Annotated in this window: 49 protein-coding genes (2 of these 49 cut by a window edge); 20 read left to right on the top strand and 29 right to left on the bottom strand. The window is 65.5% G+C overall.

Annotated features, from left to right (window positions below; genetic code table 11):
• The 10 genes from sppA to AB7008_RS00435 form a co-directional block, all read left to right on the top strand.
• A protein-coding gene (sppA, locus tag AB7008_RS00480; protein WP_028149797.1) for a signal peptide peptidase SppA crosses the window boundary here: on the top strand, positions 1-112 show its final stretch. 869 nt of this gene lie to the left of the window's left edge; the window shows 112 of its 981 coding nt (coding positions 870-981); the start codon falls outside the window, past its left edge; it ends in the stop codon at positions 110-112.
• A gap of 171 nt (positions 113-283) precedes the next feature.
• A complete protein-coding gene (locus AB7008_RS00475; protein ID WP_007598410.1) occupies positions 284-589 on the top strand; it encodes an integration host factor subunit beta in 306 nt (101 codons plus the stop codon).
• 71 nt (positions 590-660) lie between these two features.
• Complete coding sequence (locus AB7008_RS00470) at positions 661-1053, top strand: lipopolysaccharide assembly protein LapA domain-containing protein (protein WP_041957392.1); 393 nt, start codon at positions 661-663, stop codon at positions 1051-1053.
• Positions 1054-1119: 66 nt separating this feature from the next.
• Entirely contained in the window at positions 1120-1791 is a 672-nt protein-coding gene (locus tag AB7008_RS00465; RefSeq protein ID WP_041957199.1) for a phosphoribosylanthranilate isomerase, read from the top strand.
• Positions 1788-3005: a tryptophan synthase subunit beta gene (trpB, locus tag AB7008_RS00460; RefSeq protein WP_041957197.1), complete on the top strand. Its 1218-nt coding sequence runs from the start codon at positions 1788-1790 to the stop codon at positions 3003-3005. The genes AB7008_RS00465 and trpB overlap by 4 nt, the downstream gene beginning before the upstream one ends.
• Entirely contained in the window at positions 3002-3838 is an 837-nt protein-coding gene (gene trpA / locus AB7008_RS00455; protein WP_441258251.1) for a tryptophan synthase subunit alpha, read from the top strand. Before trpB ends, trpA begins: the two co-directional genes overlap by 4 nt.
• Before the next feature lie 112 nt (positions 3839-3950).
• Entirely contained in the window at positions 3951-4892 is a 942-nt protein-coding gene (gene accD, locus AB7008_RS00450; protein ID WP_028155439.1) for an acetyl-CoA carboxylase, carboxyltransferase subunit beta, read from the top strand.
• On the top strand, positions 4889-6232 hold the full coding sequence (locus AB7008_RS00445; RefSeq protein ID WP_441258250.1) for a bifunctional folylpolyglutamate synthase/dihydrofolate synthase: 1344 nt from the start codon (positions 4889-4891) through the stop codon (positions 6230-6232). Before accD ends, AB7008_RS00445 begins: the two co-directional genes overlap by 4 nt.
• Before the next feature lie 101 nt (positions 6233-6333).
• Positions 6334-7074: a metallophosphoesterase family protein gene (locus AB7008_RS00440; protein WP_441261169.1), complete on the top strand. Its 741-nt coding sequence runs from the start codon at positions 6334-6336 to the stop codon at positions 7072-7074.
• Positions 7075-7153: 79 nt separating this feature from the next.
• Positions 7154-7582: an SRPBCC family protein gene (locus AB7008_RS00435; protein ID WP_441258249.1), complete on the top strand. Its 429-nt coding sequence runs from the start codon at positions 7154-7156 to the stop codon at positions 7580-7582.
• Positions 7583-7655: 73 nt separating this feature from the next.
• On the opposite strand, the gene trxA is transcribed toward AB7008_RS00435, so the two are convergent.
• The 11 genes from trxA to ubiE all read right to left on the bottom strand — a co-directional run bounded on the left by trxA (position 7656) and on the right by ubiE (position 24777).
• Complete coding sequence (gene trxA, locus AB7008_RS00430; protein ID WP_008540017.1) at positions 7656-7976, bottom strand: thioredoxin; 321 nt, start codon at positions 7974-7976, stop codon at positions 7656-7658.
• 67 nt (positions 7977-8043) lie between these two features.
• Entirely contained in the window at positions 8044-11553 is a 3510-nt protein-coding gene (gene addA, locus AB7008_RS00425) for a double-strand break repair helicase AddA (protein ID WP_441258248.1), read from the bottom strand.
• Positions 11547-14693 (bottom strand): double-strand break repair protein AddB, encoded by a 3147-nt coding sequence (addB, locus tag AB7008_RS00420; RefSeq protein ID WP_441258247.1) that lies wholly within the window; start codon positions 14691-14693, stop codon positions 11547-11549. The genes addA and addB overlap by 7 nt, the downstream gene beginning before the upstream one ends.
• 242 nt (positions 14694-14935) lie before the next feature.
• On the bottom strand, positions 14936-15658 hold the full coding sequence (locus AB7008_RS00415; RefSeq protein ID WP_441258246.1) for a nucleotidyltransferase family protein: 723 nt from the start codon (positions 15656-15658) through the stop codon (positions 14936-14938).
• 155 nt (positions 15659-15813) lie between these two features.
• The gene (locus tag AB7008_RS00410; protein ID WP_028155432.1) at positions 15814-16131 is read right to left on the bottom strand and encodes a PilZ domain-containing protein; all 318 of its coding nucleotides are present in this window, start codon (positions 16129-16131) and stop codon (positions 15814-15816) included.
• Between the two features lie 89 nt (positions 16132-16220).
• Entirely contained in the window at positions 16221-17789 is a 1569-nt protein-coding gene (gene tsaE, locus AB7008_RS00405; RefSeq protein WP_441258245.1) for a tRNA (adenosine(37)-N6)-threonylcarbamoyltransferase complex ATPase subunit type 1 TsaE, read from the bottom strand.
• On the bottom strand, positions 17786-20290 hold the full coding sequence (locus AB7008_RS00400; RefSeq protein WP_028155430.1) for a sensor histidine kinase: 2505 nt from the start codon (positions 20288-20290) through the stop codon (positions 17786-17788). The genes tsaE and AB7008_RS00400 overlap by 4 nt, the downstream gene beginning before the upstream one ends.
• 190 nt (positions 20291-20480) lie before the next feature.
• Positions 20481-20939 carry a dUTP diphosphatase gene (gene dut, locus AB7008_RS00395; RefSeq protein WP_248880678.1) on the bottom strand — a complete coding sequence of 153 codons (459 nt, stop codon included), beginning with the start codon at positions 20937-20939 and terminating at the stop codon, positions 20481-20483.
• Positions 20936-22387 carry a bifunctional phosphopantothenoylcysteine decarboxylase/phosphopantothenate--cysteine ligase CoaBC gene (coaBC, locus tag AB7008_RS00390; RefSeq protein WP_304492176.1) on the bottom strand — a complete coding sequence of 484 codons (1452 nt, stop codon included), beginning with the start codon at positions 22385-22387 and terminating at the stop codon, positions 20936-20938. Before coaBC ends, dut begins: the two co-directional genes overlap by 4 nt.
• A 57-nt stretch (positions 22388-22444) precedes the next feature.
• On the bottom strand, positions 22445-24019 hold the full coding sequence (ubiB, locus tag AB7008_RS00385; protein ID WP_028155427.1) for a 2-polyprenylphenol 6-hydroxylase: 1575 nt from the start codon (positions 24017-24019) through the stop codon (positions 22445-22447).
• Positions 24016-24777 (bottom strand): bifunctional demethylmenaquinone methyltransferase/2-methoxy-6-polyprenyl-1,4-benzoquinol methylase UbiE, encoded by a 762-nt coding sequence (ubiE, locus tag AB7008_RS00380; RefSeq protein WP_028155426.1) that lies wholly within the window; start codon positions 24775-24777, stop codon positions 24016-24018. The genes ubiB and ubiE overlap by 4 nt, the downstream gene beginning before the upstream one ends.
• An 81-nt stretch (positions 24778-24858) precedes the next feature.
• On the opposite strand from ubiE, the gene mutM reads away from it, so the two are divergent.
• Positions 24859-25758 (top strand): bifunctional DNA-formamidopyrimidine glycosylase/DNA-(apurinic or apyrimidinic site) lyase, encoded by a 900-nt coding sequence (gene mutM / locus AB7008_RS00375; RefSeq protein ID WP_441258244.1) that lies wholly within the window; start codon positions 24859-24861, stop codon positions 25756-25758.
• A 248-nt stretch (positions 25759-26006) separates the two neighbouring features.
• Here the strand turns inward: mutM and AB7008_RS00370 are convergent, their stop codons facing one another.
• A complete protein-coding gene (locus tag AB7008_RS00370) occupies positions 26007-26750 on the bottom strand; it encodes a nucleotide-binding protein (RefSeq protein ID WP_441258243.1) in 744 nt (247 codons plus the stop codon).
• A 244-nt stretch (positions 26751-26994) separates the two neighbouring features.
• On the opposite strand from AB7008_RS00370, the gene ggt reads away from it, so the two are divergent.
• Complete coding sequence (gene ggt / locus AB7008_RS00365; protein WP_441258242.1) at positions 26995-28674, top strand: gamma-glutamyltransferase; 1680 nt, start codon at positions 26995-26997, stop codon at positions 28672-28674.
• Between the two features lie 66 nt (positions 28675-28740).
• Here ggt and AB7008_RS00360 read toward each other — a convergent pair whose 3' ends face one another.
• The gene (locus AB7008_RS00360; RefSeq protein ID WP_041957185.1) at positions 28741-30222 is read right to left on the bottom strand and encodes an aldehyde dehydrogenase; all 1482 of its coding nucleotides are present in this window, start codon (positions 30220-30222) and stop codon (positions 28741-28743) included.
• Between the two features lie 117 nt (positions 30223-30339).
• Positions 30340-31698: a serine protease gene (locus AB7008_RS00355; RefSeq protein WP_441258241.1), complete on the bottom strand. Its 1359-nt coding sequence runs from the start codon at positions 31696-31698 to the stop codon at positions 30340-30342.
• 91 nt (positions 31699-31789) lie between these two features.
• On the opposite strand from AB7008_RS00355, the gene AB7008_RS00350 reads away from it, so the two are divergent.
• Positions 31790-32593, top strand: coding sequence for a HesA/MoeB/ThiF family protein (locus AB7008_RS00350; protein WP_038932760.1), 804 nt, complete (start codon positions 31790-31792; stop codon positions 32591-32593).
• Positions 32594-32602: 9 nt separating this feature from the next.
• Here the strand turns inward: AB7008_RS00350 and AB7008_RS00345 are convergent, their stop codons facing one another.
• Positions 32603-33610, bottom strand: coding sequence for an aldo/keto reductase (locus tag AB7008_RS00345; RefSeq protein ID WP_441258240.1), 1008 nt, complete (start codon positions 33608-33610; stop codon positions 32603-32605).
• 119 nt (positions 33611-33729) lie between these two features.
• On the opposite strand from AB7008_RS00345, the gene AB7008_RS00340 reads away from it, so the two are divergent.
• Complete coding sequence (locus tag AB7008_RS00340; RefSeq protein WP_441258239.1) at positions 33730-34641, top strand: LysR family transcriptional regulator; 912 nt, start codon at positions 33730-33732, stop codon at positions 34639-34641.
• A 15-nt stretch (positions 34642-34656) separates the two neighbouring features.
• On the opposite strand, the gene AB7008_RS00335 is transcribed toward AB7008_RS00340, so the two are convergent.
• Positions 34657-35658: a 2-hydroxyacid dehydrogenase gene (locus AB7008_RS00335; protein WP_028155418.1), complete on the bottom strand. Its 1002-nt coding sequence runs from the start codon at positions 35656-35658 to the stop codon at positions 34657-34659.
• A gap of 312 nt (positions 35659-35970) precedes the next feature.
• Here AB7008_RS00335 and AB7008_RS00330 point away from each other — a divergent pair, with 312 nt between their 5' ends.
• Positions 35971-36501, top strand: coding sequence for an SH3 domain-containing protein (locus AB7008_RS00330; protein ID WP_014490951.1), 531 nt, complete (start codon positions 35971-35973; stop codon positions 36499-36501).
• Positions 36502-36678: 177 nt separating this feature from the next.
• Here the strand turns inward: AB7008_RS00330 and irrA are convergent, their stop codons facing one another.
• Positions 36679-37170: an iron response transcriptional regulator IrrA gene (gene irrA, locus AB7008_RS00325; protein ID WP_014490952.1), complete on the bottom strand. Its 492-nt coding sequence runs from the start codon at positions 37168-37170 to the stop codon at positions 36679-36681.
• Positions 37171-37522: 352 nt separating this feature from the next.
• On the opposite strand from irrA, the gene fabA reads away from it, so the two are divergent.
• From fabA to AB7008_RS00305, 4 genes are all read left to right on the top strand, one after another.
• Complete coding sequence (gene fabA / locus AB7008_RS00320; protein WP_304492169.1) at positions 37523-38044, top strand: bifunctional 3-hydroxydecanoyl-ACP dehydratase/trans-2-decenoyl-ACP isomerase; 522 nt, start codon at positions 37523-37525, stop codon at positions 38042-38044.
• Positions 38045-38083: 39 nt separating this feature from the next.
• Positions 38084-39307 carry a beta-ketoacyl-ACP synthase I gene (gene fabB, locus AB7008_RS00315; protein WP_028155417.1) on the top strand — a complete coding sequence of 408 codons (1224 nt, stop codon included), beginning with the start codon at positions 38084-38086 and terminating at the stop codon, positions 39305-39307.
• A 138-nt stretch (positions 39308-39445) separates the two neighbouring features.
• Positions 39446-40243: an enoyl-ACP reductase FabI gene (fabI, locus tag AB7008_RS00310; RefSeq protein ID WP_028155416.1), complete on the top strand. Its 798-nt coding sequence runs from the start codon at positions 39446-39448 to the stop codon at positions 40241-40243.
• A 283-nt stretch (positions 40244-40526) separates the two neighbouring features.
• Entirely contained in the window at positions 40527-42515 is a 1989-nt protein-coding gene (locus AB7008_RS00305) for an autotransporter family protein (protein ID WP_304494840.1), read from the top strand.
• Positions 42516-42525: 10 nt separating this feature from the next.
• Here AB7008_RS00305 and AB7008_RS00300 read toward each other — a convergent pair whose 3' ends face one another.
• The 5 genes from AB7008_RS00300 to AB7008_RS00280 all read right to left on the bottom strand — a co-directional run bounded on the left by AB7008_RS00300 (position 42526) and on the right by AB7008_RS00280 (position 46500).
• A complete protein-coding gene (locus tag AB7008_RS00300; protein ID WP_063980146.1) occupies positions 42526-43122 on the bottom strand; it encodes a glutathione S-transferase family protein in 597 nt (198 codons plus the stop codon).
• A gap of 164 nt (positions 43123-43286) precedes the next feature.
• Positions 43287-44042: a hypothetical protein gene (locus tag AB7008_RS00295; protein WP_304492168.1), complete on the bottom strand. Its 756-nt coding sequence runs from the start codon at positions 44040-44042 to the stop codon at positions 43287-43289.
• 62 nt (positions 44043-44104) lie between these two features.
• Positions 44105-44806 (bottom strand): hypothetical protein, encoded by a 702-nt coding sequence (locus tag AB7008_RS00290; protein ID WP_304492167.1) that lies wholly within the window; start codon positions 44804-44806, stop codon positions 44105-44107.
• Between the two features lie 225 nt (positions 44807-45031).
• Positions 45032-45496, bottom strand: coding sequence for a GNAT family N-acetyltransferase (locus AB7008_RS00285; protein ID WP_304492166.1), 465 nt, complete (start codon positions 45494-45496; stop codon positions 45032-45034).
• Between the two features lie 77 nt (positions 45497-45573).
• A complete protein-coding gene (locus tag AB7008_RS00280; protein ID WP_304492165.1) occupies positions 45574-46500 on the bottom strand; it encodes a hydrogen peroxide-inducible genes activator in 927 nt (308 codons plus the stop codon).
• A gap of 114 nt (positions 46501-46614) precedes the next feature.
• Between AB7008_RS00280 and katG the strand changes: the two genes are divergently transcribed.
• Positions 46615-48780, top strand: coding sequence for a catalase/peroxidase HPI (katG, locus tag AB7008_RS00275; protein ID WP_304492164.1), 2166 nt, complete (start codon positions 46615-46617; stop codon positions 48778-48780).
• Between the two features lie 194 nt (positions 48781-48974).
• On the opposite strand, the gene pnp is transcribed toward katG, so the two are convergent.
• The 7 genes from pnp to nusA all read right to left on the bottom strand — a co-directional run.
• The gene (gene pnp, locus AB7008_RS00270) at positions 48975-51128 is read right to left on the bottom strand and encodes a polyribonucleotide nucleotidyltransferase (protein WP_028155408.1); all 2154 of its coding nucleotides are present in this window, start codon (positions 51126-51128) and stop codon (positions 48975-48977) included.
• A 463-nt stretch (positions 51129-51591) separates the two neighbouring features.
• Complete coding sequence (gene rpsO / locus AB7008_RS00265; protein WP_008131787.1) at positions 51592-51861, bottom strand: 30S ribosomal protein S15; 270 nt, start codon at positions 51859-51861, stop codon at positions 51592-51594.
• Between the two features lie 2 nt (positions 51862-51863).
• Positions 51864-52982: a tRNA pseudouridine(55) synthase TruB gene (gene truB / locus AB7008_RS00260; RefSeq protein ID WP_014490964.1), complete on the bottom strand. Its 1119-nt coding sequence runs from the start codon at positions 52980-52982 to the stop codon at positions 51864-51866.
• A complete protein-coding gene (gene rbfA, locus AB7008_RS00255; protein WP_014490965.1) occupies positions 52982-53410 on the bottom strand; it encodes a 30S ribosome-binding factor RbfA in 429 nt (142 codons plus the stop codon). Before rbfA ends, truB begins: the two co-directional genes overlap by 1 nt.
• Positions 53411-53566: 156 nt before the next feature.
• Complete coding sequence (gene infB, locus AB7008_RS00250; RefSeq protein WP_028155407.1) at positions 53567-56281, bottom strand: translation initiation factor IF-2; 2715 nt, start codon at positions 56279-56281, stop codon at positions 53567-53569.
• Between the two features lie 70 nt (positions 56282-56351).
• On the bottom strand, positions 56352-57035 hold the full coding sequence (locus AB7008_RS00245) for an RNA-binding protein (RefSeq protein ID WP_304492162.1): 684 nt from the start codon (positions 57033-57035) through the stop codon (positions 56352-56354).
• 23 nt (positions 57036-57058) lie between these two features.
• On the bottom strand, positions 57059-57671 hold the final stretch of the coding sequence (nusA, locus tag AB7008_RS00240) for a transcription termination factor NusA (RefSeq protein ID WP_014490968.1). It continues 998 nt past the right edge of the window; only the last 613 of its 1611 coding nucleotides appear in the window; the start codon falls outside the window, past its right edge — the gene reads right to left on this strand; its stop codon occupies positions 57059-57061.

The following is a 57671-nucleotide window of genomic DNA, read 5'->3' as shown; positions in this document are numbered from 1 at the left end:
TGGTTTAGGCTCGATTGCGCATCAGATCGGGCAAACCGGCGTCGCGCAGGCCGTCGATCGGCTCGGAATGGATGGAATGCTGGCCCTGTGGCAGCCGGCCGCGTCAAATTGATGGAACCGGGCGAGCTTCAGAAGCTTTTCCCGCCTCACGGGTGGTGGGGCAGCCCGCTTTTTCGGCATTTGTCACGCATTTTCCCGACGCTCAACCTTCATTTAGCGTCTTGACAGATCACAGTATTTTCACGGAAATGGTCATCCGCACGCTTCCGGGTCCTATCTCTCGATGATCAAATCCGAACTTGTTCAGCGCATCGCCGAGCACAACCCGCATCTGTACCAGCGGGATGTCGAGAACATTGTGAATGCGATTCTCGAAGAGATCGTAGCGGCTCTCGCGCGCGGTGATCGCGTCGAGTTGCGCGGCTTCGGTGCCTTCTCGGTCAAGCATCGCCCTGCACGCGCAGGGCGCAATCCGCGCACCGGCGCCCATGTGCCCGTCGACCAGAAGAGCGTTCCGTTCTTCAAGACCGGCAAGGAAATGCGCGAACGGCTGAACCGCGACCATCCGGATCCAGGCGCGCCAGACTGAGACCGGCGTCAGGGTTTTCCGCGATCGCGAGAGAAGCGGCCGGAAGCTTGATTCAAGGCGAGCGAAGCGAGATGCGAAAGTTCCTGACCGCGCTGATCGTGATTCCGGTGGGCCTGATCCTGGTGACCTTCGCCGTCGCCAACCGGCATTCCGTCACGGTCTCTTTCGACCCCTTCATTACAAACGACCCGTCATTCTCGGTGACGTTGCCGTTGTTCCTGCTCCTCATCCTGGTAGCGGCCCTCGGGGTCCTCGCGGGCGGCTGCGCGGTCTGGCTCGGCCAGCGGCACTGGCGGCGCGCGGCGCGCCGGAATGATGCGGATGCGCGGGCTGCCAGGACCGAATTGGCCGATCTGCGGGCCCAGGCGGCCGCAGCGAAGCCCCAGCCCCGGCACCTCCCCGTTCCCGCCGGGGTTGGCCTTTACGGGCCCATCGGGCGAGACAAGCAGCGCGCGACGTTGTAGAAGCGGCCGCAACCGAAAACCCGGTTTTACGGCCGCAGACCCGCGGCCTTCACCTGCTTTGAGACCATGTCCCTGCTCGTCAAGATCTGCGGCCTGTCCACGCGCGAGACGCTCGAAACAGCGCTCGACGCCGGCGCCGACATGGTGGGGTTCGTGTTCTTCCCGCCGTCGCCGCGGCACGTCTCTCTGGAACTTGGCCGCGACCTCGGCCGCCAGGTGAAACGGCGCGCGCTCAAGGTCGCGCTCACGGTCGATGCCGACGACGCCACGCTCGACAACATCATGGACGCGCTGTCGCCGGATATCCTTCAGCTCCACGGCAAGGAGAGCGTCGCACGCCTGCGCGACATCAAGCAGCGGTTCGGCCGTCCGGTGATGAAGGCGGTGCCGGTCGCAACTACCGCCGATCTCGCCGTGCTGCCCGGCTACGCAGAGGTTGCCGATCGCATCCTGTTCGACGCCCGTGCGCCGAAGGACGCGACACGTCCGGGCGGCCTCGGCGCTGCCTTCGATTGGCATCTGCTCGAAAACCTGGAACTCAAGCTGCCGTATATGGTCTCGGGCGGACTTGATGCCCACAACGTCGCCGAGGCTGTTCGGGTCACGCGCGCCGGCGGCGTCGACGTCTCCTCCGGAGTCGAGAGCGCCTCCGGCGTCAAGGATCCCGAGATGATCAAGGCCTTCATTCGCGCCGCGCGCGCCACCCAAGATGCAAGTCAAGAGTTGAGCGTTCGATGAACATCGCCAAACCAAATTCCTACCGCAGCGGTCCCGACGAGCGCGGGCACTTCGGCATTTTCGGCGGCCGCTTCGTCGCCGAAACCCTGATGCCGCTGATCCTCGATCTGGAGAAGGCCTACACCGCGGCGAAAGCCGATCCAGCCTTCCAGGCCGAGATGAACGGCTATCTCAAGAACTATGTCGGCCGGCCTTCGCCGCTCTATTTCGCCGAGCGCCTCACCGAGTATCTCGGCGGCGCCAAGATTTACCTCAAGCGCGAAGAGCTCAACCACACCGGTTCGCACAAGGTGAACAACGTGCTCGGCCAGATCATGCTGGCACGGCGCATGGGCAAGAAGCGCATCATCGCCGAGACCGGCGCCGGCCAGCACGGCGTCGCCACCGCGACGCTGTGCGCGCGCTTCGGCCTCGAATGCGTGGTCTATATGGGCGCCGTCGACGTCGAGCGGCAGCAGCCCAACGTCATCCGCATGGAGATGCTGGGCGCGACGGTGGTCCCGGTGCAGTCGGGCACGCGCACGCTGAAGGACGCCATGAACGAGGCGCTGCGCGACTGGGTCACCAACGTGCACAACACGTTCTATTGCATCGGCACGGTGGCGGGCCCGCATCCCTATCCGACGCTGGTGCGCGACTTCCAGTCGATCATCGGCAACGAGACCAAGACGCAGATGCAGGAGGTCGAGGGCCGCCTGCCGGATTCGCTGGTCGCCTGCATCGGCGGCGGCTCGAACGCGATGGGCCTGTTCCATCCGTTCCTCGACGATCCCTCCGTCGAAATTTTTGGCGTCGAAGCCGCCGGCCATGGGCTCACGCAACTGCATGCGGCCTCGATCGCGGGCGGCCGTCCCGGCGTACTGCACGGCAACCGCACTTATCTCTTGATGGATGCGGACGGCCAGATCCAGGACGCGCATTCGATCTCCGCCGGCCTCGACTATCCCGGCATCGGCCCCGAGCATTCCTGGCTGCACGAGATCGGCCGCGTCAACTATCTCTCCGCGACCGATGACGAGGCGCTCGCAGCATTCCAGCTGCTGTCGCGGCTGGAAGGCATCATCCCCGCGCTCGAGCCCGCGCATGCCATCGCCAAGGTGATGGAGCTCGCGCCGAAGCGGCCGAGAGATCACCTGATGGTCGTCAATCTCTCCGGCCGCGGCGACAAGGACGTCCCGCAGGTCGGCGACATCCTGAGGGGCAAGAGCAAGTGACCACGCGTATCGACACCCGTTTCGCCGAGCTGAAGAAAGCGGGCCGCTCGGCCTTCGTCACCTATGTGATGGCCGGCGATCCCGATCTCGCGACGTCGCTCGATATCGTCAAGGCGCTGCCCAAGGCAGGCGCCGACGTCATCGAGCTCGGCATTCCCTTCACCGATCCGATGGCGGACGGTCCCTCGATTCAGGCTGCAGGTCTGCGCGCGCTCAAGGGTGGCATGACCTTGAAGAAGACGCTGGAACTGGTGCGCGACTTCCGCAAGGACGACAACGTCACGCCGCTGGTGCTGATGGGCTATTACAATCCGATCTACATTTACGGCGTCGACAAGTTTTTGGCCGATGCCAAGACGGCCGGCGTTGACGGCCTGATCATCGTCGATCTGCCGCCGGAGGAAGACGACGAGCTCTGCATTCCCGCGCTGAAGGCGGGCCTGAACTTCATTCGCCTCGCGACCCCGACCACCGACGACAAGCGCTTGCCCGCGGTGCTCGCGAACACATCAGGCTTTGTCTACTACGTCTCTATCGCCGGCATCACCGGTGCCGCGGCAGCGGACGCGAATGCCGTCGGTGAAGCTGTCGCGCGCATCAAGCGGCATACCAGGCTGCCGATCTGCGTTGGTTTTGGCATCCGCACGCCGGAGTCGGCGCGCGCCATTGCCGAGAAAGCCGATGGTTCGGTGGTCGGCACGGCACTGGTCGATGCACTCAAGAACAGCCTCGATGCCGAGGGGCGCGCCACCGCCAAAACCGTTAACGCCGTTGCCGAATTGACGGCGGCCCTGGCCCAGGGTGTCAAGGGCGCGAAAGCTGCGGCCGAATAGGCCATAATTCCGCTTCTGGGGCGGGCGAACACGGCGGCTTGCCGGGCAGAGGCCCGGCCGCCATATATCCTTCAGGCGGCCCTTCCGCGGGGCTCGCACATCGGAGCAAACCATGAACTGGCTTACCAATGTGGTCCGGCCGAAGATCCGCAACATGCTGCGGCGGGAGACGCCGGAGAATCTGTGGATCAAGTGCCCGGATTCCGGACAGCTCGTGTTCTACAAGGACGTCGAGGCCAACCAGTTCGTCATCCCCGGCTCGAACTACCACATGCGCATGGGCGCGGTGGCGCGTCTGAAGTCGATCTTCGATAACGAGACCTGGTACGACGTCGCGCTGCCCGACGTCACGCCCGATCCGCTCAAGTTCCGTGACGAGAAAAAGTACGTCGACCGCATCAAGGATGCGCGTGCGCGAACTAACCTCAACGACGCGATCAAGGTCGGCTACGGCAAGCTCGAAGGTGCCGCCGCCGTCGTTGCCGTGCAGGATTTCGATTTCATGGGCGGCTCGCTAGGCATGGCCGCGGGCGAGGCCATCGTGCGCGGGCTGGAGCTCGCGGTCGAGAAGAAGTCGCCGTTCATCGTGTTCGCCGCATCGGGCGGCGCGCGCATGCAGGAAGGCATCCTGTCGCTGATGCAGATGCCGCGCACCACGGTCGCGGTGCAGATGCTGCGTGAAGCAAAACAGCCCTACATCGTGGTGCTGACCAACCCGACCACCGGCGGCGTCACCGCGTCCTATGCGATGCTGGGTGACGTGCAGATCGCCGAGCCCGGCGCGCTGATCGGCTTCGCCGGCGCGCGCGTGATCGAGCAGACCATCCGCGAGAAATTGCCGGAAGGCTTCCAGCGCGCCGAATATCTGAAGGATCACGGCATGGTCGACATGGTCGTGCATCGTCACGAGCTGCGCCCGACCCTGGCGCGGCTCTGCCGCCTGCTGACCAAGGCGCCGGCGCAGGAAGGCGCATCGAAATCGGTGCAGCCGGTGGTCAGTCCGGCGCAGATCGTCTCGGCCGCCGAGACGGCGCCGGCCGCGCCGCACGCGTGAACGCGTCCTCTGATAGCGCAAAGCCGCCGCTCGGTGAATTGATCGGGCGGCTGTCGGCCCTGCATCAGAAGCGCATCGACCTCGGGCTTGAGCGGATGCACCGCCTGCTCGAGCGGCTCGGCCATCCCGAACGCAAGCTGCCGCCGGTGATCCACATCGCCGGCACCAACGGCAAGGGCTCGACGCTCGCTTATCTGCGCGCGACGCTGGAGGCCGCCGGCCTGCGGGTCCATGCCTACACCTCGCCCTATCTCGTCCGCATCAACGAATGCTTCCGGCTTGGCCGCGTCGGCGGCGGGGTGCTCGTCGGCGACGACGAACTGCGCGCGGCGCTGGAAGAGGTCGAGCGGGTCAATGCCGGCGAAGCCGCGACCGTGTTCGAGCTGAAGACCGCGGCTGCCTTTCATCTGTTCGCGCAGAACCCGGCCGATGTCGTGCTGCTCGAAGTCGGCCTCGGCGGCCGGCTCGATTCGACCAATGTGATCGATACGCCGGCGGCGTGCGTGATCACACCTGTTAGCATGGACCACATGGATTTCCTCGGCGATACGCTGACCGCCATCGCCGGCGAGAAGGCGGCGATCATCAAGCGCGGCGTGCCCGTGGTTTGCGCCGAGCAGACGGGCGAGGCGATGGCCGTGATCGAGGCGCAGGCCAAGCGCATGCGCGCGCCGTTGTTTGCGGCGGGCGAAAGCTGGCACGTCAATGTCGAGCACGGGCGTCTGGTCTATTCCGATGACCGCGGTCTGATGGATCTCACGGCACCGCGGCTGTTCGGCCGCCACCAGTTCGACAATGCGGGGCTCGCGATCGCAACGCTGCGCGCGGTTCCGGCTTTCAAGGTCAACCAGGCGGCCTTCGAGGCGGGCATCGTCGGCGCCGAATGGCCGGCGCGGATGCAGCGCATCACCTCGGGCGAGCTGCTCGCGCTCGGACCGCAGGGCTCGGAGATCTGGCTCGACGGCGGCCACAATGCCGAAGGCGGCCGCGTCGCGGCAGCCGCACTCGGCGATCTCGAGGAGCGGGTGTCGCGTCCGCTTGTCGTGATCGCGGGCATGATGGCCAACAAGGACGCGCAAGGTTTTCTCGCCAATTTCGCCGGCCTGACCCGTCACATCATCGCGGTGCCGATCCCCGACACAGAGAATGCGATGCCGGTCGACCGCCTCGCGGATGCCGCGCGCAGCCTCGGCATGCGCGTCGAGACCTCGCCCGGCATTGAAGCCGCGCTGCGCGGCTTGGCGAAGCTCGCCTACGAGGTGCCGCCGCGCATCCTGATCACCGGCTCGCTTTATCTTGCCGGCCACGTGCTGGGCATCAACGGCACGCCTCCTGCATAGAGGGGCGTAGCCCGGATGGAGCGAAGCGCAATCCGGGATCGTGCCGCAAGCGAATAAGGCCCCGGATTACGCTTCGCTCCATCCGGGCTACAGGAATGCCAATGCGTTTCGCCGCGATTGCCGACGTCCACGGAAACCATCTCGCGCTGGAGGCGGTGCTCGCCGACATCCGCGCGCAGGACATCGCCGACATCGTCAATCTCGGCGACATGCTGAGCGGCCCGCTCGATGCGCGACGAACCATCGAGATCCTGATGCGGCTCGACGCCGTGCACGTGCTCGGCAATCACGACCGCTATCTGCTCGACCGCCCGCCGGAAAAGATGGGCTCGTGGGACCGTCCGGCGCACGCTCAACTCAATGCCGCGCAACTCGACTGGCTGCGCGCGCAGCCGATGACGCGGGTGTTTCGCGAGCAGGTCTTCCTCTGTCACGCGACGCCTGATGACGACGAGGTCTATTGGCTCGACGCCGTGCATCCCGACGGCACGGTGGCGCTCTCGCCGCTCGACCGCATCGAGCAGTTCGCGCAAGGCGTCACGCAGTCGATGATCCTCTGCGCCCACACCCATCTCGCCCGCGCGGTGCGGCTGCGCGACGGCCGGCTGATCGTCAATCCCGGCAGCGTCGGCAGTCCCGGCTATCGCGACAAGCATCCATTCCCGCATGTCGTCGAAGCCGGCACGCCGCACGCGCGCTACGCGATCCTCGAGCTTGTCGGGAGTGCATGGCAGGTGACGTTCCGGCACGTCGCATATGACCACGAGGCGATGGCCGCGCTCGCACGCCATAATGGCCAGCCGGAGCTGGCCAATGCATTGGCGACGGGGTGGATAGGATAGGGGCGCTTCGTCCCGGTCGCCTCGACTCCTCAATAAGCGCGCCTATTATGAGCAAACATATCAAAGAGGGCGGCGTGCGATGAACGACGACAGTGTCTGGCGGGGCGAATACGCGCTCGAGACATCGGCAGCCCCGGAGACGATCTGGAGCATTTTCCGCGACGTGCCCGGTTGGAAAACCTGGAACGCGGGTATCGAGCAGATCGACATTGACGGGCCATTCGCGGCCGGGACCTGGTTCACGATGAAGCCTCCCGGCGAGGAGGCGCTGCGCTCGCAGCTGATCGAGGTCCGCGAGAACGCGTGCTTCATCGACGAAACGCGAGTCGGCGACCTCGTCATCAAGGTCGCCCATCGCATCGAAGCCATTGGGCCAGGGCGCACGCGGATCGTTTACACCGTCGACGCGCGAGGGCCGCAAGCGTCCGAGATCGGTCCGGCTGTCGCGTCGGACTTTCCCGATGTTCTCGCCAGTCTCGCCAAACTCGCCGAAACGAGATCGGCCTGATTGCCGTCGAGCAAAACAAAACGGCCGGCGGTTTGCCGGCCGTTGCAGAATTCTCAGTGACACGCGAAGCGGATCAGACCGCCGACGTGATCCACTGCTGAAGCTTTGCCTTCGGCGCCGCGCCGACCTGGCGGGAGGCCATCTCGCCGCCCTTGAAGATCATCAGCGTCGGGATCGACATCACGCCGTATTTCGACGCGGTCTTCGGGCTCTCGTCGACGTTGAGCTTCACGATCTTGACCTTGTCGCCCATCGCGCCGGCGATCTCGTCGAGCGCAGGTGCGATCATGCGGCAGGGGCCGCACCATTCGGCCCAGAAATCGACGACCACGGGGCCGTTCGCCTTGAGCACTTCGGCTTCGAAATCGGCGTCGGAAACCTTGCTAACGGCCATTGGAATACCTCACTGGGTTGAAAGAATCGGCGCGGATGGGAATCGCGCTTGGGATCATGGCGTCAACCTATGAACGCCCCCTTGCCGGGTCAAGGATGCTCACGCCGACATGAAGGGATGCCAGCGCCGCGTCCAGCGCGGGGGCTGAAATCTCCATATATTCAAGGGCCTCGGTCCAGAGCAGGACGGCCCTGATCGGCTTTTGGGGATAAAGCCGCGCCAGCACCGCCCGGTACAGCGCAAGCTGCCGGACATAGGCGGCGGGCGCCTCCGCTGCGCTTTTGGGCGCCGTTTGGTTGGTCTTGAAATCGACGATCAGAACCTCGTCCGGACGAACGACCAGCCGGTCAATCTGCCCCGACACCAGCGCTGGCGGCCGCCCCGGCCGGTCCAATCGGCCGACGATCGAGACCTCGGCACGGCTGCCGGCGGCAAACACCGGGGCAAAGCGCGGTTCGGCGATCAGGGCGAGAACCTTGCCGGCCAGCCCGGTCCGGTCAGCCTCCGTCCAGTCGGGCGCGTTGCGTGCCATGAAGCCAAGCGCGGCCTCGCGCCGGCGCTCGGGGGCGATGTCGGGGAGGGATTGCAGCAGCCGGTGCACCAGCGTGCCGCGCTGCAGCGCCAGCGCGCGCGACTGCACCGATTCGCCGGTTCGCACCGCGCGACCTTCCTCGGCCGACTGGCCGGAAGGGCGCACGGGATCATCATCGACGCTCCCGCGCGGTACCGGCGTCCGCAGCCAGTCCGGCAATGCGATCGATTGGTCCACCGCCATCGCAGGCGTGCCGAGCGCCGCGACATCCTCCGGACGGGCGAACCGGGTCACCTTGCCGAGCGGCGTCTCGATCGTCTGCTTGTCCAGGCCCGAGCCGGTGAGCCCGGTGTCGATCAAATCGTACCAGCTCAGCTTGCGCACCGTCTTCATGTTGCCGGGCATGCAGCCGCCGACGATCAGCCGATCGGCCGCGCGCGTCATCGCGACATAGAGCAGGCGGCGATACTCGTCCTCGGTCTCCTCGATCATGGCCTTGCGTGCGTCGGCGACGGGCTTGGGATCATCGGCCTTGCGCCCGGCCCAGACCACGACTTCGCCGCCATTGCCGCGCGGCACGTGGATCAGCCGGACCCGCTGCGAATCCGCGGGCGATGATGTCGTGTCGACCATGAACACGACGGAGGCTTCGAGGCCCTTGGCGCCGTGCACGGTCATGACCCGCACCTCGTCGCGCGAGATCTCCATGTCGCGCTTCACCTCGGTGTCGGCCGAGCGCAGCCAGGCCATGAAACCCTGCAGGGAGGCCGGTGCCTTGCGTTCGTAATTCAGCGCCAGCTCCAGAAACTCGTCGAGCGCGTCGTTAGCCTCATGGCCGAGCCGGCGCAGGATGCGCGCGCGTCCGCCGTCGCCGCCGAGCAGCCAGGCGTAGAAGGCGAACGGAGTCTCGTCGCGCGACCGCGCCTCGCAGGCTTCAAGCCGCCGCAGTGCCGTGGCGAACGTCTCGCTTGTGGCGGCATGTTCGGCAAGCGCGCGGCGCAGCGAGCCCTTGCGGCCCCAGGCGAGCTGAAACAGGTCGTCGTCATCGAGCCCGAACAGAGGGCTCTTCAGCGCAACCGCGAGCGCGAGATCGTCCTGCGGCAGCAGCAGCGCGTCCGCAAGATTCATCAGGTCGATGATCGCGATGTGCTCGGTCAGCTTCAGCCGGTCGGCGCCGGCGACCGGAACGTTGGCGTGCTTCAGCGCCTGGATCACGGCGTCGAACGCATTGCCGCGCCGGCGCACCAGGATCAGCATGTCGCCATAGCGCAGGGGGCGGCGCTCGCCTTCATGCCCGGTCAGCGTGCCGCTCTCGACCAGTTGCTTGATCTCGGTCTGGATGCGGCGGGCGAGCTTCACCTCGGGGCTGGTGGCGGCGACGCCATCGAACGGCGCGCGCCAGCCCTCGATCTCCTGCCTGTCATCGACCTCGGCGAGATCCCACAGCTCGATCACGCTCGGGCCGGCATCGGCGAGCGCATTGTGCAGGGGATGGCCGATCTCGACCGAATGGATGCTCTTGTAGATCTGGGGCTCGCGGAAGACGTGGTCGACCGAGTGCAGGATCGCCGCGCCCGAACGGAACGAATAGGTGAAGGCGACCGGATCGAACTTGAGCCCGGCGGCGGTGAACTTGCGGTGCAGCTCGCGCCGGCGAGCGTCGAATTCTCGGGGCTGGGCGCCCTGAAAGGAGAAGATCGACTGCTTCTCGTCGCCGACAGCAAAGACGGTGCGGTTCAATCCCTCACGCGCGCCTTCGCCGGCCGTGAACTCCGAGATGATGTGCGCGACGATGTCCCATTGCCGCGGGCTTGTGTCCTGGGCCTCGTCGATCAATACATGATCGACGCCGCGATCGAGCTTGTAATGCACCCAGCCTGAAGAGACACGGTTCAGCATCGCCAGCGTCTTGTCGATCAGGTCGTCGTAGTCGAGCAGCCCGCGCTCCTGCTTCTCACGGCGGTAGTTTGCGGCGGCCGCGGTCGCGATGTGCAGCAGGGCCGCGGTGCGGTCGCGCATGGTCACCGCGCGGCGCTTCTCGATCAATCCGCTGAGGCGCTGCACCTCGTTCTCGAACAGCCGTGCGACGGATGGGTTGTGATCGCCAAACTTCTTGGTCAGCACCGCCTTGCGCGGCAGCTTTTCGTCGGTAAGGAAGACACCGAGATAGGCGTCGACCTGCGCGGCACCGGAAAACACTTTTGCCTCGCGGAGCCGGCTGGCCTGGTCGTTGTCGGACTTGCTGCCGTCTTCCAGCGCGAAAGCGATGTCGTCCCAGCGCGACCGCGGCAGGAATGGGCCGTCGAGAATTTCCGTCTCGACGTCCTCGATCCGATCGCTCGCATCAACGCCCAGCACCGCCGCCATTTGCGCGGCGGCAGCCTCTGTGTTGCCGGCCTCGTCGGTCCAGGCCATGAAATGATCGCGGCTGAGACAGGCCTCGCGCACGACCTCTTTGAAGGTGACGTCGGCCGCACTCGCCATCGCGGTGAGCAGCGCGCCGCCGGTGACGGTCTCCGGATCGCGCGCGGCTTCGAGCAGCACCTTCAGATTGGCACGCTCCATCATGTCGGTCTGGTCGCGCTCGTCGATCACGGCGAAGCGCGCGGGAACATTGGCCTCGAACGGAAACTGCTGGAGGAGGCGGGTGCACAACGCATGGATGGTCTGCACCTTCAATCCGCCCGGCGTCTCCAGCGCGCAGGCGAACAGCTTTCGTGCTTCGCGGCGTAGTTTTCGATCGGGATGTGGGATGCCGACCGCCTTGATCGCCGCGTCGAGCGCGTTGTCGTCCAGCGTCACCCAATGGCCGAGCGTCGTGAACACGCGTTCGGCCATGTTGGCGGCGGCGGCCTTGGTGAAGGTGATGCAGAGGATCTTTTCCGGCGGCACGCCCGACAGCAGCAGGCGGATCACGCGCTGCACCAGCACATGGGTCTTGCCCGAGCCGGCATTGGCCGACACGAAGGCCGACGCTGTCGGATCGGACGCGCGCGCCTGCCGCGCGCGCACCTCGTCGGGAATGGGACGCGGCAGCTTCACCATTCCTCGATCCCCAAACCGCCGGCCGCGGACCATTCCTTGATCCGGGCGAGGTCGTCATAGGTGCCGTAGCGGTTGGTCCACATCGGCAGGTTCAGCGAGGTGTACGCCTGGTTCTCGTCCTCGAAGGCACGGATCAGCGCCTCGAGCTTGGCCCGCGCTTCGGCGGCAGCCGTGTCCGGCGGCTGCGGCTCGTCGCCTTGCCTGTACTTGAGCTCGAGGATGCGCTCTTCGCCCGGCGGATTGTTGCCGCTCAGGCGCACATAGACGAGCTGGCTGACGGACGAACCCGCGTCGATGTCAGGGAATCCGCCCTCGCGCAGGATAGCGGCTTCCAGCGTCAGCTGCGGCGACAGGCCCATGCGGACCTGCTTGCCGGTCGGCGGCTGCCCGGTCTTGTAGTCGAGGATGGCATAGCTGCCGCCCTGGCGCCGCTCGATGCGGTCGGCGCGGGCGGAGAGCTGGAAGCTGCGCTCGTGGTCGAGCCGGATCGAGATCTCGCCACGGGTCTCGGCCGTGATGACCTCGATCACGTCGCGACGCGCCGTCTCCCATTCGCCGAACCAGCGCGCGATGCGCTGGAAACGCGGCCACCACAATGCGCGCGCCTCGGGACGCTCCATCAGCGGTGCAAAATATTTCTCGCCGATCGCGCGCAGCACGCGCGCGGGATCGGCGGGCAGTCGCGTGGCGTAGCTTTCCGTGAACTCGCCGAGCGCATCGTGGATCGCCGAGCCGCGGTCGGCGGCCGACAGCGGCATGTCGACGGGGTCGAGCGCATCGAGCCGCAAAATGTGCTTTGCGTAGATCGTGTAGGGATCGCGCAGCCAGTCCTCGATCGCGGTGACCGACATCTTCAGCGGCCGCGTCGCGCGCGGCGGCCGCGGCTCGGGCTGCTTGACCGGGCTGACCTCGTCGGGCTGGTCCAGCGCGCCCGCAAACTGCACGTATTTTTCGCCCGCGCGGATGGCCGTCTTCCAGAGCTCGTCGCCCGCGACCGCCTCTAACCGATGCAGGAAGCGCGAGGCGACCGCCGGTGCGCCGCCGGCCTTCGCGGAATGAGTGAGGATCACCTCGTCGCCGCCGAGCAGTTGCGCGAAATCGTGTGCGGAGAGGCCGATACGGCGCTCCGGCAGATCGAGGCCAAGCTCGTGCCGCATCGGCCGGCTGAGCCAGGGATCGATGCGCGGCGCCGGCGGCCAGACGCCCTCGATCAGGCCGCCGATGATGATCCGGTCGGCCTGCATCAGGCGCGATTCCAGCGGGCCGTAGATCTGCAGCCGCGCGCCGGGTCTGTCCCGCCGCCGCACGGCCCGGTCGCTGAACGCGGTCTGGAAAACGTCGGCATAGTCGGGCAGCGTCACCATCAATCCGCTGGTGGTGCCGCCGCGCAGGAGGTCGTCGAAGGCGGCTGCGAGCGCCAGGCCCTCGCGCTCCTCGAAGGCGAGCGGGACGCCCTGCTCGTCGCGCGACAGCTCGATCATGATCTCGCGGTGCCGGTGCGCGAGCTCGGCGAAGTCGTACGGTTTCGATGACGCGAGACTCTCGATCGGCTCCAACGCTTGTCGCAGGGCATCGATCAGCGCCTGGATGCAATCGAGGTCCTCCGCCTTCAGACGCGCGCGCGGTTCCGCGTGGTGGAGCGCAGAGACCTCCTTGCGCCACAGCTTTGCCAGCTCCTCGCGGAAGCGATTGAATTCGCGCAGCAGGCCCGCGGTGCCCGCAGGCGGCCGCGCGCCGCGCAGGACTGCAAGCTCGAGGCCCTCGATCGCCGCCTTCCATGCGCCAGGCAGCCGGCCAAGCCGGCACAGCGGATGCTTCAGCATCGCCAGCAGCGTCGGCGGCTCCAATCCCTTGGTCGCCGCTTCCGATGCCAGACGCGCAAAAACGCCGGCGGACGTTTCCATCAGCACGTCGCCGCCGGAATCGTCGAAGGCGAGATCCCATCGCGTCAGTGCGGCCATCACCCGCCGCGCCAGCCCGCGGTCGGGCGTCACCAGCGCCGCCGATTTGTCGAGATGGCGCGCCTCGCGCATCGCAATGGCGATCGCGAGCGCTTCCATTTCAGGGTTGGGCGCTTCGACGACCGCGAGATTCGTCATGCCGCCCGCGATCTTCACGGCGACATCAGGCTGCTTCAGCCGGTCGTGCCAGACTTCCGTCCTGGCTGACGGCCGCATCGATTCCGATGCGAGCAGATCGCGGCCGCCTTCTGCCGGCGGCTGGAGGATGTCGACGTCGCTGCGCTTGATGCCGAAGCGATCCAGCAGCGCGTGCATGGCATATTGCGGATGGTTCGACGCCGGATGCTCAACGAATTTACCGAGCGAGTCGCGTACGCCGCCGATGGTGCGCCAGGCGTCCTCGTCCAGATCGGTGTCGAGGCCCGGCAGCACGACGGCGCCATGCGGTAGCGACGCGACCGCATGCAGGAATTTTGCGGTGGCCGGCATCGAGCCGGTGGAGCCGGCGGCGATCACCGGACCATGGGGATGTGCGGTCAACCGCCTGGCTTCCGCAGCGATGAGGAGATCGCGCCGTGCCGCAGGCTCGATCCGGTTGATCTCTGCGAGATGACCGGGCCAGGCAATGCGCGCGATGCGCAGGAATTCGAGCGAGTGCTGCCAGTAGCGGTCGAGCATGTCAGGCACCAGGCCGTCGAGCGCGCTCCAGTCGACGCCGCGCGTCACCATGTCGTCGATCAAGCGCGCGAGGTCGCCGGCCAGCGCGAGTGTCGAGGCGGGGCCGCCGACCACCAGCGGGGACAGCACCGGGCCCTTGGCCCAGGCCGCGACGAGCTGCGCCAGCGTCAGCCGCCGTTCCAGCTCGCCAAGCCGCGGCGGAATGTCGAGCGGCGCTGCGCCGGAGAACTGCTCGCCCTCGTCGGCGAAAGCGAGTTCGTCCTCGTCGATGTCGCCGAGCGCGACGATGCGCGGCAGGACCACCGCATCGGCCGCCATCTCGTCGAGAAAGATCTCGCGCACGACGCGCATGGCGCGCCTTGTCGGCAGGTACAGCGTGGCATCCGCAAGCCGCGCCGGTTCCTTGCGCGCCTCGAATCCGTCGACCAGCCGGCCGTCGAGCAGGCTCGAGACGACCGTGCGCAGGAACGGAACTGAGATGGGAACGCTGAAAACGCGCATGGGCTGCCTGATTCGGGAATCAGGCGCCAATATAGGGAGGCGGATTCAAATGGATATGGGTGGAGGGGAGATAGTCCCCGCTGTTCGCTTTACGCCGCTCTCGTCCCCGGACGCAACGCGGCATGAAATGACGCGTTGCTGAGCCGGGGCCTATGCTGCTTGGTCGAATTTGTGAGCCTGCTGGGTCCCGGCTCTGCGGAGCGGCACTTCGCGCCGCACCGCGTCCGGGACACGAGAGCGGCTTACGCCACGCTCTCCAGAAACGCCTCTTCCGCCGCATGCACGGCATCGGGCGTGCCGACATGCATCCAGACGCCGTCGAGGCGGAGGCCGAACAGCCGCTCCTGCTCGTTGGCGCGGTCGAACATCCTGGTCAGCGAGAACTCGCCCTGCGGTGCGTTGGCGAAGATCGATGGCGACAGGATCGCCGCGCCGGCATAGACGAACGGAACGACCTCTTTTTCCTTGCGCTTGCGCAGGGCGCCGTCGGGCAGCATGCCGTAATCGCCGCGGCCGCTATAGCCGATGCTGGTCGCGGTCGGCGCCATCAAGAGCAGGATGTCCATGCGCTCAGGGTCGAAGTCTTCCGCAAGCCGCGCCAGGTTCGAGCGCACGCCGTCGATCCACAGCGTGTCGGAATTGACATGGAAGAACGGCGCGTCGCCGAGCAGCGGCAGCGCCTTGACCACACCACCGCCGGTGCCGAGCACCTGGTCGCGCTCGTCCGAGATGGTCACGCGCGGATGCTGGCGGGATGCGGTGTGGTTGATGATCTGGTCCGGCAGATAGTGCACATTGACGATCGCCTCGGTCACGCCGGCGTCGCCGAGCTTGTCGAGCACATGGTCCAGCAGCGGCTGACCGGCCACCGGCACGAGCGGCTTCGGCATCTTCTCCGTCAACGGACGCATGCGCAGCCCGAACCCCGCGGCGAGCACCATGGCTTTGGTCGGCTTGACGGACATCGTTCGCTTTCTCGGACTCGTCTTTCCCGGAATCCTGGACTTGAGAACTTTTGAAGTTCGCGTACGCAGCAATCCTAACACGGACCGCAATCGGCCGCACCGCGTCTTAACCGCCTTAACCACCTGCCGTGACGGTTGTACGACGGGTGTGGCCGTCACGCCCCAACGGATGTGGAACGGGCCTTCTTCTTCTTGTCGCCGAGCTTGAGAAAATTGACGCCGATCTGGTCGCCATTGACCCAGGCCAGCTCGCAGCGCCGGTACGCAAGTCCGGTGGACGAGAGCAGGAGAAAAAATTCCTTCAGATGCAGGCCTTCGACCGAACCGTCGATGGTCAGCTTGGCACCGTTCTCGGAGACGTCCTCCATGGTGCACTCGCGCCGCCAGGTGCCGTCGATCCCCATCATCTGGGCCGGTATCCCGCGCTCGAAAACAACCCGGCTGTTGCCACGATGGTCCGTCTTGACCGCCATCTGCCCTTGCTCCAGCCCCGTCCTTGTCCGGCTGCCTGCGGGCGATGATACCGATCCGATGGCTAACAGGCGGTAAATCGGGCCGCGAATCAAGCTTGGGGCTGCCCTTCAGTCAGCTCTTCAGACGATTCTTGGGACGCCCCTTGGGGCGGCGGGACGTTGGCGAGATACCAGTCGCGCAGGTGCGCCAGCGCGGGATGTGCCAGCGAGCGCTGGAGGTAGGTCCAGATCCGCGGCTGGTGGCGCAGATATTGCGGCTTACCGTCGCGGCGGTTGAGGCGGGCGAAGGTGCCGAGCAGGCGCGTGTTCCGTTGCGCCGACATGATCGCATAGAGCTCGGCGAAGCCAGCCGGATCGAAGCTCGCATCGTCTGCGCGGCGCGCCTTGATGTAGCGCGACAGCAGCGTCAGCTCGATGTTTTCGGGCACGTCGATGCGGGCATCCTGGAGCAGCGAGACGACGTCGTAGGATTGTGGTCCGAGCACCGTGTCCTGGAAGTCGATCACACCGACGCGCGCGATGCCGGTGCGCATCCCGAGCCAGATCAGATTGGGCGAGTGGAAGTCGCGGATGATCCACGTCCTCGGCGCGGCCAGCGGCTTCTTCAGCAGCTCGCGCCACATCGCGAAAAACTCTGCGCGCTTCCCGTCGCTCAGCGGCGCATTGCGGTCGGGCAGATACCATTCCGGCATCAACCCGATTTCGATCAGAAGTGCTTCGGTGTCGAACACGGGAATAGCGTAGGTCTGGCTCGCCAGCGGCAGTGTCTCCGGCAGCGTCGTGCGATGTAGCGCGGCCAGCACGTCGGTTGCAGCCTCGTAGCGCTCGGGAATCGGGCGCGGCGGATCGCCCTCGATCACGCCTTCGCTGCCGAAATCTTCGGTGATCAGGAAGCCGTGGTCGAGATCGGAATGATGGATCGCGGGCGCGGAGATGCCTTGCGCGCGCAGGCCCTCGTCGATGGCGACGAAGGGCTTGACGTTCTCGGCGAGATGCACCGCCGCGCTGTAGGATTTTCCGTTGTACATCGCAGCGCCGTCGGGCCGCTGCGGAAAATTCATGAGGATGACGATCTCGTCGTCGCGCAGCAGTCGCGCATAGGAGCGGGTCGAGGCATCGCCGGCCATGCGCTTGTGCGTTGCATCCATGTAGCCGGATGCCTCGAGGAATTCCCGCAGCGTCTTCAGCCGCGCGACTTGCGCGGCGGCCTTGCCGTAACCGGTGATGTCGGCAGCGCGCGCATTCGAGCCCAGCGCCGGCCGGTGCGTCAGCGCGATGTCGATGCGGTCTTGCGGCATCGCCGACGGCGCGCGCTCCGGCCATTCGATCAGGACGAGCGTGGCATCGGGAAGCGGCGACAGGCCGATCTCCTCGAGCTCGCTTTCGTCCTCGACGCGGTAGAGGTCGGCGTGCATCACCGGAAACGGCGGCAGCTCGTAACCCTGCACCAGCGTGAAGGTCGGGCTCGGGACTTCCAGCGTCTCGTCGCCGGCGAGATAGCGGATCATGGCGCGCGCAGCCGCTGTCTTGCCGGCGCCGAGATCGCCGGTGAGGGTGATGACGTCGCCGGGGCCGACCAGCAGCGCGAGGTCGGCCATCAATTGTGCGGTGGCCGTCTCGTTGACAAGCGCGACGGAGAATGTGGTCGGTTCAGTCATTCGGCGGCGTCGCGATGCGCCGCCTGGTCGGTCGGGAAGTCGCAGATCACGACCGTGCCCCTGCCCACGATCGAATCCACCCGTACCTTGCCGCCATGCAGCTCGACGAAGGAGCGCACGAGCGACAGGCCGAGCCCGGCGCCGCGGTGACGCGACCCCTGCGAGCGGCTTTCGAACCAGTTGAACACCTTGTCCTTCATGTCGGCAGGTATTCCAGGCCCGGAATCTGTCACAGTGAAGACCACGCTGCGTTCGGTGCGGCGTGCACTGATGCCGACGGTGGAATCCTGTGGAGAAAACCCGACGGCGTTGGCGAGGAGGTTATAGAGCACCTGCACCACGCGCTTCTCGTCGCCGACGAAGCTGCCGATATCCGGCGCGATCTCGACCTTGAGTCGGATGCGGTCGGTGGCGAGGCGGTCCTGGATGCCCTCGGCGGCGAGCTCGATGGCCTTGCTGACGTCGACCGGGCCGAGTTCCAGCTTCATGGCGCCGGCGTCGATCGTGGCGAGATCCAGGATGTTGTTGGTCAGCGCCAGCAGGGCGTTGGTGGATTTGGTGACATAGTCGAGATATTCGGCCTGTTTCGGCGTCAGCGGCCCGGTCGAGGGATCGCTGAGGAAATGAGCGAAGCCGATGATGGTGGTGAGCGGCGAGCGCAGCTCGTAGGAGACGTGGTGGACGAAATCCACCTTCATCTGGTCGGCGGCCTCCAGCGCCTCGTTGCGCTCGCGCAGCGCACGCTCGACATTCTCGGTGTCGGTGATGTCCTGGAACGTCAGCATGGTCGCGCCGTCATGCAGCGGACGGATCATGCCGTCGAGCACGCTGCCGTCCTTGCGCTCCAGCTTCAGCGGCACGTCGGCGCGGCTCTCGATCGAGGTAACGGCCTCGCGGATCTGCCGCCAGACTTGCGCGTCGTCGAACAATTGATGGCACCAGCCTTCGACCGTCTGGATGTGCGGCTCGTCGCGCATGGCGTCGCTCGACAGCTTCCACATCCGGACGAAGGCCGGATTGAACAGCTGCGCCCTGCCGTTGCTGCCGAACACCGCGACGCCCTCGGCGAGGCTGTCCAGCGTCTCGCGCTGCACGCGGATCATGCCGTCGAAGCGGCGGGCGAGTTCGAGGCTCTCGGTGACGTCGTCGAACAGATAGGTGACGCCGCCTTCCGGATTCGGCGTGGTGACGACGGAGAGCGCGCGGCCGTCGGGCAGGTACCAGGTGTCCTTGGCGGCCTCGACCGCGCGATAGGCTTCGTGCAGCTTGGCCTTCCAGGCGCGGAAGTCCGGCTGCTCCGGCAGCTTGCGCGCGGCGCGGAGCTGGTCGAGCACGCTGGAATCGTCGGGATCGGCGTCGAGGAAGGTGCGGTCGAGGTCCCACAGCCGGCGGTAGGAATCGTTGTAGAAGGCGAGCCGGCGGTGGCCGTCGAACACGGCAACGCCCGAGGAGAGCTGGTCCAGCGTGCGCCGATGCGCCTCCGCCATCCGCACCAGCGCGGAGCTCAGCCCATCCGCCTCGCTGGCATCGATGGCGACGCCGACATTGCCGCTGCCGACATTCACCGCGCGGACGTCGTAGATGCGCCGCTCGCCGCCGATCACGATCGGCAGTCGCGAGGTGAAACTGGCCGCGTCCTTCAGGCCCCGCTCCATCGCGGTCCGGTCGGCACTGTCGAGCAGCTCGAGCTTGCGCTGCTGGGCGTCGGTGACGCTGCTCGCCTCGGTCGCGCGCACATAGGCCGGATTGGCGTAGCTCAGCGCGCCGTTCTCGGCCTTGGCCCAGATCGGCCAGGGCGCGGCGGCGGCAAAGCCGCGCAGCATCTCGGTCTCGTCGGCGAGGGCCTTGTAACGCAGATTGGTCTCGGCCAGATCGCGCCGGAGTCCGGAGAGTTCGCGAATCCTGACGATGGCCTGGCCGCCGATGGCGCGGCCGATGGCCTCCAGCGTGTGGCCGTGCGCGGTGGTCAGCGTCAGCTGGAATCCGTCGCCGCGGTCACGCAGCGCATCGACCGCGTGATCCATTTGGAGCGCGGGCTCCGGCGGCAGCCATGTTCCGAACGCGAGGACGCGCTGGGGGGAGGAATCGCGCGGCAGCACCATGGAGATGTCGCCGGAAATCTGCGCGCGATTGTCGCCGGCCGGCCAGGAGATCAGGATCTGCGGCTCGGCGAACAGCAGCGCGCCGAAGCGATCGGACTGGAGTTGCAGTTCCCCGATTCGCGCGCGCAGCCGCGCTTCGTTGTTCGCCGTGCGCACGCGCGTGCGCATCAACAGGATCGCGGCCACGACCGAGAAGCCGAGCAGCGCGAGCGCGGTGGCCAGCACCGCGAGTTCCTGCCGGTTGAAGTCCAGCATTATGGAAAGTGTGTCGACGAGGTCGGCAGCCTCAGCCGGCGCAGCCGGCAGCAGCGCCGCGAGAGCGCCTCCCAACAAGCCGTTGCGCGCCAACGATGTGCACGACAGCAGCGTCCGACGCATCGACACGATCACGCCTGACATAGTTGCCCCAGATCGCACGAATTTGCGCGCGGCGACCCCCGTCGCGCGCGAATCAAACGACAATACCCCCACCGTGACTCCAGCGGTAAGAGTCCAGATCGTGAACGCAAAGGCGGTCCCACAAAAATGCCGGGCGCGCGGTTCCAACCCACGTAGTTCTTCGGGATGATTCGGCTGGAGCTGCCGTGCGTTAGCGGCCGGTCGAGCCGAAGCCGCCGGCGCCGCGATCGGTCGCGGACAATGTCGCCACGGGAACCAGCGCGGCCTGCACCACCGGCGCAATCACCATCTGCGCGATGCGCTCGCCGCGCTTGACCACGAAGGGCGCCGCGCCGTGGTTGATCAGGATCACCTTGATCTCGCCGCGATAGTCCGCATCGATCGTGCCCGGCGAGTTGAGCACGGTGACGCCGTGCTTGGCGGCAAGGCCCGAGCGCGGCCGCACCTGCGCCTCGTGACCGGGCGGCAGCGCGATCGCGAGACCCGTCGGCACCAGCGCATATTGGCCGGCGGCGAGCGTCAGCGGCTCGCTGTCGAGCACTGCGGCCATCAGGTCGAGGCCGGCCGCTTCGGAGGTCTGATAGGCCGGCAGCGGAAGGCCTTCGGCGTGGGCCAGTTGCTGCAGTTCGACCGTGACTTTCGTGCTCAAGATGCCGGCTCCCGGGATTTGTCGGTCACGCTCTTTGCGACATGCGCGACCAGCTCGATGGCGACCTGTTCCTTGGTCATCACCGGCCAGGAATCAACTGCGATCTCGCCGTCCTCCTCACCATTCTTGCGACTGATCAGATGCACGGTGTTGCGGTCGCCGCCCATCACGCCGGTCGCCGGCGAGACGTCGTTGGCGACGATCCAGTCGCAGCCCTTGCGGGCCAGCTTGGACTTGGCGTTGTCGATGAGGTGCTCGGTCTCGGCGGCAAAGCCGATCACCAGCGACGGGCGCCGGTCGGTCAGCTTCGAGATCGTGGCGAGGATGTCGGGATTCTCGACCAGCTGAAGCGGCGGCATGCCGGCCGAGGTCTTCTTCAGCTTCTGCTCGCCTTCACTGGCGACCCGCCAGTCGGCGACCGCGGCCGCGAAGATCGCGATGTCGGCGGGAAGCGCCGCCTGCACCTGCTCCAGCATCTGCCGGGCCGACTCCACGCGCTTCACCGTCACGCCCGGGGGATCGCCGAGATCGACCGGGCCGCTAACCAGGATCACCTCGGCGCCTGCGGCTTGCGCGGCGGCGGCGATGGCAAAGCCCTGCTTGCCGGAGGAGCGGTTGGCGATGTAGCGCACCGGGTCGATCGGCTCGTGGGTGGGACCTGCGGTGATCAGCACCCGCTTGCCGGCGAGCGGGCGCGGCACCGGCGGCCGCAGCAGGCGCTCGGCGGCGGTGGCGATCTCGATTGCCTCGGACATGCGGCCGATTCCGGCTTCGCCTGCCTCGGCCATCTCGCCGGAATTCGGGCCGATCAGCACCACGCCGTCACGCTGAAGCTGCGCCACGTTGCGGCGGGTCGCCGCATTGTTCCACATCAGCGGATTCATCGCCGGCGCCAGCAGGACCTTGCGGTTGGTCGCGAGCAGGATGGCGCTGGCGAGATCGTCGGCATGGCCATTGGCCATCTTCGCCAGAAGATCGGCGGTCGCGGGCGCGACGACGATCAGGTCGCAGTCGCGCGCCAGGCGAATGTGCCCGGCGTCGAACTCGCTCTGGGGGTCGAACAGGTCGGTGTAGACCCGCTCGTGCGACAGCGCGCTCACGGCCAGCGGCGTGACGAATTGCTGCGCCGCCTTGGTCAGGACGCAACGGACCTCGATCCGACGTTCCTTGAGCCGCCGGATCAGGTCGAGCGACTTGTAGGCCGCGATCCCGCCGCCGATGATCAGGGTGACGCTGGCCTCGGGGAGGGCGCCGGTCCGTTGCGGCGCGCCGGCTGCGGATTGGGCCGGCGGCAACGCAAACGGCGTCAGCGGCTCCTCGCGGCCCTCGATCAACTCCCCGAGGATGACCCGGACCTCTTCCTCGACCGACCTGCGGTTCCTGGCCGAGCGAAGGCGCAAATAGGTTTTGACGCCCTCGTCGAGCTTGCGGATGGTCAGGCTTGCCATGACGCCCCTCCAGCACGGAATGATAGCGATGCTATCGCTTCCGTGATTGCAGTGCAATCACAGATTCCGGACGGCGATCAGGATTCCGATGAAGGTGGCGGCGATGATCCAGAGCGCCACGGTACGCCAGCGGTTCTTGCGGCCTTCGCTGCGGCCCATCGCGGCGATACTCTCCGGTGACAGCCGGATGCCTTCCCGCGTCATGGTCTCGAGCTGCTCGAGCACAGCGACCGAGCGTTGCGCGATGTCGGGCAGGCGCGTCAGCACGCGGGCGAGGTCGCTGCCGCCGGAGAGCGCGCCCTGCACCCGGCCGAGCGGGCCGAGATTGCGCTCGATCCATTCGCGCACCACGGGGTCGGCGATCTTCCAGATGTCGAGCTTGGGATCGAAGGCGCGCGCCACGCCCTCGACCACCACCATGGTCTTCTGCAACAGGATCAGCTCGGGCCGCGTCGTCATGTCGAACAGGCCGGTGACCTCGAGCAGCAGCGTCAGCAGCCGCGCCATCGAGATCTCTTCGGCGGTACGGTTGTGGATCGGCTCGCCGATGGCGCGGATGGCCTGCGCGAAATTCTCGACCGAGTGATGCGCCGGCACATAGCCCGCCTCGAAATGCACCTCGGCGACGCGACGATAGTCGCGGGTGATGAAGCCGAGCAGGATCTCGGCGAGGAAGCGCCGCTCCTTCATCCCGAGCCGGCCCATGATGCCGAAATCGACCGCGACCAGACGGCCGGCGTCATCGAGGAACAGATTGCCCGGATGCATGTCGGCGTGGAAGAAGCCGTCGCGCAGCGCATGGCGCAGAAAGCTCTGGATCACCTTGCGGCCGAGATCGGGCAGGTCGACCTGCGCCTCTGCCAGGCGCTTGTGATCGTTCAGCGCGATGCCGTCGATCCACTCCATCGTCAGCACGTTGTGCGTGGTGCGGTCCCAGTCGACGGTCGGCACGCGAAAATCAGGATCGTCGCGCGTGTTCTCCGCCATCTCGGACAGCGCGGCAGCCTCGAGCCGCAGGTCCATCTCCATCGCGACCGAGCGCGACATGGTGTTGATGACCTCGATGAGACGCAGGCGCCGCGCCTCGGATGAATGGGCCTCGGCCTCGTGGGCGACGAAGAAGAAATCCGAGAGATCGCGGCGGAAGCGCGAGGCCACGTTTGGCCTCAGCACCTTGACCGCGACCGCCTTGCGGACGCCGTTGTGCTCGACCTCGCCGCGATGCACCTGCGCGATCGAGGCGGCCGCGACCGGCGGGCCGAACGTGACGAAGACATCCTTCAGCGGCCGTTCCAGCGAGGTCGCGATGGCAGCCTCCGCTTCCGCTTGCGGAAACGGCGGCAGCCGATCCTGAAGGCTTTCGAGGTCGTGCGCCATGTTGACGCCGACCACGTCGGGGCGCGTTGCCAGAAACTGACCGAGCTTGAGATAGGCCGGACCCATCCGCGTCAGCGCGCGTGCTATCCGCGGTCCGTGCTTGACGCCACGGCGTTCGATCAACCGCGCAAGCTTCAACGCAAGCTGTCCGGGCGGCGGCACCAGGGTCGGATCGACGGAACCGAACACGCCCTCGCGCGCAAACACGAACGCGGCGCGGATCAGGCGCGAAATGTGGGTAATGGAAGAAATCACAAACGCCAGCCCGAATGCAGTGCGACGATGCCGCCGGACAAGGTCTGCCAGCCGACGCGGGCGAAGCCGGCGTCGCGGATCATGTCGGCGAAGGCGTTGGGTTTTGGAAACTTGCGGATCGATTCGACGAGATACTGGTAGGACTCCGCGTCGCCCGTGACCATGCGGCCGAGCGGCGGGATCACCTTGAACGAGAACAGGTCATAGATCCGGTCGAGCCCGGGCATCTCGACGGTGGAGAATTCCAGGCACAGGAAGCGGCTGCCGGGCTTGAGCACGCGATAGGCCTCGCGCAGCGCCAGGTCGATTCGCGGCACATTGCGAATGCCGAAAGCGATCGTATATGCGTCAAAGCTGCGGTCGGCGAAGGCGAGCGCTTCGGCATTGCCTTCGACGAAATCGACCTGGGTCTCGAGATGCCGCTTCGCGGCACGCTCGCGGCCCACGGCCAGCATCCCGGCGTTGATGTCGCAGACCGTGGCATGGAAGCCGGGCCCCGCCGCCTTGGCAGCGCGGAACGAGATGTCGCCGGTGCCGCCGGCAACATCGAGCAGCGCGAACGGCCGGTCACCCCGCGGCGGGTTGAGCGCGTTGATCATGATGTCCTTCCAGACCCGGTGCAGACCACCGGACATCAGGTCGTTCATCAGGTCATAGCGCGACGCCACGCTGTGAAACACATCGTTCACCAGCGTCTGCTTGTCCCCCAGGGGAACGTCCCTGAAGCCAAAATGCGTGGTTTCGCCCGGCCGATCCATTACTCTACTCCACTGGGCGGACCATAGCGCGGCCGCCGCAATGGCGCTATCACACCGCCCTCATAAGGTGAATGCCTGACCATGCCTGAATTGCCCGAAGTCGAGACCGTCCGCCGCGGCCTTCAGCCCGTCATGGAGGGTGCGAAGATCCTCGTCGCGGAGGCCCGCAGGCCGGATCTGCGCTTTCCGTTCCAGCCCGATTTCGTGGCCCGGCTCCAGGGGCAGGTCGTCACGGGGCTTGGCCGCCGTGCAAAATATCTCATGGCCGATCTCGCCTCCGGCGACGTGCTGCTGATGCATCTGGGCATGTCGGGCTCGTTCCGCGTCATCAAGCCGGACAACGAGGCCGCGCCGGGCGAGTTTCACTACCCGCGCGGTAAGGACTCCACGCACGACCACGTGCTGTTTCGGATGTCCTCCGGCGCCGACATCGTGTTCAACGACCCGCGCCGCTTCGGTTACATGAAAGTGATCGCGCGCAACGCGCTTGAGGACGAGCCACTGCTGCGCGATCTCGGTCCCGAGCCGCTCGGCAACGAATTCGACGCCGCGATGCTGGCGCGATCGTGCGAGGGCAAGACGACGAGCCTGAAGGCCGCGCTGCTCGACCAGCGCGTGGTCGCCGGGCTCGGCAACATCTATGTCTGCGAAGCGCTGCATCGCTCGCATCTGTCGCCGCGCCGCATTGCTGCGACGCTCGCGACCAAGGGTCGCAAGGGTGTTGGCGGCGGCGAGCCGACCGATCATGCGAAGCGGCTGGTGAGTGCCATTCACACCGTGCTCAACGACGCGATCAAGGCCGGCGGCTCCAGCTTGCGCGACCATCGCCAGACCTCGGGCGAGCTCGGCTATTTCCAGCATTCCTTCAAGGTCTATGACCGCGAGGGCGAGACCTGCAAGACGCCAGGGTGCGGCGGCACGATCAAGCGCTTCACCCAGAACGGCCGTTCCACCTTCTGGTGTGCGAAATGTCAGAAGTGACGTAGCACCGTAGCCCGGATGAAGCGCAGCGCAATCCGGGTCCAGCCTCTCCGCGGAGAGACTTTCCCGGATTTCGCTTCGCTTCATCCGGGCTACAAGAAGCGGCGCTTGCAATGACCGGTAGATGCAGCGTCCCAAAAGCACGAAGCGAAACAATCCGGCCGGGCTGGTGGCCGGATTGCTTCGTCGCTTGGACTCTTCAACCGGATAAGTGAAGAGGCCGCCCGTCGTCCGAGCGATCGCCGGGCTCAGGACGCCAGTGTCGTGGTCTCGTCCGCTGAACGCTCGGTGGCGGCATGCAGCATCCCGCCCGCGACCGAGATGACATGGTCGATCAGGACATTGGTCGTGGCTTCGAGTTCGAGCCGGGTCTCGATCCAGCGCCAGAGGCCGCGGATCTCGTCCGCCGACTTGCCGTTCGGCGCGAATTCGCTGACGGCGAGGCCGCTCGCGAGCGAGTCCTGGTGGTCGTTGCGTATTGCGATCAGCGGGCGCGCGAGCACTTCGGCGAGATCGAGGGCGGCTTCCTCGGCGAGCGTGTTGGCGGCGTTGTCGATGCGCTGGCCGCGGATCGGCGCCTGGTTCAGCACGAAGCCGTAGGGCCGCTTCCAGGCGCGCGCGACGCTCAGCGTCGAGACGGTCGCCTCGATGTCGGCAACGCTCGGGCGAGCCGGAATCAGGCAGAGGTCGGAATGGCGGATCGCGGCGGTGGTCGCGGCGCTGAGGCCGGCCGCGGTGTCGACGATCGCGAGCTGCAGGCCGCTGTCGGCCAGCATCTTCAGGCGCGGCGCGATGTCGGCCGCGTGATAGATCGGCTCGACGACGAGATCGTCAGCTTGGCGGCGACGCTGCCAGTTGGACAGGGTACCCTGCGGGTCGGTTTCGATCAGGCGGACGGTGAAGCCGGCCTGCTTGGCCGCCAGCGCGAGGCCGATGGCAAGCGTGCTCTTGCCACTGCCACCCTTTTGGGTGGCCAGTACGATCGTGTGCATGGAAAGTTGAATCCTTTGGAATGCTTGGGTCTCTGGGGTAACGCCACGCGAACGTGCATCGCTTCTCGATGCTGAGCTCTACTCGCTCAGGACGTGCCCTGCCCGATCCAAAGGGGACCGCGGATGTCCGAATCAACGATAGCGATGATGGCAGAATCGGGAATGCCAGCTAATCCGTACCAATACTGGACCAGTCATCGCGCGTATGATGTGCTTGCCGCCGCAAATAAAAGGGGCAGGCGGCATGGGCGGAAACTGGCGCGACCGGACGGCAACGACCTTTGAATGTCAGAAGATGCCGGTGGTCTCGAGCCGCGGCATGGTGGTCAGCAACCATCCGCTGGCCTCTAGCGCGGGCGCCGAGATGCTGGCCGCGGGCGGCAACGCCATCGACGCCGCGATCGCGACCCTGTTCACGCTGACCGTGGTCGAGCCGATGATGGTCGGCATCATCGGCGGCGGCATGGCGCATATACGTCTGGCTGACGGCAGCCACCGTTTCATCGACGGGCAGAGCACCGTACCTGCGGCGGTGCGCGACACCACCTACACCTCCAGGCCCGGCTCGGCGCATGACGTGTTCGACACCGTCGGCAACGAGAACCTCAACGGCCCGAAGGCGGTCGCCACGCCGGGCTCGCTGAAAGCCTGGTGCGAGACGCTGCGCCGGTTCGGCACTATGAGCCTCGCCGACGTCATGCAGCCCGCGATCAAGCATGCCGCGCGCGGCTATGCGGCGACGCCGTATTTGCACGAATGCATCAGCGAGAGCGCCGCCGAGATGCGCAAGGACAAGCCGATTGCGGCGATCTATTTGCCTGACGGCGAGCCGCTCAAGGTCGGCGAACGCGTGGTGCAGGCCGAATATGCCGAGACGCTCCGCACCATCGCCGACCACGGCGAGACCGCGCTCTATGAGGGGCCGCTTGGTGACATCCTCGTCGACTACATGGGGAAGGCCGGCGGCTTCATCCGCCGCAACGATCTCACCGGCTACAAGACCGTCGAACGGCAGCCGATCCGCGCCGACTATCGCGGCTGGACCATCCTTGGCCCGCCGCCGCCCGCGGCCTCCGGCGTGCATATCGCGCAGATGCTGAACATTCTCGAAGGCTATGACATCGGAGGCCTCGGCTTCGGCACATCGGAGACCATCCACTATCTCGCCGAAGTCCTGAAGATCGCCTTCGCCGATCGCGCCGCAGCCAGCGGCGATCCGGATTATGTCGGCGTCCCCGTGGAGCGGCTGACGTCGAAGGCCTATGCCGAGGAACGCCGTCGCGCCATCGATCCGGCGCGGGCGCAGGCCTGGGGCGCCGGCGTCTCGCAGCTCGAAGGCGCGCACACCACGCACATGACGGCGGCGGATGCGTTCGGCAACGTCGTCGCAACGACGCAGACCATCAACAATCTCTTTGGTGCCAAGATCATGATCCCGGGCCTGGGCGCCATCGCCAACAACTACATGAACCTGTTCGACCCGCGCCCCGGCCACGCGCTGTCGCTGGCGCCGGGCAAGCGCGTCACCACCTCGATGTCGCCGATGATGGCGCTGCGCGACGGCAAGCTGCGCTATGCGCTTGGCCTGCCCGGGGGAAAACGCATCTTCCCCAGCGCGATGCAGGCGCTGGTCAATCTGATCGACCACGGCATGAGCCTGCAGGAAGCGGTCGAGGCGCCGCGCATCTGGACCGAAGGCAACGCGCTCGAAGTCGAGCAGAAGGTGCCGGAGGCCGTGCGCGCGAAGCTTGCGGGCCTCGGCCACAAGGCGCAGCCTGTCGCGACCGTGGCGGGCGGCATGAACGGCATTGCCTTCCACGACGACGGCACCATGACCGGCGCCGCCTGCTGGCGCGCGGACGGCACGCCGGTGGGGATCTCCGGCGGGCTCGCGAAGCCCGGGATCAGGTTCAGGCTGAGTTAGCGACACACAGGCGGTGCGCTCCTCTCCCGCTCGCGGGAGAGGTGAAGATCGTGGCAACGCGCCTCCCTAGCGCATCACGAACGGATTAGCCGGCACGCCCGTGGCGGTCGAGATCCAGACGCTCTTGGTCTCCTGATATTCGCGTACCGCGTCGATGCCGTTCTCGCGGCCGACGCCGGAATGCTTCATGCCGCCGAACGGCATCATGTAGCTGATGGCGCGATAGGTGTTCACCCACACGGTGCCCGCGCGCAGCTGTTTCGGCACGCGGATAGCGCGTGCGAGGTCGCGGGTCCAGATGCCGGCGGCGAGGCCGTAGATCGTGTCATTGGCGATACGGATGGCGTCTTCCTCGGTGTCGAAGGGGATGATCGAGAGCACCGGCCCGAACACCTCCTCGCGCGCGATCCGCATGGTGTTGTCGACGTCGGTGAAGATCGTCGGCTCGACGAATTGGCCGCCGATGATGCCGTCGCCGGTGGCCGGCTTGCCGCCGAGCAGGCAGCGCGCGCCTTCGGCCTTGGCGATGTCGATATAGTCGAGGATCTTCTTGTACTGCGCCGGTGTCGTGACGGGACCGATGTTGGTGTCGGCCTGCATCGGATTGCCGATCTTGGCGGAGCGTGCGATGTCGAGCAGGCGATCCACGAACTTGTCCTTGATCGAGCGCTGCACCAGCAGGCGCGATCCCGCAATGCAGGTCTGTCCTGTGGCAGCGAAGATGCCGGAGACGGCACCGGCGGCGGCCGCGGCGAGATCGGCATCCTCGAACACGATGTTGGGCGACTTGCCACCGAGCTCGAGCGAGACCCGCTTCAGGCTGCGCGCCGCGGTCTCGTAGACCCGCGCGCCCGTTGTGTCTGAACCCGTGAAGGTGATTTTGGCCACGCCGGGATGCGCGATCAGCTCGCTGCCGATCTCGGGGCCGAAGCCGGTGACGACGTTGAAGATGCCGTCGGGAATGCCGGCCTCCTTCGTCAGCGCGGCGAATTCGAGCGTGCTCGCCGAAGTGAATTCCGACGGCTTGACGACCACGGCGCAGCCCGCGGCGAGCGCCGCCGCGCACTTCCACGCGACAAAGAGCAGCGGCGAGTTCCAGGCGGTGAGTGCGGCGACGACGCCGACCGGCTCGTGCGTCGTGTAAGCAAAGGTGTCGGCCTTGTCGATCGGCACGAGGCCGCCTTCGAGCTTGTCGACCAGCCCGCCATAGTACCACCACCATTCGGGATGGTAGCGGAGCTGGCCGAGCATCTCCGCCATCAGCTTGCCGTTGTCGCGCACCTCGATCTCGGCGAGACGCTCGGCGTTCGCGGCGACGAGATCGCCGAGCTTGCGCATCACCTTGCCGCGGGCGGATGCCGTCAACTTCGCCCACGGGCCGCGCCACATCGCCTCGTTGGCGGCTTTCACGGCCTTGTCGGCGTCGGCAGCCGATCCGCGCGGAATCTTTGCCCAGGGCTTGCCCTGATAGGGATCGACCGAATCGAACCACTCGCCATTGGCGGGATCGACATAGGCACCATTGATGTAGAGCTGATACGTCTTCATGAAGTCCTCCGGACGGACGCATTATGATTGCGGCTGGAAGGGAGGCTATCACGGCTTCCGTGGCTTCGTTGCGGCGAAGCCAATCACAAAGTCGCGGCTGCTCCGTGCTTACCGCGCCTATTTCCGGACGCAGATCACGCGCACGACGGCTGTCTTCGCATCCGTCGAAGTGCCGTTTGGCGCAATACCATTCGCTTTCAGGAAATCGCGCGCCGTTTCCGCGGAGACCATCACCGCCTGCGATGCCGGCACCGCTGTCGCGGGTCCTGCGACCATCGCGGGCTTCAGCAGTGCGATGCCGGCGAACTTGCCGTCGCCGTCGATCGCTGGGCCGCCGGAGAACCCGACGGCCGGTGGCGGCGACAGCGCGGAATCGCTTGATGTGACCGGCGCGAGCGTGCCCTTGGCGCTCGACACGCCCGCCGCACCGCCTTGGCTCTGGGGATCGGCGATGCCGACGACATCGACATTCGTCTTCGCCGCGCCGCCCGTGAGGCTGAGCGGCTTCAGGCCGCGCGCGCCGTAGATGTGCAGGAGCGCGAGATCGTGCTCCTTGTCCTCGGCGAGACGGTCGGCGCTGCCATAGCCGGCGATGGTGATCGCGAGACAGCTATCGGTAATGAGGCGGTCCGTGACAATCGCACCGTCGTCGCTGACGACGATGCCGGTGCCGTACTCGACGGTCTTGCGCGGCGGCGGCCCGGCCTGCGGTCCCGTCGGAAATGCATTGAACGCGCTCGACATTGCAATCACCACCGGCTCGACGCTGTTCTCGGTCGCCTGGTCGTAGAGGATCGTCATGGTGCGGACTTCGTCGCCCTTAAAGGTGCCTCGCACGTAGAATTTCTTGAGGCCCTGCAATCCCGACAGCACGAAGAAGTCGGGCTTCACCACGGTGTAGTCGACCTTGCGCCCCGACGGTTCCTTCTCCAGCTCGGCGAGTTTCGCCGTGGTCGGGTTGGCTTCCTTGCGGCGGCTCAGCAGCACCTGCACGGTTCCGGTCGGCGAGGTCCATTTCGAGCCGTTGGCATCGGTCGCCTGCTGCGGCACCAATTTGCCGGGGATACCGAGCCGGGCGCCGCTGGTCGGCTCCATCACGATCTTCCAGCCGACGCTCTCCTGCTTGCGCCGCGCGGTCTCCGCGAGCGCGGCGCGCTCCTGCGGATTGAGCACGCCGGTCGGCTTGCCACCCTTGGCTTTCTGATATTCCTTGATCGCCTCGACCATGCGCGCGCTGACGTCGCCGGTGATGGCGCCGTTATATTGGCCGACCCAGGCGAGGTCGGACTGGAGCGACAGCCGTGCCGCCTGCGCCATCGCATCAGCCGTCGCCGACGGCGTCTGCAGTGCGGGAGGCCGGATCGGCACGGTCTGGACCGGCTTCGGCTTGGTGCCGGGGACCTCTGGCGCCGTCATCTGGGCGCTCGCGCCTGTGGCAGCCGCGAACATCAGTGTTGCCGCAAGCATCGATCTCATGACAAATCCAGCCAGCCCATTGAACGTGCTGCCATTGAAGCACATCTCGTTGGTCGCGAACAATGTTGGGGCGGTTCAGGAGTAAGAGAAGGTGCTGAGCCCGGACGAACTCGAACGCTATGCCCGGCATATCGTGCTGCGCGATGTCGGCGGGCCGGGCCAGGCCGCGCTGAAGCGGGCTTCCGTGCTGGTGATCGGCGCCGGCGGGCTCGGCGCGCCCGCGCTGATGTATCTGGCGGCCGCCGGCATCGGCACGCTCGGCGTGGTCGATGACGACGTGGTCTCGCTGTCGAACCTCCAGCGCCAGGTGATCCATACGACGCCCGATATCGGCCGGCACAAGGTCGAGAGCGCGGCCGAGCGGATCTCCGCGCTCAATCCGCATGTCCGCTTCGTCGGCCACGCCACCTGGCTCAATGCCGACAATGCGCTGAGCATGATCGGAGACTACGATCTCGTGCTCGACGGCTCCGACAATTTCTCGACGCGTTATCTGGTCTCGGATGCCTGCTTCTTCGCGAAGCGGCCGCTGATCACGGCGGCGCTCGGCACCTTCGACGGCTCGCTCACCACCATCCGCGCGCATGAGAAGAACGAGCAGGGCGTGTTCAATCCGACCTATCGCTGCCTGTTTCCGGAGGCGCCGCCGCCCGGCACCGTGCCGGCCTGCGCCGAGGCCGGCGTCATGGGCGCGCTTGCGGGCGTGATGGGCTCGATGATGGCACTGGAGGCGATCCGCGAGATCGTCGGCTTCGGCGACGGCCTCGTCGGCCGCCTCTTGATGATCGACGCGCGCGCGATGCGCTTCGAGACGCTGCGCTACGCGCGCGATCCGGCCAATCCGCTCAATGGCGATGGGCCCGTGATCACCGATCTCAGCGCCCATCGCACCTGATCGCTGCCGTTACCGCGTGGCCGGCTTCTCGCTGTCGAGATGCGCCATCTGCTCGGCCGCGTAGCGCGTGCCGGAAGCGACGTCGGGCGGAAATGCCTTGGCCAGCGCAGCGAGATGAGCTTGCGTCAGCGTTACCTTGGTCGCGCCGAGCGCCTCGGTGAGACGGTTGCGCGTGCGTGCGCCGACCAGCGGCACGATCTCCTTGCCTTGAGCCGCCACCCAGGCGATTGCGACCTGCGCCGGCGTTGCGCCGATCTCCGTGGCGATGGCGCGGAGCTGCTCCGCCAGCGCGAGATTGGCGTCGAGATTTGCGCCCTGGAAGCGCGGCGTCATCAGCCGGTAATCCCTGCCGGCCTTGCCGGAATCCTTCGACCAATGGCCGCTGATCAGGCCGCGCGCCAGCACGCCGTAAGCCGTGATGGCGATGCCGAGCTCACGGCAGGTTTTCAATATGTCGCGTTCGATGCCGCGCTCGATCAGCGAATATTCGATCTGGAGATCGGCGATCGGATGCACGGCGTGCGCGCGGCGGATGGTGTCGGAGCCGACCTCGGACAGGCCGATATGCCTGATGTAGCCGGCCTTCACGAGATCAGCGAGACCGCCGATCGTCTCTTCGATTGGGACCTTGGGGTCGAGACGTGCCGGGCGGTAGACATCGATATGGTCGGTGCCGAGACGTTGCAGCGAATAGGCCAGGAAGTTTTTCGTTGCGGCCGGCCTTGTGTCCATGCCGGCGAACTCGCCGGCGGGCCCGCGCAGTGCGCCGAACTTCACGCTGATCTGGACTTTTTCGCGCGACACATCCTTCAGGGCTTCGCGCACCAGCATTTCATTATGACCCATGGCGTAGAAATCGCCGGTGTCCAGCAGCGTGATGCCGGCATCGAGCGCCGCGTGGATCGTGGCGATGCTTTCGCCGCGGTCGGCGGGGCCATAGACCTCCGACATGCCCATGCAGCCGAGACCAAGGGCGGAGACGGTCGGGCCGGTTGAACCGAGTTTGCGCTGTTCCATGATGGCTTTCCTCAAGAGGCGGCGGGCTGATTGTGCCGCGTGACGAGGCCAGATATGCGCCTGACCGATTAGGCCGATAAGCTGGACAATCTAGAATGGCTTGTTCATCATAGCGAACAATGGCCGAGCCCGATCTGCGTGATCTCGACGTCTTCGTGGCGGTTGCCCGCACCCGCAATTTCCGGCGCGCGGCGGTCGAAATTCGCGTGTCGGTGTCGAGCCTTAGCCAACGGCTGCGGGATCTGGAGGAGCGCCTTGGCGTTCGCCTGATGAACCGCACCACCCGCAGCGTCGCGCTGACCGAGGCGGGCGAGCTGCTGTTGTCCCGCATCGCTCCGGCGCTGCGCGATGTCGGCGATGCCCTGGATCAGGTCCGCGGCTTGCGCGAGATGGCTTCGGGACGCCTGCGCATCAACGCGCCGCCGCCCGCGGTGGACCTCGTGCTGGCGCCGATGGTCGGGCCGTTCCTTGCGACCTACCCGCAGGTCGATCTCGATATCGTTTCCGAAAGCGGCTTCGTCGACATCGTCAGCGCCGGCTACGATGCCGGCGTGCGTTATGGCGAGCACCTCGCGCAGGACATGGTGGCGATCCCGCTGAGCGGTCCGCAGAGCTATGTCGTCGTCGCATCGCCTGCGTACATCGCCCGCCGCGGCACGCCGAAGCACCCGAAGGATCTGCTCGACCATGACTGCATCCGCGCTCGCTACTCGAGCGGCGTCATGCATGATCTGGAGTTCGAGAACGCTGGCCAGATCGTGAAGGTCGATCCGCCGGCAAAGCTGATCTCGACCAACATGGGCCTTGCCATGCGCGCCGCGCTCGACGGCGCCGGCATCTGGGCGACGCTCGATGGCTACGTCCATGACGCCGTGACGTCCGGCGCGTTGGTCAGCTTGATGGAAGATTGGTGCGAGCCGTTTCCGGGCCCGTTCCTGTACTATCCGAGCCGGCGCCAGACGCCGCCCGCGCTACGCGCTTTCATCGATTTCGTCGCGGATTGGCGCAAGCGCGAAACGCGCGGCAAATAAACCTCCAAATAAGCCTCAGAGCATGCTCGGCAGCACGCGATCCGGCGGCTTGTGCGCGTCGAGGAAGGTGCGGATGTTGATGATCACCTTCTCGCCCATTTCGACGCGGCCCTCGATCGTGGCGGAGCCCATATGCGGCAGCAGCGCCACCTTGCCGGCCTTGGCGAGCCGCACCAGCTTTGGATTGACCGCAGGCTCGTGCTCGTAGACGTCGAGGCCGGCGCCGCCGATCTCGCCGGCTTCGATCAGCTTGATCAGCGTGTCCTCGTCGGTCACCTCGCCGCGCGCGGTGTTGACGATGTAGGCGTCCTTGCGGATCAGCTTCAGCCGCCGCGCCGACAGCAGGTGATAGGTCGCCGGCGTGTGCGGGCAGTTCACCGAGATGATGTCCATCCGCGCCAGCATCTGGTCAAGGCTTTCCCAATAGGTCGCGCCAAGCTCTTCGGCGATCTTCGGCGCGACGGGGCGGCGATTGTGGTAGTGGATCTGGAGGCCGAAGGCGCGGGCGCGGCGCGCGACCGCCTGGCCGATGCGGCCCATGCCGATGATGCCGAGACGCTTTCCCCCGATACGGTGGCCGAGCATCCAGGTCGGCGACCAGCCGGGCCAGGGCTTTCCTTCGGTCAGGATCGAGGCGCCTTCGATCATCCGGCGCGGCACGGCCAGGATCAGCGCCATGGTCATGTCGGCGGTGTCTTCGGTCAGAACCTTTGGCGTGTTGGTGACGGTGATGCCGCGGGCATGCGCGGCCTCGACATCGATATTGTCGACGCCGTTGCCGAAATTGGCGATCAGGCGGAGCTTGCAGTCGGGCTGGTTAACGATGTCGGCGGTGATGTGGTCGGTGACGGTCGGAACGAGCACGTCGGCAGTGCGCGCGGCCTCAGCGATCTGCTCGGCCGACATCGGTGTGTCCTCGAGATTGATCCGCGCGTCGAACAACTCGCGCATCCGGGTCTCGATCGAGTCCGGCAGCTTGCGCGTCACCACCACGAGGGGCTTTTTCTTCACCGACATGTCATGCCCTCATGAGGCGCCGCAAGCCGCCTCTGTCACCAAAGGCCGGCCGTTGAGGCCTCATTAACCCGGTTGTTCGACACTGCCTTTGCCGTGTCGTCCCCGGCGCTTCCTTCAAGCTCTCCCGACATTTCCGACCGGAAAATCGGGGCAAACTGGTTGTTCAAGTGTCCGTCCTCTCTAGCAGAAGGCCGGGCCAAGACAAGAACCACGGGTTTAGGCTTCGGGAACACGGGAGATGGGTTTGCGCGGCAGGTTCTGAATTTGGGGTGAGGGCCCGGCGTGGCGGGGCCCTCGACAGGAGACGGGTTGATGGCGTTGGGGCGTTTTTGTTCGGTAATGGCGCTCGTTTGCACCTGGTTGAGCGCCTCGGTCAGCCCCTCCCATTCGGCGAAGGACAGCACCCCCCAGACCGCGAGCGGCCTGCCGGTGCCGCGTTATGTCAGCCTCAAATCGGATCATGTGAACGTCCGCGCCGGCCCGACCAAGGACAATGACGTCGCCTGGGTCTACACCCGCGCCGGCCTGCCGGTCGAAATCACCGCCGAGTTCGAGAACTGGCGCCGGGTGCGCGATTCCGAAGGCGCCGAGGGCTGGGTCTATCATTCGCTGCTGTCGGGCCGCCGCACCGCGGTCGTCACCATGAAGCACAAGGACGACCTCGCCCCGATCTACGACCGGGCCGATCTCGATAGCGCGGTTGCGGCCAAGCTCCAGGCCGGCGTCGTCACGCAGGTCAAGAAGTGCACCGCAAACTGGTGCCGCGTCACCGGCAACGGCTTTGACGGCTGGATCCAGCAGGAGCGCCTCTGGGGCGTCTATTCGGACGAGCAGGTTAACTGACCCGAAGGGTCATCCCGGGTTGGCGCCAAGCGCCAGACCCGGGATCTCGAGATTCCCCGATGCGCAATTGCGCATCTGAGATCTGGTCCTTCGGACCATCCCGGAATGACAGCGTAAAACGACGATGGCCGGGACAAGCCCGGCCATGACGGCAAATTCAGCAGCTTTGGATCGGTCTCAGCGCTTCTTGCGCAGGCGCACCACCATGTCGATGCGCGCGATCTCGTAACCCTCGGGCACCTCCGGCATCTTGGACAGCGCCAGATGCGGATCCTCGATATCGACCAGCTCGTGGCTGTTTTCGAGGTAATAATGGTGGTGGGTGGTGACGTTGGTGTCGAAATAGGTCTTGGTGCCGTCGACGCTGACCTGGCGCAGCAGACCGGCATCGGTCAGCTGGTTCAACGTGTTGTAGACGGTCGCGAGCGATACCGGCACCTTGGCCAGCGTCGCCTCCTCGTAGAGCATTTCAGCCGTGAGGTGGCGAGCACCCTTGCCGAACAGGAGCCAGCCGAGCGCCATGCGCTGGCGCGTCGGACGAAGCCCCGCGGACTGGAGCATTTCGTTGACGTCGTGCCACGGGCACCCGGTCAAGGCCGGCTGGCGGCCGGACAGGAGGGCGGCGGAATGGACGTCGTCGTCGTGATGGGGCGCGGTATTCTCGCTCATTTCCAGATTTCGGGCACGCGTGGACACTGTATCTACATGCAATATATGGACAGATAGATGCAGATGCAAGTTTCTCGCAACTAGAGAGGTTCTAATGAGAAGTGGAACCGGGCGAGCAGGTGGTCACTTTACCTTCATGAGATCGCTTTGCCACCCGAAATGCCTGTGTTAGAGAGCCCGCGGTTCCGCTTGGCCGACTATGGCGCAGCCGGGCATTGAGGCCCGGCCCGCAGTCCATCCTGGCTCGTGGCAGTCGCGCCTGACGACGGGAATTGGCGCGGCTTTCCAAACGAAACGGGGCCCATTTTCGCCAGAAACGCCGCTCAATCGGGATTTGAACAGAGGCTTCCGCATGCTGAACAGGCGCAACGGCTACGAATATGAAGATTTGCTGGCATGTGCTCGCGGCGAGATGTTCGGTCCGGGCAATGCCCAGCTGCCGCTCCCGCCGATGCTCATGTTCGACCGCATCACGGAAATCAACGACAATGCCGGGGAGTTCGGCAAGGGAATGGTGCGGGCCGAGCTCGACGTGAAGCCCGACCTCTGGTTCTTCGGCTGCCACTTCAAGAACGATTCCGTCATGCCCGGCTGCCTCGGTCTTGATGCGCTGTGGCAGATGGTCGGCTTCTTTCTGGGCTGGAGCGGTGGAGAGGGGCGCGGCCGTGCGCTTGGCCTGAACGAGCTGAAGTTCAGCGGTCAGGTGCTGCCCGAGGCTCGCAAGGTTGTGTACAACATCGACATCAAACGCGTGATGCGTTCAAAGCTCGTGCTCGGCATCGCCGACGGGTGGCTTTCGGTCGATGACCAGATTATTTATCGCGCGAAGGATCTGAAGGTCGGCCTGTTCAAGCAGGGCACGAACCTGGGCTGAGCGCATCACTACGAAGACAACGATTAAGGCGAGGCTGTCATGAGGCGGGTTGTGGTCACCGGGATGGGCATCGTCTCGTCGATCGGAAACAACACCCAGGAAGTGCTTGCGAGCCTCCACGAGGCGAAGTCGGGCATTTCGCGGGCTGAGAAATATGCCGAACTCGGTTTCCGTTCGCAGGTGCAAGGTGCGCCGACGATCGATCCCGCGACGGTCGTCGACCGGCGTGCGATGCGCTTCCTCGGCCAGGGCGCCGGCTGGAATCACATCGCGATGGAGCAGGCGATCCAGGACTCCGGCCTGTCGCCCGACGAAGTCTCCAACATCCGCACCGGCATCATCATGGGTTCCGGCGGCCCGTCGGCCCGCACCATCGTCGAATCCGCCGACATCACCCGCACCAAGGGGCCGAAGCGCGTCGGACCGTTTGCCGTGCCGAAGGCGATGTCGTCCACGGCCTCCGCGACGCTTGCGACCTGGTTCAAGATCAAGGGCGTGAACTATTCGATCTCCTCGGCCTGCGCGACCTCGAACCATTGCGTCGGCAACGCCTATGAGACGATCCAGATCGGCAAACAGGATGTCATCTTCGCTGGCGGCTGCGAGGAGCTGGACTGGTCGCTCTCGGTGCTGTTCGACGCCATGGGCGCGATGTCCTCGAAATACAACGACACGCCCGCCACCGCCTCGCGTCCTTATGACGTCAACCGCGACGGTTTCGTGATTGCCGGCGGCGCCGGCGTGCTGGTGCTGGAAGAGCTCGAACATGCCAAGGCGCGCGGCGCGCGCATTTACGGCGAGATCGTGGGCTACGGCGCGACCTCGGACGGTTACGACATGGTCGCGCCCTCCGGTGAAGGCGCCGAGCGCTGCATGCGCATGGCGATGTCGACGGTGAAGACCAAGGTCGACTACATCAATCCGCACGCGACCTCGACGCCCGCCGGCGATCCGCCGGAGATCGACGCGCTGCGTCGCGTGTTCGGTGCCGGCGAGAAGTGCCCGCCGATCTCGGCGACCAAGGCGCTGACCGGTCACTCGCTGGGCGCAACCGGCGTGCAGGAGGCGATCTACTCGCTGCTGATGATGAACAACGGCTTCATCTGCGAGAGCGCGCACATCCAGGAGCTCGATCCTGTGTTCGCCGACATGCCGATCGTGCGCAAGCGCATCGACAACGTCAAGATCGGCACCGTGCTGTCGAACTCCTTCGGCTTCGGCGGCACCAACGCCACGCTGGTGTTCAGCCGGCTGGACGTGTGACGTCATTGCGGACGCACTGGTAGTTTTTTCGTCATGGCCGGGCTCGTCCCGGCCATCCACGTCTTTGCTAGCGGTTGCGGAAGAACGTGGATGCCCGGGACAAGCCCGGCATGACGGAGAGCGGAGAGTAATTGCGAGATGGAAGGACTGATGAAAGGCAAGCGCGGTCTGATCATGGGCATCGCCAATGATCATTCGATCGCCTGGGGCATGGCGAAGGCGCTGCATGCCCACGGTGCTGAGCTTGCCTTCACCTTCCAGGGCGAGGCGCTGGGCAAGCGCGTCAAGCCATTGGCAGAGCAGCTCGGCGTGGAATTGGTGCTGCCTTGCGACGTCGAGGACATCGCCAGTGTTGATGCGACCTTCGCCGTGCTGCGCGAGAAATGGGGCAAGCTCGATTTCGTCATCCACGCCATCGGCTTTGCCGACAAGAACGAGCTGAAGGGCCGCTACGCCGACACCAGCCGCGAGAATTTTTCGCGCACCATGGTGATCTCCTGCTTCTCGTTCACGGAGGTCGCAAAACGCGCCGCCGAGCTGATGACGGAGGGCGGCAGCATGATCACGCTGACCTTCGGCGCCTCGGAGCGCGCGATGCCGAACTACAACGTGATGGGCGTCGCCAAGGCGGCGCTGGAGGCCTCCGTGCGCTACCTCGCCTCCGATTTCGGACCGCGCGGCATCCGCGTCAACGCGATCTCCGCAGGTCCCATCCGTACGCTCGCCGGCTCGGGCATCGGCGAGGCGCGTGCGATGTTCGGCTTCATGCAAAAGCATTCGCCGCTCCGCCGCGGCGTCACGCTCGACGAGCTCGGCGGCTCGGCGCTGTATCTGTTGTCGGATCTCTCCGGCGGCGTGACCGGCGAGATCCACTATGTCGATTCCGGCTACAACGTCATCCTGATGCCGAGGCCGGACGATTTGAAGCCGGAATAGCTTCGTAGCCCGGATGGAGCGCAGCGCAATCCGGGGCGGTCGTATCCGCGGATGAGCCTGTCCCGGATTGCGCTGCGCTCCATCCGGGCTACGAGAGCAAGTTGGCGCAGCTGTGTGAACAGCGTCGCAGGGTGCGCGAAGCCGCGCCCTTCGCGCGCCAAAGGCCAGCGACCTTTCCTCGCACCCCCACGATCATGGGGCTGACTCGGCCATAGAATAGTATTTGCTGCGCCCGATGGTGCCGCAGGGTCGTGTCCCGCGGTTCGGGGGAACGATCTTGCCGATGGTGCATGCGATGTGTCGCGCGAGCGCGCTGGCGTCTGTGGCCGGCGTCGTGCTGCTTTGCTGCTGCTCGCACGCCTATGCTCAGTCGGCGATCTGGGATTCGACCCTCTCTAACACCAACTGGTACGTGCCGACGGCGCAGCTCTTGGCCTATGCCGCGCCGAAGACCGGCTTCTCCAATCCCATCCCGATCGGTGACCAGACGCTGTGGTCGCTGGCGGCCGCGACCAACGGCTCCTTCACCGGAACGAGCGTTGCGCAGCTCAAGCTTGGGTCGGCGCTCCTGACCGACACCTCGACCATCCAGGGGTTCGTCACGACCGCGGGCCAGATCACGATGCTGTTCACGCCGACATCGGGCGGTGCGGTGACCGTCGGTCTCGGCCATATGCGAACCGTCAACGGCGTGACCGGGATGGAAATGCAGATGATCACGGGCGACGGCCTGCTGGTGACGCATTGGGCCTATATGCTGCCCTACGATCCCGCGACATTCACGCCGCCGGCCTCGCAAGCCGTTCCCGCGAATTCCGCGCCGCAATGGGCATGGACACCAGGCACGCCGTGGCGGATCGTCAGCTCCACGCTGTTCGGCACCTCCACGCCCGGACGCTTCGTCATCACCAATTACCAGAACGGATATTTTTGGGGCGCCGGCATCGCGCCCGCGGGAAGCAGCGCCACCAATTTCACGCTGCTGGGCTCGGTGACCCCCGAGGGCAACGTCCTCTTCAACACGCTCTCGAAGGGCACGCTCGCAAGCCTCTATGGCGCCGCCAGCGGCGATGCGTCGGGCGCGCAGATGCTCGTCAGCACCTACGACCTGTCGGGCAACCCGACCGGTGGCGTTGCCTACATCTCCCTGGTGCGGCCCTATGCCGAAACCCTTCAAGCGCAGAACAGCCGCGCGGGCCTGGGGGCGGCCGATATGCTCTATCGTCTGTCCGCGACGTCGCTCGGCTGGACGGGCTCCATGGCATCCGGCTTCGCCGCACTTGATAATCTCAGTGGACCGAGCCTCGTCAACGCCGTCAACCAGACCTTGCCCGTCCTCACCGGCGCGGCATCGCAAGCGACCTACACCACGCAGCGTGTGTTCCAGCAGGCGATGACGGGACGACTCGACGACGTGCTCGGCCTCAACGGCGGCGTTGTGCCTGAACGAAACGTCTGGGTGAAGCCGCTCGGCGGCAGCGTGGGGCAGGGCAGCATCGACGGCGTCCCCGGATACAACGCCTCCGGTGGCGGCATTGCCGTCGGAGCCGACACGACGATTTCCGCGCGTGCGATGCTTGGCGGCGTGTTCGCCTATTCGCATCAGACGATCACCGGAAGCGACGATGCAGTTCCGAACCGGCTCGGGATCGATTCATATCAGGCGGGGCTCTACGGTGCCTATGCGCTCGGCCATGGGGTTCAGGTCGATGGACAGCTCGACGGCGCGCTGAACGACAATGGCGAGAGCCGCTCGCTCACCTTCATCAACAGCACGGCCGGCGCTGGCTATCGGTCCTATAGTGGGCACGCGGGTGCCGGCGCCCGCAAAGTGATTCCGATCGAGCCAGGATTTGCGATCGCCCCGTCGCTGCGGCTGGACTATGGGCAGGTACGCTCGCCTGCCTATCAGGAAGGTGGCGCGGGCGGCTTCAGCCTCAACGTGGATTCGCAGACCTATCGCGAACTGACGCTGACGGCGGGATTGAAGGGCGCCTACAAGGTTGCGAAGCAGGTCTATCTCACCGGCGATGTCGGCGTCGGCTACAACACGCTGAACCAGGGCCTTCAGATCAAGTCGGCCTTTGCCGGAGGCGGCGCCACCTTCGTCACCAGTGGCCTTGCGTTGTCTCCGTGGATCTACTCGACCGCGCTGGGACTCGTCGCCGCCGACGGCAAGGGTTTTGATCTTGGTATCCGCTATGGTCTCGCGGCCACGTCCTCCGGGCTGCTCCAGCAGTCTGGGCTCGCGGTTCTCAAGATCAGGCTGTAGACGAGCTGTCTCATCCGGCCGCGATCTGCTCCGCCCGCTGGAACGCCGGCCGCGCCATGCAACGCGCGAGATAGGCATCGAAGGCCGGACGCGACGGCACCATCTTGAACAGTCGCACTGCGAAGTTCAGGCCGGAGCCGACCGTGATGTCTGCGGCGGAAAACTCCTCGCCGAGGATCCACGGTCCCTTCGCGAGCGCAGCTTCCAGCACGTCGAACACCTGCGTGGCGCTGCCCCAGGCCGCCGTCGAGGTCGGGATCTCGATCTTGGTGAAGATCTGGATGATCGCCGGCTCGATGCAGCCCGGCGAGAAGAACAGCCATTGCAGATAGCGCGCGCGACGCGGATCGGTCACGGCAGGCGCCAGCTTCGCTTCGGGATAGCGGTCGGCGATGTAGGCGCAGATCGCAGCGGCTTCGCCGAGCGCGGCATCGCCGTCGGCGAGCGCCGGGACCTTGCCCATCGGATTGACCTTCAAAAAGTCCGGCGCTTTCTGCGCGCCGGTCGAGATGTCGGTCAGCACGCGCTCATAGGGCAGGCCGCTCTCTTCCATCAGCCAGAGCGTTGTGAACGAGCGCGAGCGGGGCGACCAATAAAGCTTGATCATGGCGGGAAACCTTCCATTGGCGCGAGGCAATAGCGCGCAATTCATGGCGCGTTTGCCGCGCATTCGCAACGCACTACGCCTAGGCAGGAGGTCAGCCGCGCAAACGACATGTTGGTCAACGCGACCGGTTGACGGTGGTGTTCTCAATCAGAGCGCAGGGTGTCCTAGTGCCGGAGCAAGGGCGGCAATGTCTTGTCGAGACTTGCCGTCAGCATGGCACGCACGCCGTCGCGCAATACCGGATTATTGACAACATCCGCGGGCTTCTCCGGAAACATTGCCTGATCCAGCTCGCGTGTCGGTCCACCAAGCGGATTGCGCAGCAAGCGGTCGATGTAGGTGTCGTCAGTCATCAAGGCCTGCGCTTCCTTGATCAACGCAAAAGACCCGCCGTCATAAACCCGGATGTACATGATCGCGTAGAGATGCACGGATCTGTCGTAAGGGTACTGCGAGATTCCAATGCCGTATTCGCGATGCGTTCCGCTGTGCCGGTGCACCACGACATAACGTTCGCAACGAAGCCTTGGTGCGAGAAACCGAACGAAGTCCGCGATGTCTTTTTCGGCGCGGTAGAAGAACGGATTCTGCTCCCGCCGGCCGCCGGATTTCAGCTCCTCCCTGGTGTAGGTGACTCTACGCACGGAGCTGCCGGGCGCAGCCGCGCGAACGCGGGACACGACGAGGTCGTCGAGTGCCCACGCGGTCACGGCGGTCCGCGAGTATTTGTCCAGGAACTTCAGGGGACCGTACTTATTGATCATGAAGAGGTCGCCGGCGATCGGGATGACGCCGATCTGACATGGGCCGCTCTCTGCTGGTGCCGTTGAGGACGCGTTCGATGACTTGGCCGTGCTCGTCTTTGATGCAGCCTGGGCTCCGACTCCCGCCGCCGAGAGCTGATGCGCCGCGACGATCATTGCGAAGGCCTGCATCGCCTTGATCATCGCTTTCTTACGAGCTTGGCTTCCTTTCAGCATCGTCACTGCGCGAAATACGGCGGCAAGATCTTGTCCAGCCGTTTGGTCAGGAAGTCGCGCGTGGTGTCGCGCAGGGCGGTGTTGTTGGCGGAGTCCGCCGCCGTCTCCGGAAACATGGACTTGTCCACCTTCTGCAAAAGTTCGTTCGAAACGAAGTTGTCCGCCATATGCTTCATGACGCCTTCGAACGTTACGGCGGGGCCTTTCATGATCTCGAAGGTGCGGCCATCGACCCACGTCACGCCGATATAGGAGAAGACATAAGCATATGAGATGAGACCGACGCCCCGGCTGAAGATGCCGACGCCGCTGAGCGACTGATTGGTCCCGTCAAGCTGTCCTTCGCTGCGCATGACGACGAGATAGCGCTCGCAACCGGCATTGCCTGCGACCTGCCGGATCAGGTTCGACAGCTCTTCGCGCTGATTGCGGAACAGGCCGGATTTGGGGTGGTAGTAGGAATCGAGCGCGCCCTTGGCGTAAGTGATCCGTCGCACCGGCGTGCTGCCTGCTGCGGCCCGCGCCCGCGCAAAGACGAGGTCGTCGAGGCCCCAGGATACCGGGACTTCGGCATAGTCGTTGCCGAACACGGTCAGACCGATCTTCTGGACGACGAAGATGTCCCCCGTCCCCGCAATCACGCCGACGCCACAAGGACCGGCAGTCGCCGACTCCGCAGGCTTCGGCGCCGCCTTCGGCTTCACCGTCGCTTTCTTGGCTGTTGGCTTTGCTTGTGGTGCGGTCTGAGCGGCGGGAGCGGTGGTTGCGGGAGGGGTTTGCGCTGCTGCCGAAGTCAGGAAGGACAGCAGGATGAGCACCGGGGCAGCAAATCGAAACATGGATTCCAAGGATCAGAGGCGGGAGGTCATCGGATACGCCACACTAGGGTGGGATCGTGACAACCGCAAGCTGCAGCCCGGGATCGCTGTCTATCCGGTGAGCCGCGGCCGCTTCCACCGATAATACTTCATCACGAACCCATTCGACGGCTCGATCTCTTCCTTCTCGAACACAAAGCCTTCGCGCTCGTACCAGCGCCAGGCCTTTTCGTTTTCGCGGACGCAGCGCAGATACATTTCATCCGGCATGTGCGTGCGCGTGAAGGCAAGCAATTGCCGTCCGAGCGATTGCCCCTGGTAGGCGGGCCCGACGAAAAGCATGTCGAGATAGAGTTTTGGCAGATGCAGCGCCAGCATGGCGGCGATCGTGCCCTCGTCGTCGGCGACGAACAGGCTCCAGCCGTTCTCGATCTCGCGTCTGATGCGTGCGCGCAGATTTGCCAGCAGGAACTCACTCGCCTCGGCGAGGCCGGTGGAGACCCAGCTTTCCATCCAGACGCGGCCGATCTCGTCATATTCGCCGGGGCGCGCGGGACGGATGATCGGATCAGACATCGGTGCTCTCGGTTCGATCTGCCCGCCTTGCGCGGGGGCTCGCTTGAATGATCCCGGCTATCCAGGAAAATTCCCGCCTACCCACGTTGGCCGCGCGTGGCCTGCCGCGGGCGCGCCTTACCGGCCGACAGGCACACCACCTCGGAGATCTGCAGCAGCTGCCGCGCCAGCGGGCTGGTCTTGCGCCAGACCATGCCGATGGTGCGCGAGGGCTCGGGATCGCGGAAGCGCGACAGCGAGACCGAGGCCGATCGCGTCTCCACCGGCACCGCCATTTCCGGGATCAAGGTGACGCCGATTCCGGCGCTGACCATCTGGACCAGCGTCGACAGCGAATTCGCATCCAGCATCTCGCGCGGCGGCGCCGATTGCATGTTGCAGAACGACAGCGCCTGATCGCGGAAGCAGTGCCCCTCTTCGAGCAGCAGCAGCCGCATCTCGCGCATCATCTCGCGCGATGGTACCGGCGTGCCTTCGTCGGAGCCTGGCCGCACCAGCAGGAATTTTTCGTCGAACAGCGCGACCTCGGTGAGCGAAGGCTCGGACACCGGCAATGCAACGATGGCTGTGTCGAGCCGGCCTTCCACCAGTTCCTGGATCAGCCGCGGCGTCATCGTCTCGCGCACGCGGATGTCGAGCTCCGGATGCATGCGCGTGAGATTCTTGGTGATCTTGGGCAGCAAATAGGGCGCGATCGTCGGGATCATGCCGATGCGCAGCCGGCCCGCAAAGCGGTCCTGCGAGGCGCGTGCGAAATCGCCGAGCTCATCGACCGAGCGCAGGATGTCACGGACGCGCGGTGCGAGCTCCTCGCCGAACCGGGTCAGCGCCACCTGCCGGGCGCTGCGCTCCAGAAGCAGGCCGCCGAGCGCCTCCTCAAGTTCCTTGATCTGCATCGACAGGGCCGGCTGGGAAATCGAGCTTGCCTCCGCCGCGCGGCCGAAATGGCCGTGACGCGCCAGCGCGTCGAAATATCTGAGCTGGCGCATCGTCACGTTGGCCATCAGAAAATCCTATCGCAGCGATCATTAAAGTCAACTTCCCCTGATCGAATGCGAAGCCTAGAGTAATTCTACCTGGTCAAGGGCGCGAGTTCGACGCCACCAGAGGAGGTATTCATGGATGACACTTCGAAGTGCCCGTTTTCGGGCGGAAAACCCACGCGCGTGAACCGCGACTGGTGGCCGACCCAGCTCAGCATCGAGATGCTGCACAAGAATTCAACCTTGTCCGACCCGATGGGCAAGGAGTTCGACTATGCCAAGGAGTTCAAGTCGCTCGACCTGAATGCCGTCATCAAGGACCTGACGGCTCTGATGACGGACTCGCAGGAATGGTGGCCCGCCGACTTCGGCCACTATGGCGGACTCATGATCCGCATGGCCTGGCACAGCGCGGGCACCTATCGCACCACGGACGGCCGCGGTGGCGCCGGTGCCGGTCAGCAGCGTTTCGCACCGCTCAACAGCTGGCCCGACAACGCCAATCTCGACAAGGCGCGCCGTCTGCTCTGGCCGATCAAGCAGAAATACGGCCGCAAGATCTCCTGGGCCGATCTGATGGTGCTCGCCGGCAACGTCGCGCTGGAATCGATGGGCTTCAAGACCTTCGGGTTCGCCGGCGGCCGCGCCGACGTGTGGGAGCCGGAAGAGCTCTACTGGGGTCCTGAAGGCACGTGGCTGGGCGACGAGCGCTACAGCGGCGAGCGCCAGCTCGCCGAGCCGCTCGGCGCGGTGCAGATGGGCTTGATCTACGTCAATCCGGAAGGTCCGAACGGCAAGCCTGACCCGGTCGCCGCGGCCAAGGACATCCGCGAGACGTTCGCCCGCATGGCGATGAACGACGAGGAAACAGTCGCGCTGATCGCCGGCGGCCACACCTTCGGCAAGACCCACGGCGCGGGCGATCCGTCGCTGGTCGGTCCGGAGCCGGAAGCGGGTGCGCTCGAGGATCAGGGCCTCGGCTGGAAGAGCAAGCACGCTTCGGGCCTGGCGGGCGATTCCATCACCAGCGGTCTCGAGGTGACCTGGACGACGACGCCGACCAAGTGGAGCAACAACTTCTTCGAGAACCTGTTCAAGTACGAATGGGAGCTGACGAAGAGCCCGGGCGGCGCGAATCAGTGGACCGCCAAGGGCGCCGAGGCGATCATTCCGGATGCCTTCGACAAGTCGAAGAAGCACCGGCCGACGATGCTGACGACCGACCTCTCCCTGCGCCTCGATCCGGCCTACGAGAAGATCTCGCGTCGCTTCCTGGAGAATCCGGATCAGTTCGCGGACGCGTTTGCCCGCGCCTGGTTCAAGCTCACCCACCGCGACATGGGTCCGATCCAGCGCTATCTCGGCCCGCTGGTGCCGAAGGAAACGCTGATCTGGCAGGATCCGATTCCGAAGGTGAACCACGAGCTGGTCGGCGACCAGGACATCGCCGCGCTGAAGACCAAGATCCTGGCTTCTGGCCTTTCGGTCTCCGAGCTGGTCTCGACCGCCTGGGCGTCGGCTTCGACGTTCCGCGGCTCGGACAAGCGCGGCGGCGCGAACGGCGCGCGTATCCGTCTTGCCCCGCAGAAGGATTGGGAGGTGAACCAGCCGGCTCAGCTCTCCAAGGTTCTCGGCAAGCTCGAAGCGATCCAGAAGGACTTCAACGCATCGGCCGGTGCGAAGAAGGTCTCGCTCGCCGACCTCATCGTCCTCGGCGGTTCTGCCGCGGTCGAGAAGGCTGCGAAGGATGCCGGCGTCGACGTGAAGGTTGGCTTCACGCCGGGCCGCATGGATGCCTCGCAGGAGCAGACCGACGCGGACTCCTTCGCCCCGCTGGAGCCGCGGGCCGATGGCTTCCGCAACTATGTCGGCAAGAAGCATCAGTTCCTGCAGCAGGAGGAAGCCCTCGTCGATCGCGCGCAGCTGCTGAAGCTGAGTGGACCCGAGCTGACCGTGCTGGTTGGCGGCCTGCGTGTGCTCGGCGCCAATGCGAACGGTTCGAAGCACGGCATCCTCACCGCGAAGGTGGGCACGCTGAGCAACGACTTCTTCGTCAACCTGCTCGACATGAGCGCGCAGTGGACGCCGGTGGCTGACGGCACCTACGAGGCCCGCGACCGCAAGACCAACGCGGTGAAGTGGACCGGCACGCGCGCCGATCTGATCTTCGGTGCGCACTCGCAGCTCCGTGCCTTCGCCGAGGTCTATGCCTCGTCGGACGCCAAGCAGCAGTTCGTGCAGGACTTCGCCAAGGCCTGGACCAAGGTGATGAACCTCGACCGGTACGACCTCGCGGCCTGAGTTTGTTGCACCTCTCCCGCTCGCGGGAGAGGTGACTTCCCGTAGCCCGGATGGAGCGCAGCGCAATCCGGGAAACTGGCCCCGCATTACGCTTTGCTTCATGCGGGCTACGAACTGCGGAGAAGCAATACGTCGAACACAAACAAAAAGGGCGGCCGAGAGGCCGCCCTTCGTGTTTCTGATGTGCGGAGCGATTACTCGCCGGCGGCTTCGCGCGGGGCCTTCTCGCCCTCGCCCTTGCCCTCGAGGTCTTCGCCGGTGGTCTGGTCGACCACCTTCATCGACAGCCGGGTCTTGCCGCGATCGTCGAAGCCGAGCAGCTTGACCTTGACCTTGTCGCCTTCCTTGACGACGTCGGAGGTCTTCTGCACGCGCGCCGAAGCGAGCTGGCTGATGTGGACGAGACCGTCCTTGGAGCCGAAGAAGTTCACGAAGGCGCCGAACTCCATCACCTTGACGACGGTGCCGTCATAGATCTGGCCGACTTCCGGATCGGACGCGATCGACTTGATCCACTTGATCGCGGCCTTCATCGCCTCGCCGTCGCTGGAGGCGACCTTCACGGTGCCGTCGTCCTCGATGTTGACCTTGGCGCCGGTCTTCTCGACGATCTCGCGGATCACCTTGCCGCCGGTGCCGATCACTTCGCGGATCTTGTCGGTGGCGATCTTGAAGGTCTCGATGCGCGGCGCGTATTCGCCGAGCTCGGCGCGGGCGTTGGTGAGCGCCTTGGCCATTTCGCCGAGGATGTGGATACGACCATCCTTGGCCTGACCGAGCGCGACCTTCATGATCTCCTCGGTGATGCCCTCGATCTTGATGTCCATCTGCAGCGAGGTGATGCCCGCTTCCGTGCCGGCCACCTTGAAATCCATGTCGCCGAGATGATCCTCGTCACCGAGGATGTCCGAGAGCACCGCGAAGCGCTTGTCCTCGAGGATCAGGCCCATCGCGATACCCGCGGTCGGCCGCTTCAACGGCACGCCGGCATCCATCAGCGCCAGCGACGCGCCGCAGACCGAAGCCATCGAGGACGAGCCGTTCGACTCGGTAATCTCCGACACCACGCGCGTGGTGTAGGGGAACTCGTGATGCGGCGGCAGCACCGGGTGGATCGCGCGCCAGGCCAGCTTGCCGTGGCCGATCTCGCGGCGCTTGGTGCCGCCGAGGCGACCGGTCTCACCGACCGAGTAGGGAGGGAAGTTGTAGTGCAGCAGGAACGTCTCTTTGTACGTTCCGGACAGCGCGTCGATATACTGCTCGTCCTCGCCGGTGCCGAGCGTGGTCACGACCAGCGCCTGGGTCTCGCCGCGGGTGAACAGGGCCGAGCCGTGGGCGCGGGGCAGCACGCCGACTTCGGCGATGATGTTGCGAACGGTCTTGCTATCGCGGCCGTCGATGCGCTTGCCGGTGTCGAGGATGTTCCAGCGAACGATCTTGGCTTCCAGCTCCTTGAACACGGCGGAGACGCGCAGCTTGTCGTATTTCGGCTCCTGCCCTTCGGGGAAGTAATGGGCGATCACCTTTTCCTTGACCTTGCCGACCGCGGCGTAGCGATCCTGCTTGACCGGAATGGCGTAGGCGGCGCGCAGCTCCTGCTCGACGAGGCCGAGCATTTCCTTCTCGAGCGCCGAATTGTCGATCACCGTGACTTCGCGCGGCTCCTTGGCGGCCTTCTCGGCCAGCTCGATGATGGCGTTGATCACTGGCTGGAAGTGGCGGTGACCGAACATCACGGCGCCGAGCATGATGTCCTCGTTGAGCTCCTTGGCCTCCGATTCCACCATCAGCACGGCGTCGGCGGTGCCGGCGACGACGAGGTCGAGCTGGGTGTCGACCATCTCGTCGAGCGTCGGGTTGAGAATGAACTCGTCATTGGCGAAGCCGACGCGCGCGGCGCCGATCGGGCCCTTGAAGGGCGCGCCGGACAGCGTCAGCGCAGCCGAGGAGGCGACCAGCGCCACGATATCGGGATCGTTCTCCATGTCGTGCGACAGCACGGTGACGATCACCTGGGTCTCGTTGCGCCAGCCGTCGACGAATAGCGGACGGATCGGACGGTCGATCAGGCGGGAGACCAGCGTCTCCTTCTCGGTCGGACGACCCTCGCGCTTGAAATAGCCGCCGGGAATGCGGCCGGCTGCGTAGGTCTTCTCCTGGTAGTCGACCGTCAGCGGCAGGAAGTCGACGCCTTCGCGCGGCGCCTTCGCCGCGACGACGGTGGCGAGCACCACGGTCTCGCCATAGGTGGCGACGACGGCGCCGTCGGCCTGACGCGCGATCTTGCCGGTTTCGAGCTTGAGAGGGCGTCCACCCCAGTCGATCTCGACTGAATGCTTATTGAACATAGAGGTCTTCTTTCATGGGTTCTCGAAAGAAGGACGGCCCGAAAAACAAAAACCATGCGCAAGATTGCGGGACGTTGATCGAAGCGGGCGATCAGCGTCCTGCGATCCTGCCATGGTTTTCGGATTTCGGATGGCGTCCATCCTCTCGGGTCATACGGGCGCCTTGCCCGTTGTGCCCAGCCGCCGGATTGCTGCTGGACTGTCAGTCGGCACGAACGCGAACACCGGATTGCGGTCCTCGCCCATCGTGCCCCGGATGCTAGCCGTCACTCGAGCATGATCCGGAAAAGTGCAAAGCGGTTTTCCGAAAAGATCATGCTCAAACAACAATCCAAAGTGCGATTCTTATCGCGCTTTGGGCTCGCACCCGACGCGTACGCAGCCTCGATCAAAAACCTTTAAATAAACGCTTTCGCTCGAAACCACGCACGAAAACGCGCGCCAGTGGCGCGCGCGGGAACACTTAACGACGAATGTTGTGCTTCTCGAGCAGCGCCTTGTAACGCGCCTCGTCCCTCTTCTTGAGGTAGTCGAGCAGCGAGCGGCGGGTCGAAACCAGCTTCAAGAGGCCGCGACGCGAATGGTTGTCCTTCACGTGGGTCTTGAAATGGTTGGTGAGGTTGTTGATGCGTTCCGACAGGATCGCGACCTGAACCTCCGGCGAGCCGGTGTCGCCGGCCTTGTTGGCATTCGTCTTGATGACTTCCGCTTTGCGTTCTGCGGCAATCGACATCGTCAATTTCTCTCGTTGCGACCGGTGCTGGCAGTCAGACCGGTCAGGTTGAACACACGCTTGGGGATGATTTCGCCGTTGCCGACTTCAGCAAGCGCCAATAGACGGCCTGCCACCGTGACATAGACTGTGCCGCTACTAGTGGGCGCATCCCGTCCGCGCAACAAAACGGCCTGGCCCCTATGGAGCCTTGCCGCATCAGCCCGAGTGACGGCCAGTGCCGGGATGTCGTCCAGCGCGGTCTCAACGGGCATCAGCGCGTCGGCGAGGCTGCCCTCGCCGGACGCGGCTCTATCGCATAAAGCCTCCAACTGATCCAGCGGAATCATGTCGTTCTCGCCAAATGGGCCGACCAGGGTCCGCCGCAGCGCGCAGATATGGCCGTAAGTGCCGAGAATCCGGCCCATATCGCGGGCCAGCGCCCGGACATAGGTGCCCTTGCCGCACTCGGCCTCGAACACCGCCCGGTCGTTATCCGGTTGATCCACAAGGGTTAAATGGTGAATTTCGACCGGACGGGGGGCCAGTTCCACGACCTCGCCGTCGCGGGCGAGGTCATAGGCGCGCTCGCCCTGGACCTTGATCGCGGAATAGCGCGGCGGGATCTGCTCGATCACCCCGGTGAAGCGGGGCAGCAGGGCCAGGATGGCCTCCCGGGTCGGGCGCTGGTCGGAGGTCGCGGTGACCCGGCCCTCGATATCGTCGGTGTCGCGCTCCTCGCCCCAGCACACGGTGAACTGGTAGCGCTTGCGGCCGTCCATCACGAAGGGAACCGTCTTGGTGGCCTCGCCGAGCGCGATCGGCAGGCCGCCGGAGGCGAGCGGGTCGAGCGTGCCGGCGTGTCCCGCGCGCTTGGCGTTGAACAGGCGCTTGAGTACGGCGACCGCTTGCGTCGAGGTCATGCCGATCGGCTTGTCGAGCACGACCCAGCCATGGACGTCGCGGCGGTCGCGGCGCGGCTGGTTGCCCTTCTGCTTGTTGGCACGGGGATCGTTGTTGACGCGGCGCGGCTCCTGATGCGGCTGGGAATCGCCGCCGAGATCCGCAAAATTATTTTTCTGCACGTCGCGCTGATCGGTCTCTTCGCCGCCGATCGTGCCGTGAGCCGGGTCCATCGTCATCACTCTTCTTCCCGATCCGAATCCGGATCCTGTTCCAGGTCCTTCTGCACCGCAGGTGTTCGCAAAAGCTTCTCGATCCGTTCCGCTTCGTCGAATCGTTCGTCGACGCGGAAACGAAGATCAGGTGCAAATTTCAGGTTAACGCGATGCGCGACCTCGCCGCGCAGGAATTTCTTGTTGCGCTCGAGCGCAGCAATGACGACCTCGGTATCGCGGCCACCAAGCGGCATCACATAGACTGTCGCGAGCTTCAGGTCGGGCGACATCCGCACCTCCGGCACGGTGATGATGTGACCCTCGAGGTCATCATCATGCACATTGCCTTGCGCCAGAATCTCGGCCATCGCGTGGCGAACCTGCTCGCCGACACGCAACTGGCGTTGCGAGCCGCCCGGCGCGGAACTTTTCTTCTGATGGTGGCGGGGCATGGTTGAAAATCACCTCGTCGTGCCCGCGTTTGGGACACGAGCATTGTCATTTGTCCTGTTGAAACGAATGCGGCGCGGATGGCCGGAATAAATCCGGCCATCGCACTCCCGCAATTTCAGCTCAAAAAGATCCGGGCGCTTCGGTAAGATTTGGACTTACAGGGAGCGCTGGATCGTCTCCACGCGATAACACTCGATCACGTCACCGGCACGCATGTCGTGGTAGTTCTCGAAGGCCATGCCGCACTCCTGACCGGACTGCACTTCCTTCACTTCGTCCTTGAAGCGCTTCAGCGTCGACAGCTTGCCTTCGTGCACGACGACGTTGTCGCGGATCAGGCGCACATTGGCGCCGCGTTCCACGGTGCCGTCGGTGACGCGGCAGCCGGCAACCTTGCCGACCTTGGAGATGTTGAAGATCTCCAGGATCGAGGCATTGCCCAGCATGGTTTCGCGCAGGGTCGGCGCGAGCAGGCCGCTCATCGCCTTCTTCACGTCGTCCACGAGGTCGTAGATGATGTTGTAGTAGCGGATCTCGATGCCGTTGCGCTTGGCGGCCGCGGCCGCCTCCTTGTTGGCACGAACCGAGAAGCCAATGATCGCGGCGTTGAAGCCTTCCGCGAGCGTCACGTCCGATTCCGAGATGCCGCCGACGCCGGCATGCAGGATGCGGGCAGCGACTTCGTCGGTGCCGAGCTTCTCCAGCGAGCCGAGGATCGCTTCCAGCGAGCCTTGCACGTCGGCCTTGATGATCAGCGGGAATTCCTTGCGGCCCGCCGTCTTCAATTGCGACATCATCTGCTCGAGCGAGCCGCGCATGCCGGAGATTGAGGCAGCCGCGTTCTCGCGCTTCTGGTGCGCGCGGTAGCTGGTGACCTGGCGGGCGCGGGCTTCGTTCTCGACCACCGCGAGACGATCGCCGGCTTCCGGCGGACCGTTGAAGCCGAGCACCTCGACCGGCACCGAAGGACCCGCCTCCTGCACGGTCTCGCCCTGATCCGAGATCAGCGCGCGGACGCGGCCCATCTCGGCGCCGGCGACGATGATGTCACCGACACGCAGCGTGCCGCGCTGGACCAGCACGGTCGCGACCGGGCCACGGCCGCGATCGAGCTTGGCTTCGATCACGGTGCCTTCGGCCGGGCGATCCGAATTGGTCTTGAGGTCGAGGATGTCGGCCTGGAGCGCGATCATCTCGAGCAGCTTGTCGAGATTGGTCTTGTTCTTGGCGGACACTTCGACGTCGACGACTTCGCCGCCGAAGGATTCGACCTGCACCTCGTGCTGGAGCAACTCGGTGCGCACGCGCTCGGGCTTGGCATCGGGCTTGTCGATCTTGTTGATGGCAACGATGATCGGCACCCGCGCCGCCTTGGCGTGGTTGATGGCTTCGATCGTCTGCGGCATGACGCCGTCATCGGCAGCAACCACCAGCACGACGATGTCGGTCACCTTGGCGCCGCGGGCGCGCATCGCGGTGAACGCGGCGTGGCCGGGCGTGTCGATGAAGGTGATCTTCTTGCCGCTTTCGGGCGACAGCACCTGATAGGCGCCGATATGCTGGGTGATGCCGCCGGCCTCGCCGGAGACGACGTTGGCATGGCGGAGCGCGTCGAGCAGCGAGGTCTTGCCGTGGTCGACGTGACCCATCACGGTCACCACCGGCGAACGCGTCTCGGTGTCGGTGGAATCGTCGACCTGGTCGAACAGACCCTCTTCGACGTCCGACGCGGCGACGCGCTTGACGGTGTGACCCAGTTCTTCCGCGATCAGCTGCGCCGTGTCGGCGTCGATCACATCGGTGATCTTGTGCATCGCGCCCTGCTTCATCAGCATGCGGATGACGTCGACCGCGCGCTCGGCCATGCGGTTGGCGAGCTCCTGGATCGTGATCGCTTCCGGAATGATCACCTCGCGGATGAGCTTTTCCTTCGGCTCGTTCGAGGCGTGACCCTTCAGGCGCTGGGTCCGGCGGCGGAAGGAGGCAATCGAGCGCTCGCGCACGTCGTCGGCATTGAATGCGGTGACGACGGTCAGGCGGCCGCGCTCCTTCTGCGGACCGGGCTTGTGGGTGGTCTTCGGGGGCGGCGCGGGACGCGCAGCGCCGCCGGGACCGCGGCGGATCTGGCGCGGACCCTCGTCCTCGTCCGGTCCGGCTGCGACAGCGGGGGCGCGACCCACCGGGCCTCCCGGCCGCTGCGTGGTCGTTCCGGGCCGCGCCGTCGTTGTTCCCGGGCGGGCCGTGGTGGTGGTGCCAGGCCGCGCCGCGGGCGCTCCGGGCCGCGGTGCAGGAGCAGGTGCGGCCGTCGTCGTTGCCGTCGTTGCAGGGCGTGCCGCGGATTGCGGCTGCTCGCCTTCGCCAAAACGCTTCTTGGCCTCGGTTTCGGCCTTGCGCTTGGCTTCCTCTTCGTGGCGGTGGCGCTCTTCCTCGGCCTTGCGGCGGGCTTCGGCAGCCTCGCGCTCGGCGCGCTCGGCGCTTTCGCGGACAGCGCGGCGCTGGGCCTCTTCCTCGGCATGGCGGCGCTCTTCGACTTCGCGCACCTTGGCATCGGCCAGCGCGCTGGCGCGGGCGGAACGTTCGTCCTCGGTCAGCGTGCGCAGCACCACGCCGGAGCCGGCGTTGCGCGGCGGTGCCGGGCGCGCGGGAGCGGGAGCAGACGCGGCCGGCGCCGGCTTTGCAACAACCGTGGGAGCCTGCGGCTCGGGGCTGCCGTCAACGCGGCGCTTGCCGCGCTTCTCGACCACGACCTGCTTGCTGCGGCCATGGCTGAAGCTCTGGCGGACAGTGCCCGTTTCGACGCGCGGCTTGAGCGATAGCGTCTTGCTCGGAACGCTCAGCTTCTTGTCGTCAGGGGTCTTGGTATCAACCATTCAGTAGTCCTAATCCTGATCTGTTAGCATTGTGCGTTGCCGCACCGTCCTATCGGGTCGTCGTTGTCTCTCAGAAATCCTGGCCGGGCTTTTCGGCAGTCTTGTCATCGTCCGCCATCCGGTATCGGACCAGCATCTGGCTACGTGACAGGAATGACTTGCTCGCCGGGCCCGCGAGCAGGGCAGCATGTATCACATTTGACCGGGTAAGTGCCAAATCCAATTCTATCGATTTCAGCGCAGTGACGACGGGAATCTGCGGCTTGGCGCCGCGATTCTCGTCATTTTGACGTGCCAGCATGTCTAATTTGCGGATTCCGTCCGCGGCCCCGTCGCTGGCATGGATCAGGACCTCGACCGTGCCTTCCCGCAGGGCGCTTTCGACCTTGCCGAAGCCGGCAACAATCTGGCCCGCCTTGGCGGCAATCCCAAGGGCTTCCGTCACGCTCCGAACCAGGAGCGCCTCGATGTCGGTGGGAAGCGTCTGGGGAGTGCGCAGCTCGCGCTTGAAGGCCTTGCTAAATTGGTGACGCCGCACGGCTTCCGCAACCACCTCGCGCGAGGCGGTAACCCACATGCCGCGTCCGGGCAGCTTGCGCTTGAGATCGGGAACTATGTCGCCTTGCGGCGAAATGACGAAGCGGATCAGCTCGTCGATAGGCCGGACCTCGCGACTGACCGCGCACATCCGCATGGTCGCGGACCTTTCGGTCCGCGGTCCATGGTCGAGATCGTGGTCAGTATCAGCGAGCATCCGGGCGACATTCTCCTTCGTCCTTAAGCCGGCTGATCTTCGGTCGCCTCGGCCTCTTCGGCGGGCTTCGCGAGATCGGCTTCGGTGATCCAGCCGGCCTTGACGCGGGCCTGCATGATCATGGCTTCGGCATCGTCACGGGAAATGTCGATACCGTCGAGCGCACCAGGGAATTTGGTCTGCTCGCCGCCTTCCTTGCGCTCGGTCCAGCCGACCAGATCGTCGGTGGCGCAGCCGGCGAGGTCCTCGACGGTCTTGATGTCGTTCTCGCCGAACTTGACCAGCATCTTGGAGGTGACGCCGGGCACGTCCTTGACGGCGTCCTCGACACCGAGCTCCTTGCGCTTGGCCTCGATCTCGGCCTCCTGCTGCTCGAGATATTCGCGGGCACGGTTCTGGAGCTCCTGCGCGGTCTCCTCGTCGAAGCCTTCGATGCCGGCGAGTTCCTTGAGGTCCACCATCGCGAGCTCCTCGACCGAGGTGAAGCCTTCGGACGCCAGCAATTGGCCGACCACCTCGTCGACATTGAGCGATTCCATGAAGACGCGGGTGGAGTTCTCGAAGTCGGCCTGGCGGCGCTCCGATTCCTCCTGCTCGGTCAGGATGTCGATGTCCCAGCCGGTGAGCTGCGAGGCC

It is taken from the genome of Bradyrhizobium sp. 521_C7_N1_3, from assembly GCF_052075975.1.
Classification (GTDB): domain Bacteria; phylum Pseudomonadota; class Alphaproteobacteria; order Rhizobiales; family Xanthobacteraceae; genus Bradyrhizobium; species Bradyrhizobium japonicum.
The sequence above is the reverse complement of the archived record's forward strand: the minus strand, read 5'-3'. Positions and strand labels throughout refer to the sequence as shown.

Excerpts from the sequence above, each read along its gene's own strand:
- AB7008_RS00475 (WP_007598410.1), top strand. The coding sequence starts at position 284 with ATGATCAAATCCGAACTTGTTCAGCGCATCGCCGAGCACAACCCGCAT.
- AB7008_RS00470 (WP_041957392.1), top strand. The coding sequence starts at position 661 with ATGCGAAAGTTCCTGACCGCGCTGATCGTGATTCCGGTGGGCCTGATC.
- AB7008_RS00465 (WP_041957199.1), top strand. The coding sequence starts at position 1,120 with ATGTCCCTGCTCGTCAAGATCTGCGGCCTGTCCACGCGCGAGACGCTC.
- trpB (WP_041957197.1), top strand. The coding sequence starts at position 1,788 with ATGAACATCGCCAAACCAAATTCCTACCGCAGCGGTCCCGACGAGCGC.
- accD (WP_028155439.1), top strand. The coding sequence starts at position 3,951 with ATGAACTGGCTTACCAATGTGGTCCGGCCGAAGATCCGCAACATGCTG.
- AB7008_RS00440 (WP_441261169.1), top strand. The coding sequence starts at position 6,334 with ATGCGTTTCGCCGCGATTGCCGACGTCCACGGAAACCATCTCGCGCTG.
- AB7008_RS00435 (WP_441258249.1), top strand. The coding sequence starts at position 7,154 with ATGAACGACGACAGTGTCTGGCGGGGCGAATACGCGCTCGAGACATCG.
- trxA (WP_008540017.1), bottom strand. The coding sequence starts at position 7,976 with ATGGCCGTTAGCAAGGTTTCCGACGCCGATTTCGAAGCCGAAGTGCTC.
- addA (WP_441258248.1), bottom strand. The coding sequence starts at position 11,553 with ATGGTGAAGCTGCCGCGTCCCATTCCCGACGAGGTGCGCGCGCGGCAG.
- addB (WP_441258247.1), bottom strand. The coding sequence starts at position 14,693 with ATGCGCGTTTTCAGCGTTCCCATCTCAGTTCCGTTCCTGCGCACGGTC.
- AB7008_RS00415 (WP_441258246.1), bottom strand. The coding sequence starts at position 15,658 with ATGTCCGTCAAGCCGACCAAAGCCATGGTGCTCGCCGCGGGGTTCGGG.
- AB7008_RS00410 (WP_028155432.1), bottom strand. The coding sequence starts at position 16,131 with ATGGCGGTCAAGACGGACCATCGTGGCAACAGCCGGGTTGTTTTCGAG.
- tsaE (WP_441258245.1), bottom strand. The coding sequence starts at position 17,789 with ATGACTGAACCGACCACATTCTCCGTCGCGCTTGTCAACGAGACGGCC.
- AB7008_RS00400 (WP_028155430.1), bottom strand. The coding sequence starts at position 20,290 with ATGTCAGGCGTGATCGTGTCGATGCGTCGGACGCTGCTGTCGTGCACA.
- coaBC (WP_304492176.1), bottom strand. The coding sequence starts at position 22,387 with ATGGCAAGCCTGACCATCCGCAAGCTCGACGAGGGCGTCAAAACCTAT.
- ubiE (WP_028155426.1), bottom strand. The coding sequence starts at position 24,777 with ATGGATCGGCCGGGCGAAACCACGCATTTTGGCTTCAGGGACGTTCCC.
- mutM (WP_441258244.1), top strand. The coding sequence starts at position 24,859 with ATGCCTGAATTGCCCGAAGTCGAGACCGTCCGCCGCGGCCTTCAGCCC.
- AB7008_RS00370 (WP_441258243.1), bottom strand. The coding sequence starts at position 26,750 with ATGCACACGATCGTACTGGCCACCCAAAAGGGTGGCAGTGGCAAGAGC.
- ggt (WP_441258242.1), top strand. The coding sequence starts at position 26,995 with ATGGGCGGAAACTGGCGCGACCGGACGGCAACGACCTTTGAATGTCAG.
- AB7008_RS00360 (WP_041957185.1), bottom strand. The coding sequence starts at position 30,222 with ATGAAGACGTATCAGCTCTACATCAATGGTGCCTATGTCGATCCCGCC.
- AB7008_RS00355 (WP_441258241.1), bottom strand. The coding sequence starts at position 31,698 with ATGAGATCGATGCTTGCGGCAACACTGATGTTCGCGGCTGCCACAGGC.
- AB7008_RS00345 (WP_441258240.1), bottom strand. The coding sequence starts at position 33,610 with ATGGAACAGCGCAAACTCGGTTCAACCGGCCCGACCGTCTCCGCCCTT.
- AB7008_RS00340 (WP_441258239.1), top strand. The coding sequence starts at position 33,730 with ATGGCCGAGCCCGATCTGCGTGATCTCGACGTCTTCGTGGCGGTTGCC.
- AB7008_RS00335 (WP_028155418.1), bottom strand. The coding sequence starts at position 35,658 with ATGTCGGTGAAGAAAAAGCCCCTCGTGGTGGTGACGCGCAAGCTGCCG.
- AB7008_RS00330 (WP_014490951.1), top strand. The coding sequence starts at position 35,971 with ATGGCGTTGGGGCGTTTTTGTTCGGTAATGGCGCTCGTTTGCACCTGG.
- irrA (WP_014490952.1), bottom strand. The coding sequence starts at position 37,170 with ATGAGCGAGAATACCGCGCCCCATCACGACGACGACGTCCATTCCGCC.
- fabA (WP_304492169.1), top strand. The coding sequence starts at position 37,523 with ATGCTGAACAGGCGCAACGGCTACGAATATGAAGATTTGCTGGCATGT.
- fabB (WP_028155417.1), top strand. The coding sequence starts at position 38,084 with ATGAGGCGGGTTGTGGTCACCGGGATGGGCATCGTCTCGTCGATCGGA.
- fabI (WP_028155416.1), top strand. The coding sequence starts at position 39,446 with ATGGAAGGACTGATGAAAGGCAAGCGCGGTCTGATCATGGGCATCGCC.
- AB7008_RS00305 (WP_304494840.1), top strand. The coding sequence starts at position 40,527 with ATGGTGCATGCGATGTGTCGCGCGAGCGCGCTGGCGTCTGTGGCCGGC.
- AB7008_RS00300 (WP_063980146.1), bottom strand. The coding sequence starts at position 43,122 with ATGATCAAGCTTTATTGGTCGCCCCGCTCGCGCTCGTTCACAACGCTC.
- AB7008_RS00295 (WP_304492168.1), bottom strand. The coding sequence starts at position 44,042 with ATGATCGTCGCGGCGCATCAGCTCTCGGCGGCGGGAGTCGGAGCCCAG.
- AB7008_RS00285 (WP_304492166.1), bottom strand. The coding sequence starts at position 45,496 with ATGTCTGATCCGATCATCCGTCCCGCGCGCCCCGGCGAATATGACGAG.
- AB7008_RS00280 (WP_304492165.1), bottom strand. The coding sequence starts at position 46,500 with ATGGCCAACGTGACGATGCGCCAGCTCAGATATTTCGACGCGCTGGCG.
- katG (WP_304492164.1), top strand. The coding sequence starts at position 46,615 with ATGGATGACACTTCGAAGTGCCCGTTTTCGGGCGGAAAACCCACGCGC.
- pnp (WP_028155408.1), bottom strand. The coding sequence starts at position 51,128 with ATGTTCAATAAGCATTCAGTCGAGATCGACTGGGGTGGACGCCCTCTC.
- rpsO (WP_008131787.1), bottom strand. The coding sequence starts at position 51,861 with ATGTCGATTGCCGCAGAACGCAAAGCGGAAGTCATCAAGACGAATGCC.
- truB (WP_014490964.1), bottom strand. The coding sequence starts at position 52,982 with ATGACGATGGACCCGGCTCACGGCACGATCGGCGGCGAAGAGACCGAT.
- rbfA (WP_014490965.1), bottom strand. The coding sequence starts at position 53,410 with ATGCCCCGCCACCATCAGAAGAAAAGTTCCGCGCCGGGCGGCTCGCAA.
- infB (WP_028155407.1), bottom strand. The coding sequence starts at position 56,281 with ATGGTTGATACCAAGACCCCTGACGACAAGAAGCTGAGCGTTCCGAGC.
- AB7008_RS00245 (WP_304492162.1), bottom strand. The coding sequence starts at position 57,035 with ATGCTCGCTGATACTGACCACGATCTCGACCATGGACCGCGGACCGAA.